Raw genomic sequence first — 57,671 nt, 5'->3', positions numbered from 1 at the left:
TAAAACGGGAAAAGTTGATAGCAGATATTATAAAAACACTCGCAAAATTTAAGTTTGTTGGGGTAAACATAGATTTTGACGAGGTAAACCCAAATAAAGTCGCTTTAAACGCATTTAAAAAAAGTTTGTATAAACAATTGCATGCACAAAATTTTCTTGTTACGGAGAAAATATACCCACATGTAGCCTACAACGATTTTACTACAGAGAATAAAACAAACGATTACTTTTTTTTAATGGCCTTTGACGAGCATGGTGAATCAACAAAGCCTGGGCCTATTTGTGGGCAAAAATGGATAGAAGCGGTAGTAGATAAATTTGCAAAGAATATCCCGCCCAACAAAATTATATTGAGCTTAGCAGCCCAAGGGTACGATTGGGGTTGGGATAAAAGAGATACAGTCAAATTGCTTACTTACCAGCAAGCTTTGGTAACTGCAAGGGAGAGTGATGCAGTTATTGACTTTGATGATGACAGTTACAACCTAAGCTATCAGTACTATGATGACAAAGACTCCATACATAATGTGCATTTTGTAGATGCAGCTACCAATTTCAATACACTTAGGTTTTCTACTGAATATGGTTTGGCGGGCACTTCCTTATGGCGGCTTGGATCGGAAGATAACAGGATATGGGATTTTTATAACCTTCCGATGAATAGGTCTGCGTTACAGAAATTCAATTTTTCGGAATTTAGCAAAGTAACTGGAAGCAATGCCGTGGATTATATTGGAGAAGGGGAAATATTAGATGTACTGGCTTCGCCAAAAGACGGGCATATTACTGTGGAGGTAGATAAACCCAGCATGTTGATAACAGAAGAAAACTATGATGTGCTGCCCTCTACTTATGTGGTAAAGAAATTTGGGAAAACAAACAAACCAAAGCTGGTACTGACGTACGATGATGGCCCAGACCCTAAATACACAAAGGAGATATTAGACACGCTGGCTTATTACCATGTACCTGCTACTTTTTTCCTGATAGGCTTAGAAGCTGAAAACAACATACCACTAGTAAAAAGGATTTTGAAAGATGGCCATGAAATTGGCAACCACACATTTACCCACCCAGACATGAGCAAGGTGAGTAAAGAAAGAGCTTTGCTGGAAATGGACGCAACGCAGCTTTTGATTGAGGCGCTTACTGGGCGCAGCACTACAATGTTCAGGGCTCCTTTTAATGCGGACAGCGAGCCTGAAAAAAATGAAGAGCTCGTGCCTGTGGCACTTAGCCGGACGAGGAACTATATTACCGTCGGTGAAAGTCTAGACCCAGAAGACTGGCAACGGGGGGAAGTAAAAGATTACACGGCAGATACTATTTTTAACAGGGTAGTAAACTCGCACGCCGAGCATACCAGGAATGGGGATAGCAGCACCATTATATTGCTGCACGATGGAGGGGGCGACAGAAGCCAAACGGTATTAGCCACTGGGATGCTTATCCGTTATTTTGAGTCAAGGGGTTATACATTTACTACAGTTGCAGATTTATTAGGCAAGAAAAGAGACGATGTAATGCCTTTTGTAGATGGGAAAGATTATTTTAAGCTCAAAATAAATTATTTCTGGGCAGAGGCAGTATATATCAGCAGCCATTTCTTCTTTGCTTTGTTTTTGGTATTCATGGCTATGAGTGCCATAAGGTTGCTGATACTCGGTTTCCTTTCGTTCCTGCAAAGGAAAAAGGAAAGGCATATTATTTATAATGAATTGGTGGATAGTTACCCGCTTGTCTCTATCATTGTGCCAGCTTATAACGAAGAAGTGAATGTAATAAGCTCATTGACCAATTTGTTGAAGTGTGACTATCCGAATTACAATATCATTTTTATTGATGACGGTAGCAAAGATGCAACCTGGCAAATAGTACAAAATGTATTCAGTGGCCACCCTATCATCAAATTATTTACCAAAGTAAATGGTGGCAAAGCATCTGCCTTGAATTTTGGTATTGACAAAACCAGTGCTGCTTATGTGGTATGCATAGATGCTGATACCAAGCTTGCTCCAAATGCGGTGCATTTAATGATGAAGCATTTTTTAATGAACCCTAATCCAAAAGAAGAAATCGGGGCTGTGGCAGGTGTGGTAAAAGTTGGCAATGAGGTGAATATTTTAACGAAATGGCAGAATATTGAATACATCACCAGCCAAAATTTTGACAGGAAAGGTTTTGCTTATGCCAATGCCATAACAGTAGTGCCAGGGGCTATAGGAGCGTTTAAAAAACAGGCTATCGTGGATGCAGGTGGGTTTACGACAGACACCCTTGCCGAAGACTGCGACCTTACTATCCGTATTTTGCGTGCCGGGTATATTGTTACCAACGAGCCAAAAGCCGTTGCCTATACCGAAGTGCCAGAAAGCCTGAAACAATTTATGAAGCAGCGTTACCGCTGGAGTTTTGGCGTGATGCAAACCTTTTGGAAACACACAGACCAATTGTTCAGCAGCAAAAATAAATCACTCGGATGGATAGCCCTTCCAGATATATTAATTTTTAAATATATAGTACCCCTCTTCTCCCCTATTGCAGACGTATTAATGATTTTTGGTTTGTTTACAGACAATGCAAGCAAGATATTATGGTATTATGTACTATTTACGGTTATTGATGCCATTATAGCAGCTATTTCCTTTTTATTCGATAAAGAAAACCCAGTAAAACTAATATGGCTGATACCGCAAAGGTTTATTTACAGGTGGTTAATGCTGCTCGTACTTTACAGGTCTATGCGCCGGGCATTAAAAGGCGAGCTGCAAAACTGGGGCGTGCTAAAAAGGACAGGCAATGTAAAAGACATTGATTTTTTGGATACAGTAGTAAATAAACCTTAAATAGGTTGTATAAATCAATAACAAAATAGTAGTGCCTAGCCTATAATTTCTTTAATTTGCATTAAATTTTTTAACCGATAATAAGTTGAACCAATGAAAGTAACGGACATACAGGTGCTGAACGAAAAAGAAACCCGCGCAGGTTTTGGGGAAGGCATATACGAAATAGGAAAAGAGAATGAAAAAGTAGTAGTGCTTACTGCCGATCTTGCAGGTTCTTTTAAACTAGGGCCGTTTATTAAGGATATACCAGAGCGTTTTGTGCAATGCGGCATTGCCGAGGCAAATATGATAGGCGTAGCTGCGGGTTTAACTATTGGCGGCAAAATACCTTATACAACTACTTTTGCCAACTTCAGCACTGGGCGTGTATATGATCAAATACGCCAAAGCGTTGCATACAGCAATAAAAATGTAAAAATTTGTTCTTCACACGCAGGTTTAACATTGGGTGAAGATGGTGCCACGCACCAGATACTGGAAGATATAGGGTTAATGAAAATGCTGCCTGGCATGACTGTTATTGTGCCTTGCGACTTTAACCAAACCAAAGTAGCTACTAAACGCATAGCAAGCTACGATGGGCCTGTTTACTTACGTTTTGGAAGGCCAAAATGGCCAAACTTTACCAAGGAAGATGGCAGCGATTTTGTGATTGGAAAAGCCCAGCAACTAAGCGAAGGCACTGATGTAACTATTTTTGCTTGCGGCCATTTGGTGTGGAAAGCTATTGAAGCTGGTAAAATTTTGGAAGCAAAAGGTATAAGTGTAGAATTGATTAACATACATACCATTAAGCCATTAGACACGGAAGCAATTATTGCCTCTATCAAAAAAACAAAATGTGCTGTTACTTGCGAGGAACACAATATTTTGGGCGGCTTGGGCGACAGTATAGCACAAGTAGCTGCTAAAAACTTTCCTATACCTATTGAGTATGTGGGTACAAAAGATACTTTTGGTGAAAGCGGCACGCCTAATGAGCTATTGAAAAAATATGGCTTGGATTCTCCAGATATTGTTGCTGCAGTAGAAAAGGTGATAGGCAGGAAATAGGTTAAACTTGCCGCATCAAGGATTTAAGTAACACAAAGAAAAATACAGAAAGAACTACTCCCTTTGACTTTTGTTACTAATAAATTTTCGTGTTCCAAAAAAAGTCCTAAAATAAAAAAAGTGAAAGAAGAAAAGATTACAAAACCTTTTCTTCTTTCACTTTTTACTTTGCGCCCCTTAGTGTTTTCGAGCATTTGTGGCCCATCCCCACAATAATACTTAATACTACTTAATTGTTTTAAAAACCGATACAGAACCATTGTTGCTTACTTCCAGCACTTTAGTGGCTTTTGTTCCTTCCACAGACACATAATAGCTCGTTTCATTGTCGCTATTAGTATATTCTATGCAGCTTTTCAAAGTATAATTAGGAGCTGCGTAGTTTTTGCTGATGTATTTGATAGCTGCGGCTGGCAAAGTAGTAAAGCTGATAGATTTGCTTGTAGCTATTAACGAGCCATCATTATTGTTGTAGAATACTTCCATTGCTACGCCATCTTGCACAAAACTTGCTTTTGAAAACAGCTTGGTTGTTTTCCAAGTTACTTTACTTACGTTTTTATATGCCTCTTTAAAAAGGGCTACTGCATTTGAATTGACAGTAGTAGTAGTGGCGGCATTTGCCTTGGTAAAAGCAGTACCGATAAGCATCATGGCTACAAAAAAAGCCATTACTAATTGTTTGTTTATTGTGTTTGTTTTTTGAGATAATGTATTGTGTTTCATTGTGTTTTAAATTAAAATTTTATTAAATACAGCATAATCGCTGTTGTTTTTTACTTTTATTTCCCGGCCGAAAAATATGCGTATATAGGGTAAACGGAGGTCGGTAATTTTAGTTACACGCAAGGGCAAAATTTTTTTAAAAAACTGTTTATTTATTAGTAATTGGAAAGTTAATATCGGCTGAAACCTTTTACAGTAAAGTGTTTCGGGCTGTATCTTAATAAAATGCTAAAGCCCATTTTAATTTTGGCATAAAAGGTTTTTATACAAAGAAAAGGGCTGATTCAGTAAAGGTTGCTATTCAGGTATTTTTTGCACAAAGCCATGAATGATCGAAAAAGCACTAAAAAGGGATAAGAAAAGAAAGAAAATAATCTTTTTTCTTCTTTTCTTATCCCTTAAAATACTTTGTGCTTCTTTGTGTCTTAGTGCCTTAGTGGCAAAAAATTAAATATTCAACCCACCACAGGCACTTATAACCTGCCCTGTGATATAGCTGCTTAAATCGCTGGCCAAAAACAAAGTAGTATTGGCTATCTCTTCGGCTTTGCCAAAGCGGCCAAGTGGTATTTTCTTTAAAAAGTCGGCAGCCCCTGCCCCATCTTGCAAATAGTGTGTCATGTCGGTTTCTACAAAACCAGGGGCTATTGCGTTGCAACGTATGTTTCGGCTGCCTAGTTCAGCAGCAATAGACTTTGTAAAGCCGATAATACCTGCTTTGCTAGCAGCATAGCTGCTTTGCCCAGCGTTGCCCCTGATGCCTATAATAGAGCTCATATTGATGATAGAGCCTGTTTTAGCCTTCATCATAGGCTTAATTACGTGCTTGGTGATGTTGAATACGCTTTTCAGGTTAATGTCCATCACATCGTCCCATTGTTGCTCTGTCATGCGCAGCAAAAGGTTGTCTTTGCTAATGCCGGCATTGTTTACGCAAACATCTATGTTGCCAAATTCCTTCAGCACGTCTGCCACAAAAATTTCTGACTGTGCAAAATCGCCCGCATTGCTTTTATAGGCTTTTGCTTTTACGCCCAAAGCCAATAGCTTGGCTTCTAAAGCGGCCGCTTTCTCGGCACTGCTATCACTAACATAAGTAAAGGCAATGGCAGCACCTTGTTCTGCCAGTTTAAGGGTAATTGCTTCGCCAATGCCACGCGCTGCACCAGTAATAATGGCTACTTTGTTTTCTAATAATTTCATACGAGTTATAATTATAAAGCAGTCAAATATAAGGCACTGTACTGTTTTTTGGTTACTAACAAGGTATTATTTCGCCACATAGGCATTTAGGATACATCGTTTTAAGCTAGTAAAAATTAAGAAAACATAGTTTTTCACTCCCTTTTACCTATTTTTGAATAGGGCATCGTTCTGAAAAAAAACTATTTCTTTTTTTGAAGTGCTAGTGAGTATATATCTGTCATTTTAATTCAGGTTTTCCCCCATCATGGGGGCATTTTAGGGCATTCATGGGGGCATATTTCCCCCATATAGGATTGTCCTTTTGCACGTTTCATAAATCAATCCCATTTTTGTAGTATATGCCCCCATGTTTTCGTTGGTTCATCCCGAATTTTGTAGTTGACTTCGTTATGAAAGGCTCAATTGTAAAGTCCGGTTTCAATCCCTGCGGTTGCGATAGCCATTGTTCGTTGCTCCTAAGGGTTCATTTTTCACATACAATAAAACGTCATTATGAACTATATCCGTACTCACAAAACACGAATAAAGTACTCACTTTTTTGCGGAAATCACGCACAAAATAAGCACAAAACACTCAAAAAATAAGCACAAAGTAAGCGCAAAATAAGCATCTTATAAAACAAAAAAGTACTGTATTTCAATGAGTTATGATGCAGAAATGCCTAAAAAATAAATTCAGGGTGTCAAAAGCCAGCAAAAACCAAGGGGCAACGCCCCTGAAAATGGGTTATACAAGTTTCACTATGTCTTCAAATAAGGTTATATTAAATGCTGGTCGGCACTCACCAGCACCTAAAAAAATTAGCCCAAAAAAGTCTAACACAAATGGAAGAAACAAAGAAAATAAAATTTAACCGCAGTGAATTGTCTGGTGCATTCGGGGATATTGGCACCGATTTCCCATTGATTGTTGCCATGATAATAGCCGCAAAGCTGCACACACCCAGCGTATTGATTATGTTTGGCATCCTGCAAATAGCCACAGGCCTCATTTACAGGATGCCCATGCCCGTGCAGCCATTAAAGGCAATGGCAACCATTGTTATTACACAAAAAATAGCGGGCAATATATTACTGGGCGCAGGGCTTGCAATAGGCTTGGTGATGTTTCTGCTTTCTCTCACGGGGCTTTTGGATAAGCTCACTAAGATTGTACCTAAAACCGTTATCCGGGGCATACAAATGGGGCTTGGCATCAGCTTGTGTATGCTTTCCTGCAAGGAATATTTGCCCGCCGATAAAACATTGGGCTATATACTGGCATTTATTGCTTTTGTATTGATATTATTTTTTATAGACAATAAAAAATACCCAGTAGCTATCTTAGTCATATTATTAGGGGTGTTATATGCTTTTGTTTTTAAGACAGATTTTCAAACCATATTTAACTCCGTTAGTATCAATATCCCACAATTCCACTTGCCAACAATCGATGATGTTTCAAAAGGGTTTGTTTTGTTGGCATTGCCCCAAATACCTTTGTCGCTTGGCAACTCTATCATGGCAACCAAGCAGGTGTCGCACGATTTTTTCCCAGAAAGGGAGGAGCTTAGCGTAAAGAAAATAGGACTTACTTATTCCTTCATGAATCTGATTATGCCGTTTTTTAGCGGCATACCTTGTTGCCATGGGGCTGGGGGTATGGTAGGGCATTACACTTTTGGTGGGCGTACAGGCGGTTCCGTTATTATGTATGGTCTCTTTTATATTATCCTAGGCGTATTTTTTGGGCATAGCTTCGAGAATATTATCAAGGTATTTCCGCTGCCAGTGTTGGGCGTTATACTCATTTTTGAAGGGCTTTCGTTAATCCTGTTGGTTAGGGACATCATGGGCGACAGAAAAAACTTTGTAATTACAGTATTGGTCGGCATCATGGCTTTTGGGCTTCCGTATGGGTTTGCTGTATCCATTATTGTAGGTACTCTGCTTTATTATTTGCCCCTTAAAATAGAAACATTGAGCAAGATTGGAAAGGTGTAAAAATATTTTTACAGCCAGAATTACTTGCCCTTAAAGGCAAAGCCCTAGTCCAGTTTCAGAAAAAAAATGGGTAATGTGCTGTACCGATTGCATATTTTTATCTGATACTAAGTATAAGTAATTTGGCTAAAATATTCCATGACACAATTTCTGGCTCGATTTCTTTTATCAACCTGTAAAAATGATACATCAAGCTCCATTTATCATTTTCTTTCTCTTTATAAAAGGGGAGAAGGCTTATAGTATATTCTTATTTTTACTTTAGCACAATCGGATTTTCAATAGTTTTTACAACGTTAATATTTCACTTCCCCTCCAGCAACAACCTGATACTCTCTTGCAACAAATCATATTTCTTGCTTTCAAACAATAGGATTTGTTCCTTGGGCAGCCGCATGGCAAAAGTATCGCCATTGGCAAGGGCTTTGTCTAATCCAGTGTTCCATTTATTAAACATCGGCAATGGGATATTTAGGTTTTGGGCAATTACATTTGATTTGTAGCGCCCAGCAATTGTAAGGGTACCCATGCTAGTATCTGCAAGGGCTGTATTGTTGGCAGTGATGGTATTGGCTTTAAAATCGTTCAGCTCGGCTGCTGTCATGGTTGTTTGGCCTCCGCCACCTTCAAAAATATAATGCGTGCCAATAAATTTCTTTACATGCGTGCGGGTTTCTTCTTTCAGGTAGTTTTGCAAATCCCAGAAATTCCTGCTGCCGCTAAGCCTTATGGCTTGCTTCACCCTGCCAGCACCGCCATTATAAGCCGCCACCACCAACAGCCAATCGCCAAACTGACCATATAGTTCTTTCAGCAGCTTTGCTGCTGCTTGGGTGCTTTTGTAGTAATCCATTCGGTCGTCTATGGCACCAACCCGCAGGCCATAACGTTTGGCCTCATAATCCATTAATTGCCATGGACCCACAGCTCCTGCCCAGGAAGTGAGCCTGCTTTGCAAATGACTTTCTATCACGCTTAAATATTTCATTTCTACAGGCACGCCATATTGGGAAAGGATATTGTCGTACACATCAAAATAAGGCCTGCCCCATTCTTTCATTTTATTCAGTTCCCTGCCTTGTTTGCGGATATAGTCCTCCACAAAAGGCACAGCCTTTGGGCTAAGCTGGGAGAAATAAGGCTTTTCTGGGTTGTACTTATCGTTTGCAAAAAGGCTTTTAAACCCAATTTTGCTGGAAGCAGAGGTATCTATAATAGGCTGGGCATTGCTATTATTCAATATTAGAAATAACAATAGACAAACAAAGAACTGTTTGCCTATTCTATCAATATAATGGATAAATAATTGCATCAAAATGAATAAAACTCTAACCCTCCATCAATTGTTTAGAAATTTGCAACAGCCCTACTTCATCAAAATGGTTGGCCATCAACTGCAAGCCAAACGGCATACCATTGCTATGTGTAAATAATGGGATAGAAATAGATGGAATGCCCACTAGGTTAGAAAATACGGTGTAAATATCTGCCAAGTACATTTCTATAGGGTCGTCGCTTTTTTCGCCAACCTTAAAGGCGGTTGTAGGCACAGTTGGCGAAATAATAGCATCGTATTTTTTGAAAATTTCGCTAGTAGTGTCGCAAAGCAAACGCCTTACCTGCTGTGCCTTGGTAAAATAAGCATCGTAGTAGCCCGAGCTTAAAACAAATGTACCCAGCAAAATGCGCCTTTGTACTTCTTTGCCAAAACCTTCGCTGCGGCTTTTTTTGTACAGGCTGGTAAGGTCATCAGTACTGTTTAATTTAGCCCTATGGCCATACTTCACGCCATCAAAGCGAGACAAGTTGCTGCTTGCCTCGGCGGTAGTTAATATATAATAAGTAGGCACAACAGACTCTAATAAGTTAAAGTCAACCGCATCTACTACATGCCCCGCTGCTTGCAAGGTTGCTATATATTTTTTGGTTGTAGTGGCAATTTCCTTGTCCAGCCCCTCGTGTTCCAACACTTCTTTAAAATAAGCAAAGCGTTTGGGTGCTGCGTTTTTAGCAATTGCTGTTGTATAGACTGGCACTTCTTTTACAGATACAGTACTGTCAAAATCATCTGCCCCGGCAATTACTTCCAGCGTAAGGGCGGCATCATCTATGTTATTAGCAAAAATGCCAATCTGGTCGAAGGAAGACGCATAAGCAATTAAACCATAACGGGAGATACGGCCGTAAGTAGGCTTTAAACCCACAATGCCACAAAAATCCGCTGGCTGCCTTACAGAGCCACCTGTGTCACTTCCAAGAGATACCATACAAAGCCCAGCTTGCACAGAAACTGCAGAGCCTCCAGAAGAACCGCCCGGCACACGGCTTTCGTCCAACGCATTTTTTACATTACCAAAGGCCGAGTTCTCGTTGCTGCTGCCCATCGCAAACTCATCGCAGTTTTGGCGGCCTATAATAATAGCCCCTTCTGCCAATAATTTTTCCGTGGCAGTGGCACTATAAATGGAAGTGAAGTTTTCTAATATTTGGGAAGATGCAGAAATTTTATGCCCTTTGTAGCAGATAACATCTTTTAAGCCAACTACCACGCCGTGTAGTTTTCCTAGAAGCTTTCCTGCAAGCCTGTCTGCATCCAATTGGGCCGCTTGTTCTAGTGCTTCCTCGGTATATACTTCGAGAAAAGCATTCAGGTGCTTCTTTTTTTCAATTTTTGCAAGGAAATGTTTTACCGCAACGCTACAGCCATCAGCATTTTCAGCCAAAAAAGAATGGTAATTTTTTATTGAACTAAACTCAAACAAAACAATGCTATTTTATAAGTTTATAATTAACGATACTTATTACTTACGACTTACCACTCATGACTTACTTCTAACTCCATTCAGGATTTTCCTCTTTCTCTTTCTTTTCTACATTCCTGCAAAGTAAGATGCTTATTTCATACAAAATAATCAGAGGTATAGCACAAATAATTTGGCTAAGCATATCTGGTGGCGTAATGATAGCTGATACAATCAGGATAATTAGTATTGCGTATTTCCTTACACGTTTTAGGTAGGCTGCGCTTACAATGCCTGCTTTTGCAAGGAAAAACATTACCAATGGCAATTGGAAAGCCAGCCCTGCTCCCAAAATTAAGGGTACTATTGTATTAAAATAACTGCTGATAGTCCATAAATTCTCAATATTTTCATCCAGCGTAAAGTTGGCAAAGAAGTTTACAGTATAGGGAGCCAACACAAAATAGCCAAACAAAATCCCAATAAAAAATAAAAAAGATACCCAGAAGATAACCCCCCTGGTATTTTTCAACTCATTTTTGTTGAGGGCGGGCTTTACAAATTTCCAGAACTGCCAGAACACATAGGGGAAAGCAAGGATGAACCCTCCAATTAAAATGATGTTGAAATATACGCCAAACTGCCCGCTTACTGCGTTGCTTTGCATTTTAATATGCACAGGGTCGAGGCAAAGCTTGTTTCCCAAATGCAGCTTTTGGCTTGCTCTGCACAAAAATGTATAAGTAGGGAAATCCGAGTGGAGGGGGCCTAGCAGTATTTTCTTTGTAATAAAGCTATTATAGATGGCAACGATAATGGCACCCAATGCAACAGCCACCGCCGACTTGAACAAGTGCCCCCTTAGCTCGTCCAAATGCTCGATGAAAGACATCTCCCTGCCGGAATTGCTGCCTGCATTCCTGTTGCGGTTAAATAGACTGAATAGTAGTTTTATCACGGGGTATAAAATATGTCATATAAAAAAACCTCGCAGTATTAAATTGCGAGGTTATATTTTAAAATTAGTTTACATTAATTACCGGATAGATAATTAGGTGTGAATGTTATTTCGTAGTGTGGGTATTGTTTTCCACAGGTTCATTCACGTGGTCTTCTATTTCCCTTCTTACGTTGTCCTTTGCATCTTTAAATTCACGGATGCCCTTGCCTAAACCACGCATTAGTTCAGGAACTTTTTTGCCTCCAAACATTAGTAGTATTACCAATGCTATCAGAATCATGTGCGGGCCACTAAATAAATCTCCCATAATAATTATTTTTAACTGCTTGAGATAATAAAGGTACAATAAGCATACCAGTTATAAACCTCATTTTGTTATTCCAACAAAACATTAAGGATTACATGCGTTTTTCCTTGATCCTAGCGCTCTTGCCAAAACGCTCACGTAAGTAGAACAATTTTGCCCTACGTACTTTACCAACTTTGTTCAATAAAATTGAATCAATATTTGGTGATAACAAAGGGAACAAACGTTCTACACCCACGCCATCAGAAATTTTGCGCACAGTAAAAGTAGATGTGGCACCATCGCCTTGTAATTTAATTACATCGCCACGGAAACCTTGGATACGCTCTTTGCCGCCTTCTATAATTTTATAGTTTACAGTTACATTGTCGCCCGCTTTAAATTTCGGGTGCGTTTTCTTAACTGTCAATTGATCGTGAATATATTGAACTGCTTCGTTCATAACTTTAAATTTTTTCGGACTGCAAATGTACGCAGATATTATATACTGCCAAAAGTTTTTTTAAGGGTAATAAATATAATTTACAAATAAGGTTATCAACATTGTTACAATTAGCCACAAAGGCACAACGGCTCGAAGTAACACTAAGAAAATAAGGGAGAAAAAAAGATGAATTAGCTTTATTATATTCGATAACCTTTAAACTTCTTTTCTTTGTGCTGCTTTGTGTTTTTGCGTCTTTGTGGCAAAAAATATCACGCCAGCCACTCCCTTGTGTGCAAACATGCCTGCAACAATTTATCTTCTTCGCTGCCCGGCACAGGTTGGTAATTATATTCAAACCGTACCGTGGGGGGAAGGCTCATTAATATGCTCTCTATCCTTCCATTGGTTTTTAGGCCAAACAAAGTGCCCCTGTCGTGCACAAGGTTAAATTCGGTATATCTTCCCCTGCGTATTTCCTGCCAGTGCTTATGTGCATCTGTATAAGGAATTGTTTTTCTGGCATTTACAATAGGGATATATGCTTTTGTAAATGCATCCCCACAGGCCATGCCAAAATTCATCCAAAAGTTTACATCTTTTGTTTCTGAAGGACGTTGATAGTCATAAAAAATACCACCTATACCCCTTCTTTCATTGTTGCGGTGATAGTTGATAAAATAATCGTCGCAATGCTTTTTGAAAGAGGGGTAAAAGCTGCTATCGAACCCGTCGCAAACATCTTTATAGGTTTGGTGGAAATGGACTGCATCCTCATCCATCAAATAATAAGGCGTTAAATCCGTTCCGCCACCAAACCACCTGTCAATCACGTCCCCTGTCTCATTATATAATTCAAACATCCTGTAATTGCAATGCACTGTAGGCACAAATGGGTTCATAGGGTGTAGCACCAAACTTAGCCCACATGCAAACCAGGAAAGGTTTTGAGTGGCAAATTCATTTGGCAATTTTAGTTGGGCACGCATGGCATCTGTAACCACGCCACTAACAGCAGATGTGTTTACCCCGCCTTTTTCAAATACATTGCCATTGGCAATCACCCTTGTTTTGCCCCCCCCGCCTTCTGGCCTTGCCCATTCATCTTCCACGAAAGTGGCTTTACCATCTGCCTCCTCCAAAGCTGCGCAAATATTGTTTTGCAGGCTGTGTATATAATCAACCCATTGTTGTTTAATGTTCTGCATTTTATTCTTCAATTAGTGTAGAGAGTTGCTGTTCCAGCTCCTCTTTGTTGGGAAGATATAATTGGTATTTAATGGCTCCACATAAATAAGTGGGACACTGTCCCACTTATTTGGAAACTGATATAAAACCGTCTGATATAAATTAGATTAGATCTGCCAAAACCTTTGCCATACATCAGGCTCAAGTCTTTTGATAATTTATCTAATAACTGCGCTCCATACTCAGCCTTTTGTTTGCCACCTTGTTCAAATTCAACAATATGCTTCCCAATCTCCCAATAGGTTTGTACTAAAATAGTATTGATAGACTGGGCAGCTTTTTGCCTGCCCTCTTTTAGCAAAAGGCCTATTTGTTGTATAAGGGAGTCGTATTTGTTTTCAGGTACTTGCATAACCTAAACTGTTTTATTTCATGAAACGGTTTGCATATTTCAATAAAATTAGGTAAGGATTAACTTAAATGAGCAACTCGTTGTTACCACTTATACTCCTTCACCGTATCCACAAACGCCTTAGCATGGTCTACTGGTACATGTGGCAAAATTCCATGCCCAAGGTTGGCTACATACCTGCCCTTGCCAAAAGCTTGCAACATTTCTGTCACTTCTTTTTTAATGACTGGTATTGGAGCTAATAATTTTGCAGGGTCGAAATTGCCTTGGAGGGTAATGTTATCTCCTACAAACTGCCTTGCCGTAGCAGGTTTGATACACCAGTCTATACCCAATCCTGCTGCTCCTGTGGCTGCCATTGCATCTAGGCTTTGCCATGCACCTTTGGCAAATACAATGGTTAATACCTCATCTTTCAATGCAGCAACTATCTGGCGTATATAATATAAAGAATAGGTTTCAAAATCGTGTGGGCTAAGCAAGCCGCCCCAGCTATCAAAAATCTGTACTACATCAGCCCCGGCTTTAGCTTGTGCTTTCAGGTAGGCGATCGTAGTATCTGTAATCATTTGCAGTAGCGTGTGTGCCAACGCTGGCTGGGTATAGCAGAACTCTTTTGCCTTGTCAAAGGTTTTTGAGCCTTTGCCTTCTACCATATAACATAGCAATGTCCAAGGTGCACCCGCAAAACCAATGAGTGGTACACGGCCATTCAGTTCTTGTTTAATTAATTTCAAAGCTTCAAATACATAACCCAGCGATTCCTGCACATCAGGCACACGCACCCTTTGTAAATCGGCAACAGTTGCTATTGGGTTAGGCAATATTGGGCCTTTGCTTTCTATCAACTGCACCTCGAGACCCATTGCTTGCGGCACTACCAATATATCCGAAAATAAAATGGCGGCATCCACCCCCACAATATCCACTGGTTGTATCGTTATGGCGGCTGCTAGTTCTGGTGTCTGGCACCTTTCAAAAAAGCCATATTTGTTCTTGATGGCCATGTACTCTGGCAAATACCTACCAGCCTGACGCATCATCCACACGGGTACTCTTTCTGTCGGTTCGCCCCTTAATGTCCGTAATAATAAATCGTTCTGTAGCACTTTTGAGTTATGAATTATAAGTTATGAATGATGAGTTGTTTGTCTTCTTGCCCCTCTCCTTTGTTCTTGCCCCCTCTCCCTTGGAGAGGGCTGGGGTGAGGTCGGGTTGGGGGTGAGGTCTCACTCTCCGGTTAATGATGCGCTTAGGTCTCCTCCTATTCCCCCTTTAGGGGATAGGGGTGTGGATAGGGGCAAAATGCCCAACCGCCTTTCTTGCCAAGCTATCCTTATCTGGCGAATCACTAACAACAACTGTATTGCCAGAATAGTTGGCTATTGTTTTTGCAGTAGTATTGCCTATGGCAAATAAAATAGTACTTGTATCAACTGTGTTGATGGAAAAAAAACTTTCCACAGCACTTGGGCTATAAAATAAAATGCCATCATATTTCTTGTCAATCAAAATGGGGGTGGCTTCTGTGGCATAAACTACTATTTCTTCCAAATCTACTTGATGGGTGCTTAGTAGTTGGGGTAATTCATCCCTTCTTATATTGCCACAAAAAAATACAGCTTCCTTTGCTGGGTTATCTATAAGGGTTTGTGCCAGCGAAACAGCATCTTTTCCGGTTCCTTTTATAGAATCATCCCCAAAATGTTCTTTTACAATTGTTTTGGTAGTACCACCCATACAATAAATATCCCATTCAGGCTTTGTGCCATCCAAACTTGCAATAACTGCTTCTGCTGCATTCATGCTGGTAAATACTACTGCTGTTTTTTCTGCTGCTAATTGCTTGATCCTATCCTTTACCTGCGGGGAAATATTTACCGAAGTCTCAATAAAAGAAACACAGTCTATCCATACATTTTCGGAAGCTGCTTCTTGCAATAGTTGCGGTGCTAAAGGCCGGGTACTTAATATTTGGATGGGGTTATTTCGCATTATTTATTTTGTCTATTATGGCCTGCCCACCATTGTCTAAAAGAGTTTTTGCCGCTAATGCCCCACCGTTTGCTGCATCCTCAAAAGCGATGGTTTGCTCTACCTCCGCTTTCTCAGACCCGTCTGTAGCCACAACATTTCCCCTAAAGTAAATGCCATTGTCTTTTATCTCTGCCAATGCGCTGATAGGGGTGGAGCATCCACCTAACAATACCCTTAAGAAATCCCTTTCTATTTTGGTACAAATGGCCGTATCCGTATCGTTGAAGTGTTTGCAGGCTTCCAAACTATAACTATCCCCTTCTTTACAAACCACCATAATAGCACCTTGCGCAGGGGCGGGTAACATCCAGTCTAAATCTATGCTGTTCTCAGGCCTTAAATTAATCCTTTCCAACCCCGCAGCAGCAAAAATAGCTCCATGCCAGTTGCTCTCCTCTACTTTCCGCAATCGGGTATTTACATTGCCCCGTAAATTCTCTATGGCATGATTAGGGTATCTGTGCAACCATTGCGCCTTCCTGCGGATACTGCTTGTAGCGATGACTAGGCGTGAGGCGTAAGGGGTAAGGCGTAAGTCATCACCAGTAAGAGAGAAAGGACTATTCAATTCTTCTTCTTCCTTATGCCTTACGCCTAATGCCTCACGCCTTACCAATATATCCTTATAACTAGCCCTCTTCAATACCGCACTTTGTACAATGCCTTTAGGCAATTGCGTTGGTACGTCTTTCATGGAGTGCACGGCAATGTCTATTTTATTGCTTAGCAAGGCAATATCCAAGCTGCGGGTAAATACACCTTGAACACCCATTTCATAAAGGGGTGTAACCAAGTCTATATCACCTTCGCTTTTTATATATACCAATTCAGCATTGTAGCCATTATCTTTCAGCAGGCTCTGCACTAGCGTTGCCTGCCATACAGCCAACTGGCTTTCACGGGTACCGATGCGAATTACTTTTTGCATGATGAAGAATCAATGATAGGGTTTAAGTTGAATGTCCAATAAAGCCATCTATTCAATAATCGGAGGCTTTCCTATTCCTTCTCGAGGGTTGGCCGTAGACCGGGGTGGTTATCCTTCTCTTTGCGCCTTCTCTGCGGTTAAGCCATCCGCTTCAATCAAAACTGAGATGTGTACACGGTATTCTTTAGGGGCGGAGGGGTGTAGCGCAGGGGGTTTTGCAAGCTTTACGCAATAAATTCATTAATGGCTTCTATAAAGTTGCAGCCGCCTTTTCTTTCCTTCCGCATATTAGCCGCCATGTTATTGATTACCTTTTGTATTTTAACATGATGGTCAACTCCCACGGCATTGCTTTGGGTAGTGTAGTAGGTATTGAACAAGGTGCAATCTTGCATTTCTAGCAATTTGCTTTTTACCGCTTTTATAACAGGCACGTTTTTGCGCATTTCTTGCCATTCATTAAACTCAGTAATGTGTTCTGCAATTATTGCTTTCGCTTTAGGTACCTCTGCCATCCTTTTTTGTAAGGTGGCATCGTTTATTTTAGCTAAATCATCTACATTAACCAGTGTTATATGTGCCAATGACTTACAATCTGGAGCTATATTATTAGGTATAGATAAATCAATCAATACTTTCGCATTCCCATTCGAAAAATGTGCTTTGTGGATAATAGGGGTAGCAGCATTGGTAGCCACAATAATTATGTCAGCCGCTTGTATTTCATGTTCTATCAATTCATACGAGCCTACTTTTAGGTTTAGCTCATCGGCCAATTCTTTTGCTTTGTCTGCAGTGCGGTTAATGAGGGTAATATTGGTGTTGTTTAGGTAATCCACCACATTCTTACAAGTGTTCCGGCCAATTTTACCTGTACCTAGCAACAATATTTTCTTGTCGCTGATATCTACAACGTTCTCTTTTAAAAACTGTATGGCTGCAAACGCAACAGACACAGTGCCGCCACTAAGAGCAGTATTGTTTTTGATGCTTTTAGATGCTTGTATCACGGAGTTTACCAACCGTTCCATAAAACTCCCTATTCCACCATGCTCCTTAGAAAATTTGAAAGCCTGTTTTATCTGGCCAATTATTTCATAGTCGCCTAATATTTGTGAATCTAAACCCGCCCCCACAGAAAATAAGTGTGTAATTGCCTCAGCACCTTTTTTGGTATAAGAAAGGCGGTTGAATGTGTCTATATCACCCGTTGTAGTAGAACATAATAATTGGGTCAAGGCTTTTGCAGAAGTGGCCAACCCGTAAATTTCTGTCCTATTGCAAGTGCTAATCACCAATACTTCTGATATGCCTGCTTGTTTGGCACCCTCTATTAAAGAAAGGTATTGCTCCGTACCGACAGCAAATTGCCCTCTGATAGATGCTTCTGTTTTTTTGTAATTGATCCCTGCAGCAAAAAATAGATGTCCAGTCATAAGTCAATAGCCTGTTTTAAGGAGGGGGCTATAAAGAATTACGCAAATGTAGCCTTGTCGGTTTCCACATTCTTATGATTTTAATCATGCTTGTGTCATTTTTGTGTCATGTTTAATTGAGAAAGATGAAAAGGCAAGAGGCAAGCAGGGAAAAAGTGGGAAAGTTGTACTTAAAACCAGAACTTATTTCAATCCGTACATTTTATTTAACGCTATCAAACATTAAATTCCATTTAATCCCCTCAATCCTTTAAATCCAGGTTCAGACATATTACATTTGTAAAATAGAAAAAAATATGGGTACAGTAAAACGTGGGATTATTTTGATGAACCTTGGGTCGCCAGACTCAACGGCAACAAAGGATGTAAGGAAATACCTTGCGGAATTTTTGATGGATGAAAAGGTAATTGACACTCCTTATATAGCCCGTTTGCTGCTGGTTAGGGGCATCATCGTGCCGCTTAGGGCACCCAAAAGTGCTGAAGCCTACCGCACCATCTGGTGGAAAGAGGGCTCGCCTTTGATACAACTCACCAAGCAACTGCAACAAGCCGTGCAGCAACAAATACCGGAACCCGTGGAAATAGCCATGCGATATGGCAACCCCACCCCGCAGTATGCTTATGATAAATTAATAAAGGAACATCCTTCCATTGAGGAAGTGGTGCTGATGCCCCTCTACCCCCATTACGCCATGAGCAGCTACGAAACTGCTGTAGATTACATGAAGGAAGTGCATAAAAAACAAGGGTACAAGTTTTCATTAACTACCGTCAAGCCTTATTATAACAACCCCGATTATATCCATGCGTTTGCTGAACATATTAAGCCCTACTTAAACCAGGATTTCGACCATATCTTGTTCAGCTACCATGGCATACCCGAAAGGCATTTGCTAAAAACAGACCCCACTAAGCAGCATTGCCTGCAAGCTGCCGACTGTTGTAACAATCCATCGGTAGCACACGAAACCTGCTACCGCCACCAGTGTCTTGCCACAACGGCTTTAACCGCAGAAGCATTAGGTTTGCCAAAGGAAAAATATAGTTATTCTTTTCAGTCTAGGCTTGGCCGCGACCCTTGGCTGAAACCCTATACCGACTTCCGCCTATCAGATATGCCAAAAGAAGGGATAAAAAAACTATTGATTATTTGCCCGGCTTTTGTAAGCGACTGCCTAGAAACGCTGGAAGAAATAGCCATCCGTGGTAAGGAAGATTTTTTGGCCGCCGGTGGGGAAACATACCAGATGATACCTTGTTTAAACACAGACCCTTTGTGGGTAAACGCAGTAAGCAAGTGGGTGAAAAAGGAATTATGAGTTATGAAATAAAGGCATCGTAAAGGCGAACCTTTACGATGCCTTTGTTTATTTAATAAATTTAAAGACTAGCAGCATGATAATCACCAATACGCCAATCAGTGAAACAATAAACAAGTAGTCTGCAATGGCTTCAAAACGCCTTTCTTTGGTTTCGTTGCTTGTACGGATAGAAATGAAAGAAAAAATACAGGAAAAGGTGAGCAGCAGGGTAATTACCGATGTAAACTCATCGATAATACTGCTATCGGCAGTATTGGAAACGTGAAAGGAGGTGATAACAAAAAGGCAGAATCCCAATAGGTTAGTAGCGGTGCCGAGTATATGCTGCGAAGTATTATTGGCCATGCACAAAACTACTTGTAAACTCATAAGTAATAAGCCATAATTATCTTGATATAATTCTAAGAGGGTTTCGTTCTTGCCCCTCTCCTTCGGAGAGGGGTTGGGGTGAGGTCTCTAAAATAAATAGTATTAACTTAATTATGTCTGCATACTTACTACTGATTACCTATACATAAAAAAAATCGCTTTGGCTGCCTTTTTTTGATTTGTCCTGAAAGATGTCCTAATTTGTAAAAAACCTTATCTTTGATGTATAAATGCACCTGATACAAAGCCTTTACAAAGCTAGTGTGCCAGTAGCAGTATCGTAGTTCTTTTTTTACTAATATTAAAATAGTGGTTTTTAAAAATTAGGGTATTATAATTCCTTATCACTTTATTATCATAAAATGATTAGTTTACTATCAGTTTCCTATCAATAAATTATCAGTAAATGATAGTAAAATTAGCATAAATGATACTTTTTTTCTACTAAAAATTTTATAATGTTAATTGATAATCAATCGATTACAAAAGAAATGAGGATTTTAAAAAAAAATCTGGATCGGCAAAGAAGATCAAAAATGGCAAAACTGAAACTATTTTAATAAAAAAACTTAGTACAATAATAGTATAAAAAATATACAACTGTCCTGGTTTGCCCTACACCTTTTTGCACCCTCTTCCATGCAAGAGCTCGTTGCGACCTTTTAGGATGAGTAAGGTCGGGTCGGAATTGGGGTCTGCTAAGGTGAATTTTTACTAAAAAGCGAAAAATTTTTTTGCCCCCAAAGTGTTATACTAACCACTCACTTCTCACCACTCCATACCTTTGTCCATAAAATTAATTTGGTATGGACATAGCTGGCATAAGAAAAGATTATAAGCTAGAGGCGTTAGACGAAACGGGCGTGGCAAAAAATGCCATTGAGCAATTCTCGCAATGGTGGGAAGAGGCAGTAAAAAGCAATATTGAGGAAGTAAATGCCATGGTGTTGGCCACTGCATCAAAGGAGGGGGTACCCACCTCACGCATTGTATTGCTAAAGGGCTTTGATGCTAATGGTTTTATATTTTTCACCAATTACAATAGTAGGAAAGGGCTGCAAATGGCCGAAAACAACCATGTTTCCTTGTTGTTTTTTTGGAAAGAATTAGAACGGCAGGTGAATATAATAGGTACCGTGCAAAAAACAGACACCAAAACGAGCGACAATTATTTTTTTAGCCGCCCTGTGGGTAGCCGTATCGGCGCATGGAGCTCACCACAAAGCACTATTATTGATAGCCGTGAGGTACTGGAACAGAATGAGCAACAATACAAGCAGCAGTTTGGCGAAACGGTGCCTCGCCCGCCGCATTGGGGAGGCTATATTGTAAAACCCAAAAGCATAGAATTTTGGCAGGGCAGGAGCAACAGGCTGCACGACAGGCTGCTATATAGTTTGCAGCAAGGCAATAGTTGGACAATAGAGCGCTTGGCACCTTGACAAAACGTTACCAAGCACTGTTTAATTATATTTTAAAATGGCGATGAGTTGATAAATTAAATCAACAGAATTCAGTATTTATGCTTGAAGTGTAAATACTAAATGTTAATATATTTGCTATGCTTATGTTTTTTAAATTTACATTGCTATTTTTATTTTTTAACCCATACACAAAACGAATGAGCTTTAAATTTTTATCGGTAATCCTTTTTGCCAGCCTATCTGTTTGTGCCAAGGCACAACTGACTGAAACCTATGAGCACAAAGGCGAATATGGCGCATCAATAGGCGTGGCGCATTATTTTGGCGACCTAAACCCCAATGCAGCCATCAACAAGCCCAAATTTTCAGGGGGCATTTTTTACAAGCGGCAATTGAACAACTATATAGGCATAAAAGCAAGCGGCAATTATTCCTTGTTGGGCTATTCCGATGCGTATAGCAAAGACTCTGCACAACGGATAAGAAACCTCAGTTTTAACTCCAATGTGTGGGAAGTAAGCCTAAGTGGCGATTTTAATTTCTTTAAATTTTATCCCGAATTGCCAGAATACCGGTTTACACCCTATGTTAGCCTCGGCATTGGCGTGATGCACTTCGATCCCTATACTTACATAGACGGTACAAAAGTCTTTTTGCGTGACTTAGGTACCGAAGGCCAGGGCAGAACAGATTACCCAGATAGAAAAAAATATAGCAAGTATGCGCTGATTGTGCCTATTGGCTTTGGGTTTAAATACAATATTACCAATGAGATTAATCTATTCGGCGAATTAACATACCGTTTTACTAGTACAGACTATTTGGATGATGTAAGCACCACTTATGTAACACCCGATGTAGGCAATTTTAAAAGCAACCAAATAAACCAGCTATCAGATAGAAGCGGCGTATATGGCTATACACACGCCCCAGGTCAACAGAGGGGTAATAGCACGCAAAAAGATGCCTATGCTACTTTGCAAATAGGTATTTCTGTTAATATACAAGATTACAAGTGCCCTTTTTAAACACTTAGGCGGTAATAATTTAAATACTAAATGTAAAAATCCCCGGTAAAAAATGATTTACCGGGGATTTTAGTGTACTAGTACGCTCAAAAACTATTCTTTCTCTTCCTCGTCTTTAATGCCTAGTCCTGCTGTTTGTGCCTCGCTTATTTTGGCCCTTATTTTGCCTTCAATCTCGTTGGCTAGTTCGGGGTTGTCCCTTAGCAAGCCTTTCACGGCATCCCTGCCTTGGCCTAGTTTGTTAGACTCATAGCTAAACCAACTGCCACTTTTGTTTACAATGCCTAGCTCTACGCCCATGTCTATTATCTCGCCCAGCTTGCTGATGCCTTCGCCAAAAATAATATCAAACTCAGCCGACCTAAATGGCGGTGCCACTTTGTTTTTTACCACTTTTACTTTAACATGGTTGCCTATTGCTGCATCGCCATCTTTTATTTGGGCGGAACGGCGTATGTCTAGCCTCACGGAAGCATAAAATTTCAACGCATTGCCACCGGTAGTGGTTTCTGGGTTGCCAAACATTACCCCTATTTTTTCCCTCAACTGGTTAATGAAAATACAGATGGTATTGGTTTTGTTGATAGTAGCAGCCAGTTTCCGCAATGCTTGGCTCATCAACCTTGCCTGAAGCCCCATTTTGCTGTCGCCCATTTCGCCTTCCAGTTCGCTTTTGGGTACCAAGGCAGCAACAGAATCTATCACTACCACGTCCAATGCGCCTGACAATATCAAGCGGTCCGCAATTTCCAATGCCTGTTCGCCATAGTCTGGCTGGGAGATAAGCAGATTGTCCACATCCACGCCTAGTTTTTGGGCGTAGGCACTGTCAAACGCATGTTCCGCATCTATAATGGCACACATGCCGCCTTTCTTTTGTGCTTCTGCAATGATATGCGTGGCAATGGTGGTTTTACCACTGCTTTCTGGTCCGTATATTTCTACTATCCTTCCCCTTGGTATGCCGCCAACGCCCAATGCTGCATCTAAGCCAATAGACCCCGTAGAGATAACCTCCATGGGTTCCTTGCTTTTTTCGTTCATCATCATTACGCTGCCTTTGCCATAGTCTTTGTCAATTTTGTCCATTGTAAGCTTTAGGGCCTTCATTTTTTCTGCGTTCAACATGCTATCGAGATTTTATTGTTTACATTATTTGAAACGTAAAGATAATAGAATTACTTGTATTCAATTAGCAAAAAGTTAGTAAAAAGATAAAATATTTAGTAAAACAACTAGGTGTCAAAGGAATAAAATAGTCGCGAAGAAACAAAAGCACGAAGAAGCACAAAGAAAAAAGAGTTTAAAGGTTAGGCAATGAAAGAAGTTTTTCAACATCCTCCATTTTTTAGTATAGCATACATCACGTTGCCTGAAACAGATAAATTGAAAACCTTCCCATCCATAGGACAAAGTATCCGTTTCCATGTTTTTCCCTTGTTTGATGATTGATAAATGCCGTCAGGATGACCACAAAATAAGTTTTCACCAACCTGAATAATTGAGGCAATGGAGAGGCTTCCCGGAAGGCCAGCATCAATGGCCTGCCAGGTTTTACCGCCGTCGTAAGATGTACTCACTCTTCTGGTATTCCACAGTGTATTGAAAGTGATCGCAGCGAAGCCGCCTTTGATGTTTTCTACAGCAATACCCACACCGCCTTCACTGATTACCACCGCCCAGTTTTCACCATCATCGGTAGATCTTATTATCCCTGTCATACTGGTAGCTAATAGTACACCATTCTGCTCTACCAATTTCAATACCCAGCCTCCAACATGTACATGTTTCCAAGTTTTTCCGCCGTTGGTAGATTTAAAAAGCCCATTCTCAGAGCCTATAAAAACAGTGCCTCCAGCAGTTTCAAAAACAGTGCGTACCTTCCCTTTAAAACTCGTGAACACTGGCGACCATACATTTGTTCCGTTTGTTTTTTGTAAAATCTGCCCTCCGTAATTGTAGGCAAATATCCCTTTGTTAGCAGGGGCAATGTTGCTCATTTTGTCAGGAAAAATCTCTTTTTTCCAAACAGGAGTTGTGGGATTTTGTTCAATGTGGTATATCCACTTACCAGAACGTAAATAAAGCCCATTGTAATTTGCAAAGTCTTCAGCTTTATACACGTAACTATCTACCTGATAACCTTCTCCCTGCATATTTTTTGGCAGCCCTTTGCCAATGTCCTGCCATGTCTTTCCCCCATCTGTAGATTTAAAAATGATGTTTGCAGTTGCATTCTTATCTCTTTTTTGTGTACGCTGGCTATCTTGGATAGGGGATGCCTGTAAAAATTTCAACGATTGATCAAAGCCAAATGAGCTTTGAAAAAGAACTAAAAAAGCAATGTAATTAATGACATTCATGACTTTAATTGATTTGATGAAACAATAAAGTAAAGGTATCAGGCGTCAACTGCCCCGAAGCTATTGAATAGTAAAAACTTGTAAATGAGATGTAAAACGTTTGTAAAACCTCTAAAAAATGAGGTCTAATAGATTATTTTGTACGCATGAAGCCATTTATGCTGTTCGCATCTTCAATACTATTCATTGGTATGATGATCGCTGATGTTGCATTTTTCAATAATAGAGTTTGTGTCAGTTTAATTACAGGGTATTTAACGGGTTTTCTCTGGTAGAATTTATTACATCTTGACAAAAAAATCCAGCAGCTAATAATGGGTTTTATGATAGTAAGTCTTGACGAACATAGCTTCATCATTTGTTCTTTATTGTGCTTCAGTTCGGGCAGGAAGAAATAAATTTGGCTATGAATAAAACATCCGCAATATTGCAATTATTGGGATTTGATTGTGGGTTGACCCAGCACTATGCCCCTGCTTGTAAGGCAATACCCTGCTTGTTAGCGGCAATGCGGGTGTAACATGAAGTGAAGTTTGGAAATACAATAATAGTTTATAAAGAAAATGATTTTAAGAAAAGCAACTTTTTCTGAACTGCATGTTATTTGGGACATTTTACAAGAGGCAATTGAACAAAGAAAACAAGATGGCAGCGAACAATGGCAAAATGGCTATCCCAATGAACAGACTGTACATAATGATATAAGCAAAGGCTACGCATTCGTGCTAATTGACAATAATGTTGTAATAGCTTATGCAGCAATTATATTTGGAATAGAACCTGCTTATAATGACATTAAAGGCAAATGGCTTACCAATGACGACTACGTTGTTATACATCGTATTGCTACATCCAACACTGTAAAAGGGAAAAGTGTGGCTACATATTTATTTAAATTGATAGAAGGTTTATGCATTGAACAGAAAGTGTATAGTATCAAAGTGGACACCAATTTTGACAATGTGCCTATGATAAAAATTTTAGAAAAACTAAGCTATACTTATTGTGGAGAAATTTTTTTTAGCGGTGCCCCACGAAAAGCCTATGAAAAAGTTATTACAGGCAGGTAATTGAGTAGGTGGCAATCGAGGCAAAGAATTGTTGACTAACTGCCCTGCCGCTAACACTCGGTTTGCAGCTATGCTGGCGGATGGAAGAGAAAACAGCATAGCAGCAACTATCGGCTAATATAAGGCAGACGAATTTCTATTTAGCATTTGGTGTTAACTTTATCATCAATAAATTTATTCGGCCGCAGTTCCTGGCTGTACATTATGAAGTCCCAGCACAGCAACATTCCGGTTACATTTTGTTTCATGTACGACAAAAACCTCATCATAAATGAAACTTACCATAATTATAATTTTACTGACATTTACAAATTTTATCTATGGACAACTGACTATTGCTAAAATTGACAGTGCTAAATTGCCTAAAGAAATTAAATATTCTGGACACATAACTAATTCAGTAAAATGGACTGATAACCTTGGCATAAACTATGTACTGACAACTGCAACAGGTGAATATTTAAACAAAAACAATGAAAATGATAATTTTAAGAGTGCAGCACTTTATGCTTATCACTACATTTTAAAAGATGACAGCTTGAAATTGCTTTGGAAAATTTACGATTTTAACAAAGATTGTGACTTTGACCTTTATTTAAGGTTCATTGACAATACATTCAAAGTAACTGACCTTGATAAAAATGGAATAGCAGAAGTTTGGGTTATGTATGAAAACCAATGTACAAGTGACGTTTCACCTGCACCGACAAAAATAATTATGTACGAAGGCAATAAAAAGTATGCAGTTCGAGGAGAAAACAAAGTTAAAATTTCAGAGAAAGAGTTTATAGGCGGACAATACAATTTAGATAATAACTTTAAAAATGGCAATCCCTTGTTTAGACAATTCGCAATTGACCTTTGGAAAAAAAATGAGCTCAAAAAATGGTAATACTAAAAGCACAGCAGGCAACATCCGTATTTGCAATATGGCTGGCTTGATAGAACAAACTTTGCTTTTGATCCCTTGCCTAGCGCAAGTTAAAACTTATGGATGCTGGCACAAGCGGAACGCTTGTGCATTGCAAGCCACATACTTGCGGCAGCAAACCCGAATTATTTGGGCTATTGAGCTAGCGGACTACTATATTCAGCCACAGTGTAAATAATTGGATGTGCGTTGTATGCATACGTGGAAACACACTAAAAGTAATAGAAAAACCTTTGATTTTTACAAAAAAAGCACAATAAGCTAGGGTGCATTTTAAAATTTCATTTTTTGTTGTTTCCTATTTGGCAGAAACAGGACATATATTATTTACATAAATAAATCGCTGCTGTTTGCTGCCCAGCAAGCATCCTATATGGGGGAAATTTGGGGTACTCATGGGGGCATATTTCCCCCATATAGGATTGTCCTTTTCAATAGTCCGTGAATTATTCCCAATTTTACTGTATGCTGGCCCATTGTTCCCGCTAGGCCAGCCGCCTCGGTTGTCCTAGCCCTAGTTCTTAGACTTATGGCATTAAATTTATAGGTAAATAAAAATTATAATATGTTAATTTCTGCCTTAAAAACACGCAAAAAACACTCACTTTTACTCAAAAACACTCATAAATCACTTACTTCTCACTCACAAAACACTCATCTTAAAAAACAAAAAGGTACTGTATTTCAATTAGTTATCATCAAATAAGACTTGAAAATTAAAATAAGGGTCAAAATACCCTGACAAACGAAGGGGCAACGGTCTCAAAAAGCGTATAAAAAGATGTGTCCCCGCAGCAGCTCTTCGGAGGGGTACAGTAGGTGCAGCTATTTTTGGATAACACAATTTGCGAAGTTTTGAAATGCACCCATGCTAATGGGTGCATAAAACTTTTTCGCTTTATCTTGATACCCCTCATTCTATAAAACAGTATCTTTGTTTACAAATGCACTTGATACAAACTACTTACAAAACTAGTGTCTTGTCATCCAAATCGTAGCTCTTTTTTTACTAATATTAAAATAGTTGTAGTCTCAAACTTTGGTCTTGTATGTATGGCTGTAAAATAGGCACAAATTAGGCACAAAATGAGCATAAAATAAGCATAAAATGAGCGTAAATTACGCACAAACCAAGCACAAAGTACTCAAAAAATAAGCACAAAAATTTGATGTTGTTATTGATAATCAATGGCTTACAAGGGCGGCAACAATTTTTGAAAAAAGAAACAACGTAAAAATCCCACAAAAATAGCATAACTAAAACTATTTTAATATTACACTAGGAGATATTGATATTATTAAAAATTGCAAACAATGTCTTCTTGCCCTGTTCCTGTTACACTTTCCTTTGGGTAACTAGTCCCAGTCTTTCGGAAGGGATGAGGTTGGCTAGGTTGATTTTTTAATAAAAAAACAAAAAACTTTTATGCGCCCGACTAAGCGCTTTTAAAAAATATTTGGTGTAAAATACAATTTCGGCAACTGTTTTTCTTTATTAAGGATAAAAAGTATATCCGAGAATATGGCCTACAATGCTTACTCCAACTTATTTATTTCCCATTTCGAGTCCTTGGAAAACCCTCGGAGGCCTAAGAAAGGGAATTTCTTAGACCCGCTGACAGAGGTTTTGTTTATGGTAGTCACGGCAATGCTGTGTGGTTATAGCTACAACGAGTGCATTGCAGACTTTGGGAGGATGAACCTGGATTGGCTAAGAAAGTATTTCCCCTATGTGCACGTTACTTGTTCCCACGATGTGATAGGCAGGTTGCTGCACCCGAAAAACAACACTCCCCATGGCTATGCTTTTTGCAATTACCTTCACGCCAAATTTTTAATAAAAATAGTTGCATGGTTTTAGTTACGGGGGCAAGTGGGCTAGTTGGTTCTCATTTAATATCTTACTTATTGCTGCAAGGCAAAAAGGTAAGGGCCTTGCACCGTGGCGAGCCTCCTGTATTGGCACATCCGAACCTAGAATGGTTCCGGGGTGATATACTAGATGTAATAGATTTGGAAGAAGCCATGCAAGGCATTGCACAAGTATATCATTGCGCAGCAACGGTATCTTTTAGCCCAAAAGAAAAAAAGCAACTTTTTCAGGTGAATGTGGATGGTACTGCAAATGTGGTAAACGCCTGTTTAAATACTGGAATAGAAAAACTATTGTACATCAGCTCGGTAGCCGCCCTCGGAAGGTTTGGCGAAAAAGAACTAATTAACGAAACTATGTCATGGACCGAGGCCAAAGGCAACAGCCTATATGGCAAAACCAAATACCTAGCCGAGATGGAAGTATGGCGGGGCATTGGCGAGGGGCTAGATGCAGTGATTATAAACCCCACGATTATACTTGGTGCTGGCGACTGGGACAAAGGGTCTTCCGCCATTTTCAAGTCTGCCTATAACCAGTTCCCTTGGTTTACAGACGGCAGTACGGGCTTTGTTGACGTACAGGACCTGGCAAAAGCAATGGTACTGCTGATGGATAGTAACATTACTGCACAGCGGTTTATAATAAACGGGGCAAATATGCCTTACAAGGATTTGTTCAGTAGTATCGCCACGTTCTTTGGCAAAAAACCACCACACAAAACTGTTACCAAAACAATGGTCGCTATTGTTTGGCGGCTGGAAGCCGTAAAAGCTGCTTTTACAGGCAAAAAACCATTGCTTACCAAAGAAACAGCCCATACGGCGCAGGCCAAGGTTAAATTCGATAACAGCAAACTATTAGCCTATTTGCCAGGCTTTGCCTACACGCCTATACAGGCTACACTCGAAAGGGTTTGTAGGGAACTAAAAGAAAAGTATAATTTATAAGAAGCAAAAAATTTCTGATGCCATACCAGTCTAAGGATTGCCAACCTTCAAAAAGTTGGCAACCCAACTATAAACAATATCACTATACTATGGCTTCTTTGTGCTGCTTCGAGCCTTTGCGCCTTAGTGGCAAACACTTTTCCACCGAATTTTGGCTTTGTTAATAATAAGATAATATAAATAGCAGCGGAATGTAATAAAATTAATGTATTTTACACAAAATATTTTATTATGCGCTGGAGAAAGTTTAACGGGGAACAAATCAACCTTCCAATTAAAGAAGCAGTAGTAGAAGCCATTAAAAAGGAAGTAGAAAAAGGGGTTAAATTAAAAGTATGTATTGGCACGGACAGCCAAGTAAAAGGCGCAGAAACAGAGTTTGCAACCGTTATTGTTTTCCTACGTGAACATGCCGGTGGGTTCATGTACATCCACAACGAGAAAACAAGGCAAAAATTCCACTTGAAAGAGCGGATGCTGAGCGAAGTGGCAAAAAGCATAGAAGTGGCTTATGCCTTGTGCGACTTGTTTATCGAGTTCAAGGTGGACATGGAAGTACATGCCGACATCAACACCAACCCTGCATTTAAAAGCAACGATGCACTGAAAGAAGCCATGGGCTACATCCTAGGCATGGGCTTTGCTTTCAAAGCAAAACCCGAAGCGTTTGCCAGTAGCTGCTGCGCAGACAAAATGGTGAACTAGGCTGCACAGAAAAAATTGCCACGGAGACACGAAGGCTCAAATCAGCAAAATGTCCTAAGTGAAGAAAGTACTGTTAATATAGGATTCAGACGGGTATAAACCCCGCCTATGGCTTCTACTCCCCTATATTGCCTATTTACCTCAAAACTACACTATCAATCCATCTTTCATATACACTATTCGGTTGCTCATGGCAGCCAGTTCTTGGTTGTGTGTAACAATTAAAAAGGTTTGCTGAAGGGTATTGCGCAATTCTACAAAAAGATGGTGCAGTGCTTTTGCGTTCTCACTGTCTAGGTTGCCTGTTGGCTCATCGGCAAAAACAATGCTTGGGTTATTGATCAAAGCCCTTGCCACAGCTACCCGCTGCTGCTCGCCGCCGCTTAGCTGCTGGGGCTTGTTGCCTGCCCTTGCGCCAAGGCCTAATATGTCTAATAGCTTAGAGGCTTCTGTTTTTACTTCTCTTTTGCTGCGGCCTGCTATCCAGCCGGGTATGCAGATGTTTTCTATAGCAGTGAATTCGGGCAGCAAATGATGGAACTGGAACACAAAGCCAATATGCTTGTTGCGGAAAGCAGCCAATTTTCTGCCCTGCAATAAATCCAAAGGTTGGTTGGCTATTACAATATTGCCGCTATCGGGCGTGTCCAATGTGCCAAGGATATGCAGTAGCGTGCTTTTACCAGCACCAGAGCTGCCCACGATAGACACTATCTCGCTTTTGCCCACTGAGATATCTACCCCTTTCAGTACCGCCAGCCCTTCGTATTTCTTTGTAATCCCTATTGCCTGTAACATTGCCCTGTTGTTGCTATTGAGTTGTAAACATACAAAGGCTTATTATTTATTGGTTATTATAAATTTTGGTGCATATAAATCCTCGCTAATTTTCAAATATTATTTCACCATATAGGCACAGTAGGGAAATAAAATATGTAATGGCCCAATTATCATAAGGGCAGGTATGAGCTATTCAAAACCACAGTTTTTGCTGCCCCTATCTATTATAAAACCTATGTTGGTCTTAGCTATTCATACTTATATTACTAGGGCTTTTCAAAAGCCAGATCTATGTGGCTATATGCTAGTAAATACACTTTTTGTACCTCTTTCTGTCTTCCTGCCTTCTTGGCAAAAAAATCCCTTTTGTTATTTCTAACCCTTTCTTTGTAAACTTGTTGCTTATAAAGATGGCAAAAGTACGTTTATACCTGTGTTTATGTTGTTTGCCCTGCTTATTGGGTGGGCTAGTGGCGTCACAAAACACTTATTTGCAGGTAAAGCCAATAGATGCAAGCACTGCTTTTGTAAACGATACGCTGCGTGTAAAAACACAATTCGGAAACCTCCTGCAATGCCGCCAATATATACAGCAGCTACCGGGGCAATTGCAGGCACAGGGCTTTTTGGCAGCATCTATTGACAGCCTGAAAGAGCGTAAAGATACCGTTTGTGTAAGCCTGTTTGTTGGAAAAAAATATATATGGGAGTCCATTGCTATCCAGGGCAAAGACAAACCATTGCTGGCACAACTGGGCTTGAAAGAAGATTGGTACAAAGCAAAGCCAGTGAATGCACAACAAGTGAGCAACCTGCAAAACAAGTTGTTGGATTATTGCCTGAAGAACGGCTACCCCTTTGCAGCTATACAGTTTGATAGTGTTGCCCTGCACGATTACTGGGTAGATGCATCATTAAATATAAGAAAAGGCATCCCTTATAAACTTGACAGTATCAGGGTTTTAGGCACAGCAAAAATAAACAACAGCTTTCTGTACCATTATCTCAATTTAACCCCCGGCGGATTGTTTAATGCCGACAAACTGAACAAGATAAACCAGCTACTAAAGCAATTGCCTTACTTGCAGCAAAGCAAAGACTGGGACATGACCATGCTGGCCAGCTCGTACCTAGTAAACCTATACCTGCAACCCAAAAGAAGCAACCAGATAAATGTATTAGTGGGTTTTTTGCCCGCCAACCAGCAAAATGGTGGCAACCTTTTATTTACAGGCGAAGCTACCGTAAACCTGAAAAACCCATTTGGGGCAGGCGAAACCATCGGGCTAAACTGGCAGCAACTGCAAGCTGCATCGCCTAGGCTAAATGTTATTTACCAACAACCTTACCTGTTCAATTCGCCTTATGGGGTAGATTTCAGTTTCGATTTGTATAAAAAAGACTCTGCCTACCTGAATATCACTTCTAAAATAGGGATGCAATACTTGGCATTGGCAAGGCAAAAAGGCACTGTTGCCTTGCAATGGTTTGCCACAAACCTGCTAACAGTAGACACGGCAACCGTAAAAGCAACCCACCGCCTGCCCGATATTGCAGACATGAGCAACACCAGCATCAGCATTGAATATGCAGCCGATAATACCAACTATTCCCTAAACCCCATTAAGGGCGATAATTACAGTATCCTGCTATCCGCAGGCAATAAAATAATCAAGAAAAGCAATGCCGTGCTTCAATTGAAAGATACATTTGATTACAGCTCTTTGTACGACTCTGTGAAGCTAAATACCTATTCCGTTCGGCTAAAAGGGGTATATGAACAATACACGCAAGTGGGGTGGCAATCTGTGCTGAAAACGGCTGCCACGGCTGGGTGGATAGAGAGCGCCAGCTATTTCCGCAACGAGCTTTTCCAGATTGGCGGGTACAAGCTATTGCGTGGCTTTGACGAGGAGAGCATTATTGCCAACCGTTTTGTTGTAGGCACGGTGGAGTACAGGTATTTGCTGGGCATCAATTCTTATTTCAATGGCTTTGCCGACGTGGGCTTTACCCATAATTCCATTACTGCTATCAACAACAATTTTATAGGTGCAGGCATTGGGCTGGCATTTGAAACCAAGCAGGGCATAGTAAATATTAGCTATGCCGCCGGCAAGCGTAACGACCTGCCCTTTAACCTGCGGGAGTCTAAGATACATATTGGGTTTGTGAGTGTGTTTTAACATCCCTTAATCACCTATTTTTGCCGCAGATGTTTCCCTGCAAAAAAATATATTTTTTTCTTTTCTTTCTGCTGTGCAGCGTGGCTGTGCAAGCACAGGATGACACTGCATTGAAATCAGAGGTGGTTCAAACTGGCTTTGCAAAAAAAGACAGTACAGGAATTACCAATGTCAGAAAAGCAAACGTAGCGGCAAGAGCAATGCCAATAATAAAAGACTCTGGGAATGCAGCCGTGGATAGCTTAGAGGTTGCAAAAAAGCTAGCTGATTCCCTGCACATACAGGATTCAATTAAAAAAATACAAGCAAAAAAACTACTTCCCCCAAAAGACACATCTACCTACGCAGGTTTTTTTGGCGGGCTGTATATCCCTGTTTTTCAAAAGGCTGTGGCCATGCTGGAAAAAGAGCGCACGCCACAAGGCAAAGACGAGTTGTTTTATATACTGGTAGGGCTGGTGGCATTAGTGGCTTTTACCAAGGCATTGTTCCCTAAATATTTTGCCAATATGTTTTCCTTGTTTTTCCTTACTTCATACAGGCAAAAACAGGCTGTGGAGCAAATAACGAGCAACAAAATTTCTTCTATACTGCTCAATACCGTTTTTGTGCTTTGCGGGGCCATCTACATAAGCCTCATTTTCGACACAAAGGGGCTGCTACACAAAAACTTCTGGATGGTAATGCTATATACTGTGGGCGTTTTGGCCACTGTGTATATATTCAAATACCTTTTCCTCAGTTTTATTGGCTGGGTGTTCAATGCAAGCGAAGCTGTATCTACCTATACATTTGTGGTGTTCCTTAGCAACAAAATGGTGGCTATTATTTTCCTGCCCTTTGTTTTTGTGCTGGCATTTACCGGCAGCCCCATTGCAGATGCAGCGCTGGTAATTACTTATTTTTTGTTATTGCTGGTATTATTATATCGTTATTTTGTTGCATTGGGCGTGTTGCGAAGCAATTTGAACGTAAATGCCTTGCACTTTTTCCTATACCTTTGCACCATTGAGATATTGCCATTGTTATTAATTTATAAAGCCGTGTTTAAATTAATAGCCAGAAGCATTTAGTTTTGCAAAATATTAGAAAGAAAGCATGTTTACGCAAGAGGAAAGCACACCTGTTACTAACATAAAAATAAAAAAAATACTTATTTCCCAAAGTAGGCCCGACAGTGATAAGTCGCCCTATTTCGATTTGGAGCGCAAGCACAATTTGGAACTTGTATTTTTTCCGTTTATAAAGCTAGAGGGCATTACTGCCAAGGAGTTTAGGCAACAAAAAATTGACCTGTCTAAGTTTTCGTCTGTAATATTTACCAGCCGCAATGCAATAGACCATTTCTTCCGAATGTGCGAGGAAGTGAAGCGCAACATAGACCAAGAAACCAAGTATTTCTGCATTACAGAAGCCGTGGGCTTGTACCTGCAAAAATTTATACTGTACAGGAAGCGAAAAGTATTTTTTGGTGCCGATGGCACTAACAAAAGCCTGTTTGACGTGATAAACAAGCATAAGGAAAACGAGCAGTTCCTGTATGTATGCAGCGAAAACCAACAAGACAACGATATAGTAAGCTGGCTAAAAAACCATAAATGCGACTTTAAGCTGGCATTCATGTACCGCAGCGTAAGCAACAACATCAAGCCAGTACTGGAAGAAAACAAGTTTGATGTTATTTGTTTTTTTACGCCCAGCGGCATCAAAAGCCTGCTAGACAGCCTGCCCGACTACAAGCAAAATGGAACAGCTATTGGGGCTTTTGGCGAAAACACCACAAAAGCAGTAGTAGAGGCTGGGCTAAATGTAGCCATTAAAGCCCCTATACCCCAGGCACCAAGCATGGTATCGGCACTGGACAAGTACTTGTCTGAACAAACAAAAAAGAATGCGTAGGTTTATTATTCAATTTTGTATGATTGATTAAACATGCAGGCATGAGCAAAATAAAAATAAAAAACTTTGGGTCAATTAAAGAGGGTTTTGGCGACGAATGGATAGATATAAAAAAAGGTTACTATGTTTATTGGTAATCAGGGTAGGGGTAAGAGCATAGTTGCAAAATTGATTTCAACTTTGTGCTGGATAGAGAAGTCAATGGTAAAAGGCATTTTGCGGCAAGATGAATTAGGGACATATAACCGCTTTATCAAGCAACTGGCATATCAGCGAATTGGGAATTACATCAAGCAAAATACCGAAATTGAATACATAGGCAAAGCATTTACACTAAAGTTTGGAGAGGGGAGTTTTTCAGCTGTTAAAACAGCTGAAAATGGCTATGTGTTACCCAAAATTATGTATGTTCCATCGGAACGAAATTTTTTAAGCGTGGTTGACCGACCCGATAAATTAAAAAATTTGCCACTTCCGCTTTACACTTTTAATGATGAATACGACAGTGCAAAAATTCAATATGCAAGCGGCATAGAATTACCAATCAACAAAACTATTTTTGAATATGACAAATTCAACAAGTTGCCTCATATCATTGGCGAAAACGAAAGTTTTAGGCTTCGCTTGTCAGAAGATTCGAGTGGTTTCCAGTCAACCGTCCCGCTTTTTTTAGTTTCAAAATATTTAACCGACAAGTTACATACCGAAGACAATGAATCGTTAAAGGAAAATTCATTGGAAGAACAACGGAAACTAGAGAAAGAAATAAAAATAATTTTAGAAGACAATTCCCTCTCATCAGAAGTTCGCCAGGCATCGTTAAGGCAATTAAGTTCCAAACGCAAGCCCTCTTGTTTTATAAACATTGTTGAGGAACCCGAGCAAAACCTATTTCCATCATCGCAACAAAATATTTTGAATGCATTGCTTGAATATGCAAATGACAATGGTGAAAATAAATTGATAATGACAACGCATAGCCCGTACCTGATAAACTATATAACACTTGCAGTGAAAGCTTTTAACGTTTGTTCCCATTCAGCAAACGAAGATTTAAAAAATAAAGTAAGCGAGATTGTTCCTATAAAATCTATCCTTAACCCAGAAGGGCTGAACATTTATGAATTGAATAAAAAATACGGGACTATTGTAAAACTTGCCAACTACAAAGGTTTGCCATCAGATGAAAACTATTTGAATGATAGCTTGGCAGAAACAAATCATTTATTTGCTAAACTTCAAGAGATTGGAAAAGGATGGCATTAGATTTTAATAAAGCATCATTTACCGAAACCACAAGTGCAACTATTTTTGGTATTTGCGATACCCCGCCACCTGCAACAAATTCTGCATACTTGGATTATGCAAAAAGTGATGATTGGATTGCTTGCGTGGAGAACGATTTAAGCAAGCCAGTTATATTCACAGCTATTGACCACTGTACTGATATTGTACCACCGGATGCTGAAAGATGCGATGGGATGCTTCGCTTTGAGGACACGATTATTTTTGTTGAATTAAAAGACAGGAATAGTGGCAGGTGGCTTGGAAAAGCAAAAGACCAGCTAAGTTCAACAATAAATATCTATAAAAAAGAGATTGGGCTAAACGGGCTAACCAAGTTTTATGCTTATGTTTCAAATAAGCAACGCCCCTATTTTTACGCGGCCAATATGTCCCTTGCTGAAGAATTTGAAGCAGATACTGGCTTTGTTTTACAAGTTGAACAGGTAATTAAAATACAGTAGTAACTACGCCGGATTTTTTTCGCCACAAAGGCTCGAAGGCTCAAAGTTGCACGAAGGAAATAAAGGTGAAAAACAAAAAAATGGTTGGTGAGACACCAACCATCAGAAAACTTACTCCTTATAACGTAAAACCTACAACTCCCTACTACTCCTCCCCACTTCCATTTTTGCCAAAGCGTTTAATAATGCCCCGGCCACTGTCCCTGATAAAAGTTACAATTTCATCCCGTTCGTCGCTTGCGGCAATTTCTTCTTCAATAAAATCAATTGCTTGGGAGGTATTTAGTCCACGGCTATATATTACCCTGTAAATATCTAAAATATGGTTTATCTGGGTCAATGTAAAGCCCCTTCTTTTCAAGCCTACGCTGTTAACGCCGCCATAGCTCAAAGGGTTCCTCACGGCTTTTATATAAGGCGGCACGTCTTTGCTTACCAAGCTGCCCCCTGCTATAAAAGTATGCTGGCCAATATGTACAAACTGGTGCACGGCACTTACGCCGCCAATTACGCTCCAGTCGCCTACTACCACATGCCCTGCAAGCTGCACGCTGTTGCTAAGTATGCAATTGTTGCCCACAATGCAGTCGTGCGCCACATGGCAGTAAGCCATAATTAGGCAATTGCTGCCCACTTTGGTTTTTCCACGGTCGTCTGTGCCACGGTTAATGGTAACAAATTCCCTCACGGTGGTGTTGTCGCCTACTTCCACGGTTGTTTTTTCGCCGCTGAATTTTAAATCTTGGGGTATAGCACCTAAAACAGCCCCAGGGAAAATGCGACAGTTCTTGCCTATCCGTGTGCCTTCCATGATGGTAACATTGCTGCCTATCCACGTGCCTTCACCTATGACCACGTCTCCATGGATCACGGTAAAAGGATCTATTTTTACATTAGATGCTACTTTGGCATTAGGATCTATGTAGGTGTAGGGATGTGTCATCCGCTTTTTTTTGGGTTTCGTGGCCAACAATGTTTGCATAAGTATGACCACATTAATAAAAAAGATGCCAAATTTTAATTATTGGCATTATTTACAAAATAATTATAAGCAGGCAGTTAACTTCTCTTAACTACTTGTGCTACCAAGTCGGCCTCTGTGGCTACTTTGCCATTTACATAAACAGTGCCCCTCATGCTGCATATCCCCCTGCGTATAGGGTCTATCAGTTCCATTTTTAGTATCATCGTGTCGCCGGGCACTACTTTTTGTTTAAACTTACAGTTGTCTATTTTCAAGAAATAGGTATCAAACTGGCCTTCGGGCATAAGGTTGATACATAAAATACCCCCTGTTTGTGCCAATGCTTCTATTTGCAGCACGCCCGGCATCACTGGGTTATTTGGGAAGTGGCCTTGAAAAAACCACTCGTTGTAGGTTACGTTTTTAATGCCGATAATATGCTTGTCTGATAATTCTGTTATTTTATCTACCAGCAGGAACGGGAAACGGTGCGGCAATGTTTGCTCTATCTTGGCCAAGTTAAACACGGCTGGCAGGGCAGGGTTGTAAACAGGCACATCCTTGATGTTCTTGTTCTTTTTAATGTATTGCTTTATTTTTTTTGCAAAAGCCACATTGGTGCTATGCCCCGGCCTATTTGCAATAATCCTAGCCTTTATTGGGTAGCCAACAAGTGCCAAGTCGCCTACTACATCCAACAGCTTATGCCTTGCAGGCTCATTGGGGAAACGTAGTTCCAGATTGTTTAAGTACCCTTCTGTTTTTACTTCTATTTTTTCTCGGTTAAATACTTTAGCCAAGCGGGCCATTTCTTCGTCCGAAACCTGCCTGTCCACAACTACTATTGCATTGTTGATGTCGCCACCCTTAATCAGGTCGTGTTCCAGCAATGTTTCCAATTCATGTAAAAAACAAAATGTGCGGCAAGGGGCTATTTCATTTTTAAAATCACGGATGGTTTTCAAGCCAGCATGTTGCGTGCCTAGCACTGGGCTGTTAAAATCTATCAAAGTTGTAAGCTGATAGTCCATGGCTGGCAAAGCCACCATTTCTACCCGCTTTTCTTCATCGTAATGATAAATATTTTCTTCTATGCTGTACCACGCCTTGGCAGCTTCCTGCTCGGCAACGCCTGCTTTTTCTATAGATTCTATGAAAGGCTGCGAACTGCCATCCATTATGGGTATTTCAGGGCCATTTAGTTCTATCAGCACATTATCAACACCCATGCCTACCAGCGCAGCAAGTATATGTTCCACGGTGCTTACTTTGGCTTCGCCAATTTGCAGGGTAGTGCCACGGCTAGTATCGGTAACCAAATCGCAATCTGCCTTTATTAAGGGCTGCCCAGGCAGGTCTATCCTTTGAAACTGCAAGCCAAAGCCAGGGTTGGCAGGTTTCAGCGACATGTCAACCAAAATGCCTGTGTGTAAGCCCGTCCCTGTAATATTGATAACACTGCTTAGTGTATGCTGCTTGTCAGGGTTAAAATGTATATCCATTCAATATCTTTTTTCAAGTCGGCAAAAATAAGCCTTCGGTTGAGGTTTTGCAGAAATGTTTTCAACCGTGCATATTTAGTGCTTTTTTTGTTATTTCTAGTGCTTGCCACAAAGATTGAGTATAGCCACGAAGACTCCAAAATACAAAGAAGCACCAAGGTTTAAGGGAAAAAAGTTAGGCAAAACATAGATTGGGTTCCTTCTTTTTTCTTAGGGCTACTTCTTGTCATCAGGCCTTTGTAGCAAAAGAAATATTAATTGCTAAGGATGCGAAGTGCCATATTGCTCCACAGTTAAATAAGGGGCAATTTTTTCGTATAACGGCTCTTTGATAAATGGTATCTTTTTAATGTCGCTTACCGCTTGGTAGGTGCCATGCTGCTGGCGGTACAAGACAATGGCCCCTGCAATATCCCGGTTGATATATGGGTGCGAACCCAATTCATATTCCGATGCACGGTTGATGTTTATTTTAGCAATGTTAGTGTTATCCAATTTGAAATAAGGCCGCATTTGTTCAAATGAACTGTCGGGCAGGTTGTAAGTTTCTTTTACCTGTGCAATGTTTAAGAACCCGCCCAGTTTTTCCCTGTACCTTACTATGCGGTATTGTATGCCATTCACCATGCCGGGTATTGGTTTCAAATCTTCCGTGGTAGCGGTGTTAATGTCAACAATGGTTGGCTTTGCGGCTGCTTTTGCAGGGTAGGCCCAGCTTTGCTTGGTATTGGTGTAAGCAGGCTGCGTGTTTGCAATTTTGCAATAAGGTATTATCCGCTCTGCCTCCTCTGGCCGTAGACCCCATATTTTCTTAATATCTTCTGGCTGCCTAAATTGCCCGCCCTTGCTGCGGTAATTGAATAGGGTGTGGATGGTTTTTTCACGCAGGCCTAGTTTTTTCCAGCCATCTGCGTCAACAGTGTTGGGGTCAAATTCAAATGGTTCAAAAACAGTATTTTCTTTGTTATACGATGGGGTGTAGGCAGTGGTTATGCCTTCATCTTCATTATTGTGGTTGCTATCGCTGTTTGGGTTGTTTGGTTGCAACATGGCCATTTGTTGCTGCAATTTTGGGTCTAGCGCAGCGGGCATTTTCTTTTTGCCAGTGTACATATAAGGCAGCGCCAAAAAGAAACCTATGAATAGCGATAATATAATAGCTGCGTTCCTTTCTTTTTTAGAGAAGGTGAAATAGTCTTTCAGTATTTTTTTCATAGTGTAGTTATTGGGGGTTTATTGGTTATTTATTTACTAAAATTATTCAATTTGTTTTTCAATCAAATCAATAGCAGGTGTTAGGTTTTTTTCAAACATAAGTTTGCCTATTTCTTTAGCTGTAATAAACCTGCTCAATAAAATAAGCGCATCAATCCCTTGTTCCTGTGACCACGATTTTGTTTTCATTGCTTTTCGGGCATCCATTTCGCTCATCCCACGTCCATATTTATTAGTAAGCCATAAAAAAGCAGTAAATTGGCCTACACCTTCAAGCGTTAAAAGAAATTGTCTATAATGACAATGTCTCTATTATCGGTTATTAAGCATTTGGTTTGCCTTGATTTTAGCAGGGCAATTCCGTCTTTTGCCCATTTTTTCATTTCTGCTTCATTAGTAGAAAATGCCGCCTTGTTAAATAATTTTGTTTCCATTGAGTAGGAATACGTGTATGCGCTATCGGCTTCATAATTGTCTTGCAAAATGTCGTCAGAAATATTTTCGGCAGGGTGCGCTTTGCTATACTTTTCAATAACAACATCTATGCTGTCTAGGCTTTGCATTTGCTGTGTATGCCCAAATTCGTGTAGAAACACACAGGTTACTAGAATTTCAATTCCTATCCCGTGGTCGCTCACCCCATTTTTTTTCCAATAACTGGGCAATGGCATCACGAAGAAGGGGTTGCCCTTGGTATTCTGGGATGCAAAAGACATTATTTCTACTTTTCTTTTTTGTCCATTAGGTTGTACTATTGAATCATTGTAAGGTTTCTTTATCCATTTAATTTTTTCGTTCAGTAAATTTGGGCCTGCTACTTTGTCTCCGCCTTCACCTGTTATGTTGGAATTTGTATAAACAAATGTTTCGTCAAACAAAACAAAATCGACGGGCTTAATTTTTTTTAGTTTGTAGCACTTTTTCCAAACCATTTCCCAAGCGTTGAACCATTTGTTTATTTCCGATAGCGGTTGGTCTTTATTAGCCAACTGTTGTGATATAGCTTTAAAGCCATTGCAAAAGATAATAGCCAAAAGTATATATGAAATTGCTTTTTGCCTCATTGCGAATTTATGTTATAGCCATTTTAGGCCACTGATTAAATGATTTTCATATTATTTGAGTGAAGCCATTTATACATTTAATACCAACCCATCATAAGCCAAAAAGCTGCCTTGAGGCAATTCGCTATTTATTTCATCGTGGAGGCCTAGCTGGTGGCTTATGTGCGTGAAATAGGTTTCTGGTATGCCAAGCTCGGTTACTATGGCACCTGCTTCTTCCAGCGTAAAATGCGACTGGTGCTTCTTTTTCCGCAAGGCATTTATTACCAATATGGTAGTCCCTTTTATTTTCTCCTTCTCCACATCGTCAATCCTGTTGGCATCGGTAATATAGGTAAAATTGCCGATCCGGTAGCCATAAACAGGCATTTTTTTGTGCCATACTAAAATAGGGATTATATCAATATCGCCAATGGAAAATGGTGACAAATCAATGGTATGCAAAACAATATCTGGCAGCCCCTCCAGTTTTGTATCGGAAAAAGCATAATAAAATTCACGCCTGAGGTTTTCCTCGGTAATGGCGTTTGCATATACATGGATACTGGTATGTTGGAAATAGTTGTATGGCCGCACATCGTCTAGCCCAGCAATATGATCTTTATGGGGGTGGGTGAACAATACCGCATCTAAATGCTTATTGTTGATACGAAGCATTTGGTACCTAAAGTCTGGCGTGGTGTCTATAACCAGCGTGGTTGTTGGGGACTTTATTAAAATACTGCTTCTTAGCCTTTTGTCTTCCGGGTTATGCGATGTGCAAACGGCACAGTCACAGCCTATCATCGGTACGCCCGAACTAGTGCCAGTGCCAAGAAAAGTAATAGATAAGGGAACGTTGTTCACCGTTCAAAAATAAGTAAAGAATTCATTAAACAGAAGCCATTGCAAATTGCTGGCTTACTTCCTCATATAGTTTTTGGCTTTCCAAAGTCAATTTATCGAAGTTGATATTGATTTGTGGTATTAAATCTAGCAAAGTATTTACCCTGCCTGGCATATCTAAAAACTTGTTCAGCACCACCACTTTTTTTGCCTCCAGCAAGCACCAGCCACTTTGAAAGTTGCCTCTCTCGTAGCGTACCATATATTCGCTCTGCGATAAAATAGCTTCTAATTTGTTTAAGTTTCCTTGTGTAATTTTCATATCCCTGTTTACCGATGAGGTTAGTAGGGTAAAAATAGAACAGGCCATGTTTAAACCAGCGTTTTGTTATCCACCAATGTCTATAAATGTTTTTTGGAAAGGAAAATGAAAGTCGATGTTTAATTTTCCTTTCCAAAAAACGGCTGCATTTCAAAATTTCGTTTTTTGTTGTTTTCAATAGATTTCAACTGCAAAATCTAGGTTTAAAAAGTATCCTATATGGGGGAAATTTTGGATACTTATGGGGGAATATTTCCCCCATATAGGATTTTTATTTTGGACTATATACCTATTCATGCCAATTTTACATTAAACGGGGAACTAAGGGCATCTTGGCCTTGCTTCCAGCATCGGATGTTAGTTGGTTTAGGAAAATGATAATCCACTACCAAAATCCTATCAGTTTCTTATCAATAAATTATCAATTTACTATAGTAAAACTATCATTCCATTATCAATACATTATCATAAAATTCATTTAAATTATAATAAAAAATGAGGCTTAAAAAACACAAACAACTGAATATCAATGAGTTATAGGCAAAAAGGAGAAATAGAAAAAAAATAAATCACTTAAAAGCAGAAAATAACCCATTCCAAATCTTCGCTTAGTTCTTCTTATTCCCTCGTTTTTTCTTGCCCCCTCTCCCTTGTTCTTGCTCCCTTTCCCTTTGGAGAGGGTTGGGGTGAGGTCGGGAATTAGGGTACGCCTATCACCATCAATTATCTATCTTGCTGATAAATAAAAAAGGGGAATAAAAAGCGAAGATTTGAAATGCACCCCAAAAAACTAGAACTGACAACTGTCATTATTTTTTACTATGTAGATAAATAGCTTTGCTTTATAAAGTAGCAGTAATGGAAATGGAAATAGAACTTGATGATGCAATGAAAATTGCAACAGTCCAGCAGGTGTTTAATAACACTTTCCCTTTTTTGAAAATTGAGTTTTTTGAGAAAGATATGAATATGCCTGGCCCACTTGGCGTGCGTAGGCATATTGGCAGTGGCAATAAGAGACTGTTTGAGTTCAGGCCTGTATTGTACGACATTTCCCCTATTTTAATAACACCGCTTATGACGGTACGTGAACTGGAAGAAAAATTTAAGCACCTGTACAAATTGCATACGCAGGTATTTAGAAAATCGGGTAATGTATGGCTGGAAACAACCGTTACCGATGCTTGGACATTGTTTGAGCAAAACAGGCAAGGCGAGCTTATTTCATCGCACATGGACTTTGCAAAAATCAATCCCGCATCGTGAGCAATTTTTTATAATCCAGCAAGGTTATTTTGCCAGCTTGCACTTCTACTAGCTTCTCATCTTTAAAATCGCTTAATGTACGGATGGTGCTTTCGGTGGCAGTGCCAGCAATATTTGCCAAGTCTTCCCTCGAAATATTGATCGTGAATGTTTTTTCCGACTCTTTGTTAAACCTGTCGTGCAAGGTTACCAGTGCATCTGCCACTTTTTTGCGCACAGAATTATAGGCCAGTTTTACCAGTTGGCTTTCTTTATCGCCCAAGCTGTTGCTCAGCATTTTTATAAACTTGGCGGCTACATGCGGATTGTGGTAAATGAGTGTATTAAACTCCTCCCTCGGCAGCAAATAAATGTCCGCATCTTCCAGCACAGTGGCAGTTTCGTTATATTTACTATCTTCCAGCAAAGCTAGGTAGCCAAAAAATTCCCCTTCTTTGTACAGCCCTGTTATCAGTTCTTTCCCATTGTCGTTTTGCCTTCCTGTTTTTACTTTGCCTTTTTCTATAAAATACACGCCCCTAGGGTAACTGCCCTCTTTATATATATCATCCTTTTTGCGGTAGCTTTTCAATTCCCTTTTTGCTGCCAGTTCTTTTAAGGTTTCAATCCCTTTCACATCGCTTATAAAATCGTCCAGACCCTGTATATCCTTGCTGAATTCTTTTTTCAAAATTTCTGTTTTCCTTAGTCTGCTTTCTATGGCGTTCAGCAGCTCTACGTCTTCAAAAGGCTTCGTTACATAATCGTCTGCACCCATTTCCATCCCCTTCCTGAAATCTGATTTCTCGGCCTTGGCCGTCAAAAAAATAAAGGGTACACTAGCCGTTTTTTCTTGACGAGATAGCATGTGCAGCACGCCATACCCATCCAGCAATGGCATCATGATGTCGCAAACAATCAAGTCTGGCTTTTCGCTTTGTGCAAAAGCCACCCCTTCCTTGCCATTACTGGCAGCAGTTACTGCATACCCCGCAAGCGTAAGTATCTCCTGGATATTTTCACGCATTTCGGTATTGTCCTCAATCAATAATATTTTTTTCATGCAATATTTTTAGGTAGTAAAACGGTAAACGAAGTGCCTTCGTTCAGCTTGCTGCTTACATTTATAGTGCCGCCCAGCAGTTCCAAGTAGCGGGCAACAATGTTTAGGCCAAGGCCAGTGCCTTGAATATTTGCAGCATTGTTGCCTCGGAAAAAACGCTCAAAAAGGTGTTCCACATCCGCTGTCGAAATGCCAATGCCGTTGTCGCTGACTATTATTTCAATATCCGTTTCCGTTACTTTCGTGCTTACTTCAACGGTAGCACCAACAGGGGAGAATTTGATGGCATTGGAAATAAGGTTGAGCAAAATGATGCGCAAAAATTTATCATCCAGCAATACCTCGGCCTCCCCATGGTGTGTATATACAATGCGGTTGTTTTGCGATGCTTCTTCCAATTCCAAGATAAGCTGGCTAGTAAATGAAGCAATATCAAACAAGCTAGGCGAGCAAACTGTTTTGCCTTCCTCCAGTTTACTGATAGACAATACATCGTTCAGTAAATCTGTAAGGTGGTTGATTGATTTTTTTATGCGCAGTATATGCCTTTGCTCATTGGTTTTATCGTCCATCTCGCTGTAGCGGCTCACCAGGTTCAAGGAAGACAATATCGTGGCCAGTGGCGTGCGGAATTCATGCGAGGCCATGGAAACAAACTTAGATTTCATCTCATTTACTTCCTTTTCTTTTTCCAGTGCGGCACTCAGTTCCTCCCTCGATTTTTCCAATTGCTGCAGGGCTTCCTCCAAAATCATCGTGCGGTCTTTTACCCTTTTTTCCAGTTCCAGTGCCAGTTTTTCCAATTCTTGCTTTTGGCGTTGTATATCTGTCTCAAAGCCTTTGCGCAGGGTAATATCAATGATAAAGGCTATTACAAAATTACCTTCGCTGGCCGTAAAGGGGCTAAGGCTTACTTCAACGGGGAATTCTGTCTTGTCTTTTTTCATGCCATGCAAGTCCCTGCCCGTGCCCATAGAGCGGGCATGTGGGTTGCGGTGGAAGCCTTCCCTTAGCTGTATATGCTTTCCGGCTATGCGTTGGGGTATCAGCATTTCTACTTTATTGCCCAGCAGCTCATCTTTTGCATACCCAAAAAGCCTTTCCGCCGCCGGGTTTACCAGCAAAATTACGCCCGCGGCATCCGTTACCAATATGCCGTCGCTAGCATACTCAAACAAAGCCCGGAATCTTTCTTCATTATAAGAAATACTTTTTTGCATGGCGTTAAAAGTAAACCTATTTTATGGCTATAAACTGATTTTTAACGGAGGCGGACATGACAGGAGTCATTTATTTGTTAGTTTAATAATACAATGCTTGGAATTATTTTTAGCGTGATTGGAATGCACCCTCCTTTTATTAGTAGCTTATGTTTAAGCAAAATTGTTAAAATAAATTTCCCCATTTCCGAATAAACTTTTTCATTTTATCAGCCTATTTGTACTGTTCTTTGTGTCCTTTAAGTGAAACGTTTTCTCTTAAAAGGGATTCTCTTTGTGCTTCTTTGCGGTTAAATAATCTTTTAGAAATTAACCTGATTGAGGAAAGTTATTTCGGAAACGTTATTAAAAGATTTATCCGCCAAAATAGCAAAAACCTTGTGCAACGAAAACGCAATGTGACATCCTATTCATGGCAATGAAGATAATACAACACTAATAAGTTTTGCACCGCATACCCGCTAAGTGCATGGTTAGGGATTGCTTGACATTTTCTTTTTTAAAACAACTACTACTGCCCCTATCATTACTGCAAGCGATAAGAACAAGCCCCAGAATATAAATATTGAAGTTTTATAGAAATGGGTTGCAACTTCATCAACTACCCATTTCCCATTTTCTAATTTCAGGTTAACTTCTAGTTGATTGTCTTTGTTCAATATATATTGAAATGGTGGATAGTTTTTGAGCATAAGGATTAGCTCGCACTTGTTATTGTTGAAATCTTTAAACAGCGTATTCTTTACTTGCAAAGTATTTATTGTTGGGGGCATATCCATCAACTCGGCAAATAGGGTGGTTTCATGACCTAGGTTGATATAAGGATTGATTAATTGCACAGTGTCGTTATTAATAACTACGAAACAATTTTTCTCGAAATCTTTAATCACCAACTGTTTAAATGCTTGAGGGGTTTTGTAAGCATCTTTGCTGTATCGGTAGCCTATCTCCCCTTCAAAAGCAGTAACAGAAGTCCTTATGAGTAATATGGTTTTGCCATTTTGCTCATACATCATACAGCTAGATAATTCGGGAACATGGGCATGAACACCCCCTGCACTCATCAATAGCAGGATTAAATATATTATTTTCACATTTAACCTTTTATGGGTCCTAGTTTGCGTATGCGCCAGCTAAGCTATTGATGAAATTGTTGGCACCTGCTTTATCTACATGGTAATGGTAGCCCCTTGTAGAGTCATAATGCCCCCTGCTTACATCCAAATCTGTATATTCTGTTCCGGCAGCACTTAATCTTTCATATATCCCAAAGCCATCCAAAGCATAACCAATCATTGCGGCATGGCCGTCTGCCTGCGTAATTTTTGTTGACATGCCAGTGGCTGCATGATAGTGGTAACCTGCATTTAGGTTGATGTGGCCGCCAGCATCGTCAAAAGGGGCTAAAGTGTAAGCCCCCAATATGATGCTTGTAGGTGCTGGGGGATCGAACAAAACGCCATTAAACGCAATGCCCCTGATGGTTGGCCCGGCAGACATTGGGCCATTTCCAAAGCTTACAGGCGAGCTTAATTTTACTGGCGTAATAGGGATATATATTGTTTGGGTTAATGTGGACACATAAGAAGGCAGGCACTCTACACAATAGTTTTTATAAGCAACGCCTACATTGGGGTTAGCGGCAGCTTGGCAATCTGCCAAAGTTTTTGTTTTGGTGATAACGCCAGTTGTGGTGTTATACATCTTCCAAGTAGTATCCTTGTAAAAGGTAGCTAGGTTTTTTACAAAAGCACCATCCACATCGTACACTTTGCCACCTTCCAGCCAAATGCCGCCTTTGCTGGCATCGTCGGTAATATTTGTTGGGCACCACGGGCCCATGTTATGGTCGGTTGGTGTGCTTTTGGTAACTATTTTATAGCAATCGGCAGTTGTTCCGTTTGAAAGTGTACGGGAAACAATACTAATTGATTCTGCTAATCCAACAGACAAAAACTTGGATTTGTCAACATTAATAACTGTTTGATTAGTGCTGGCTGAACTACTGCTTTTTTTACAAGAAATAAACAAACAAAATGCTGCTGCTGCCACTACAAACGTGTATTTCATAATTTTTATTTTTACTACTAATACGCATTAGACGAGCATCCTACAATTTCCCTTTGCTTTCATAAAAGTTTTTTTAATATGATTTTTTCAGGTTTTTATCTCGCACGGGACTGTAAGATTTCTAATTGATATAAACTCTATTATATGGGTCAAAACCCTTAAAGGTTTTGAAAACAACACATTTTAACACTACTTTTTTCATGTTCTTTACTTCGTGCCACTTTCAGCCTTCGTGCCTTCATGGCAAAAAAACCATGCATATTGTTAAATAATTTGCATTTTTTGCAATTCGTTTGTCTGTCCGCCTATTGCCTTATAACCAAATTTTCCATTTTCCATTCAATCAACTATGTTTGCCTACCTCATTTTCTTTAAAAAAGCAAAACGAATGAATTTTAGTAGGATTAATAACATTGTTGGCTGGGTAGTTTGCCTAGTGGCCTGTGCCGTTTATATACTTACCGCAGAGGCGGGCGGCAGTTTTTGGGATTGCGGCGAGTTTGTAAGTAGCTGTTTTAAAGTGCAGATCCCCCATCCGCCTGGGGCGCCGTTGTTTGTGTTAATGGGTCGTTTTTTTATCATCCTTTTTGGCGACAATCCTTTAACGGCTGCCAAGGCAGTAAACATCATGAGTGCCTTGGCTAGCGGATTTACCATCTTATTCCTGTTTTGGAGCATTACGCATTTTGCCCGCCGCATTTTAAAAGTAAAAGTTACCGATACCATCTCTGCCTACCAAGCCTGGAGCATCATGGGTGCGGGTGCAGTAGGTGCTTTTGCCTACACATTCAGCGACAGCTTTTGGTACAGCGCAGTAGAGGGCGAGGTATATGCCATGAGTTCTTTTTTCACTGCTATCGTGTTTTGGGCTATCTTGAAATGGGAGCAGGAAGCTGACAAGCCAGGGGCTGATAAATGGATTATTTGTATCTTTTTCTTGATGGGATTATCAATAGGCGTTCACTTGTTAAACCTTTTGACCATACCTTCTATTGTGATGGTGTATTACCATAAACGCCAAAACACATTCAACTACAACGTAATCCGCAAGTGGTTTTTGAGGTTATTGATAGGTGGCGGAGTACTTGCTTTTATAGGTGCATTGATTGGTGCAAATGGCGAAGCGAATGAACAACGTGGCCTAGCAGTTGACACAACCATGGGCGGCTTGATGATTCTGGGGACTATTTTAGCAGTTGGGCTTTTTTACCTAATTGAATCGCAGAGCAGCAAAGAGAAAAAAGCATACCACGGCGGCATCTATATTTTCTTTTTGATTGGTTGTATTATTACAGGCGTGGTGCAGCTTGGTGTTATCCAATACAGCATTGGCATGGCAGGGTTTTTCGACCGCACTTTTGTAAATAGTTTTGGCTTGCCTTTCTTTACGGGCTTTAGTTTTTTCTTTTTGCTCCTAGCCGTTGTGCTTTGGTACTTACTACGCCTTGCCAATAAAAATAGCTGGGCGTATCTACGCTTGGGCGTATGGTGTTTTACCTTTATGCTTATTGGCTACAGCACTTACCTTACTACCATGATACGCAGCAATGCAGACCCTGCCGTGGATATGTATAATGTGGACAACCCATTGAGCCTAGTAGGCTACCTTGGCCGTGACCAGTATGGCGATTTCCCATTGCTATACGGGCAGAAGTTTACTGCACAGCCGGTTGACTATAAAACCACTACTACCAAGTACCAAAAAGGCAAAGACAAATATGTAGAAATAGGCAAAGACGGGCATTATGTATATTCCCCAGATGACAAAATGGTATTGCCTAGGGTTTGGGATGCAAGCAACGACCAAAACCATGCTGACTACTATGCCTACATGCTAGACATCAACAAAACCAAGGACGGTGCTTATGAAAGGACGCCAGACCAGAAAGACAATATTTATTTCTTTGCCACCTACCAGTTTTACTGGATGTATTTCCGCTACTTTATGTGGAACTTTAGCGGCAAGCAAAATGACATACAAGGCATGTTTGGCGGTAATGTAAGGGATGGCAACTGGATTACTGGTATAGATTTTATAGATAATATTTTTTATGGCGACCAGTCTGCATTGCCCGATAGTTTAAAAACCAACAAGGCACACAACAAGCTATTTGGCTTGCCATTTATTTTAGGCTTGCTGGGCGTGTTTTACCAATACAAGAAAAAAAGGGACGATGCTTTTGTTAGCTTCTTGCTTTTCTTCTTCACAGGTTTCGCTATTGTGCTTTACCTAAACCAAGCTGGCTATCAGCCAAGGGAACGGGACTATGCTTATGTGGGCAGTTTTTATGCCTTTGCCATTTGGATTGGGTTGGGTGTATTGATGGTAAGTGAATGGTTTAGCAAGCTAAAAGTTTCACAAACAGTGGCGGCCACTCTTGCTACGCTAAGCTGTATGCTGGCTGTGCCTGCCATCATGGGTCAACAAGAATGGGACGACCATGACCGAAGCAAAAAAACCTTATCAAGGGATTTGGCGAAAGACTACTTGGAAAGCTGTGCCCCCAACGCAATCCTTTTTACTTTTGGAGATAACGATACCTATCCATTATGGTATGCGCAAGAAGTAGAAGGAATCAGGAAAGATGTAAGGGTAATAAACAATAGCTTGCTAGGCATAGACTGGTACATCAACCAATTGCGCTACAAGGTAAACCTAAGCGATCCTATAGATGTGATATACACGGCAGACCAAATTGAAGGCCGCAAAAGGGACTATGTGCCTTTTCAAGCTAATGCTTCTTTTCCTGACAGCAAACCATACAACCTTGATAGCATCATGAGTTATATAGGCAGCGACGACCAAGACAAGGTACAAAACCGTGGCGAAGGTGAATTTATCAACACCTTCCCTGCACATAAAATTACCTTTCCTGTTGACAAAACAACTGTGTTGGCCAATGGCACTGTTACTGCAAAAGACAGTGTTGTAAGCCAGCTTTCGTTTGACATACCTAAGCAAAGCTTGTTTAAAAACGACCTTGCTGTGTTGGCAATTATTGCCGCCAACAAATGGAAACGCCCTATTTATTTCAGTTCTTCCTATGGCGAGCTGGGCTTTGGCAAATACATGCGCAAAGATGGCCTTAGCTATCGTTTAGTGCCTGTTGAAAACGATGAGTTTAATGCAGACTGGGCAATAGACAAAATGACAAATAAGTTTGGTTTTGGCAATGCCGACATAAAAGGGGTTTATTATGACGAGGAAAACCGCCGCCACTTATTGTCTATCCGCTCGGCTTATGCTGAATTAGCTGCTTATTTGGCTGGCAAAAACAGGAAATCAGATGCCCGGAAAATATTGGAAAAAGCAGACAAAGGCATTGACCAGAGTAACTTTGCTTATGGCATGGTAAGCCGAGGCAACATGCACAACAGGACGAGCTTGCTGTTCCTAGAGGCTTGCTATAGGGCCGAGGACAAAGAATTGGCAGCCAAAGTATCTGCATCTGTTAAAAAAGACTTGCAGCAGCAAATTAAATATTACAACACGCTTGAAGGCCGCAAAGCCGATGGCATGGCCGAGGAAAGAAGGATGGCAGAAAACTACCTGAAAGGCATTGAGGACATGGAAAAAGCCTATACAGCACCCAAAGTTGCCATTCCTGAAATAGGCAAGGTAATGAGCAACGATACCAACGGGACTAAGCAATAAATAGCAGGTATTATCACATAATAAAAAAACGGGCAGTTTTAAAACTGCTCGTTTTTTTATGGGTTATTATTAAAAATTCCATTAACAAAATTGCCTTTGCCGCTTTTTTCTTTAAGCAATTTGGCAATATCTTCTTTTAGTTTGTCTAGTTCGTCTTGTTTTAGGCCGTCATATATCTGCCCACGCACTTGCCCGTCTTTGTCTACCAAAGCAAAAAACTGGGTATGTATAAACTGGTCTTCTATTTTTTCCAGCGAGTTTTTAGGGTCGTCTAGCAAATAGCTGTTGCGTGCCTGAAAGTAAAGGCTGTCTTTTTTGCCTGTTAAGAAAATCCATTTCCTAGTATTTACTTTCAGGCTATCGGCATAATGTTTCAACCTAGGCACACTGTCTGTCTCTGGGTCGCAGCTATGCGAAATAATGATAAAATTTGGCTCGTCTTTAAACTGGTCGTAAATAGTGTGCATATTGGCGTTCATCCGGGGGCATATACCTTTGCAAGTGGTAAAAAAATATTCTACAACGGCTACTTTGCCCAGCATGTCTTTGTCGGTAAAGGCAATATTGTCTTGGTTTTGGAACGAAAAAGGTTTTACATAGCTCAGTAATGGCAACTTGGGCTTCCATGCATCTGTGCCACGGAATAGGAAAAACCAGAAACCAAGCACCAGCAAAACAAAAAAACCTAGGTATATAAAAAGTTTATTACGCATAATAGGCAGGATGTGTGAGTAAAGATTTGCAAATTTAGTTGTATGCAATGGGAATAGGTTGCTAAACTATATACAAATAATTTGCAACTTGGTTGCACTATGCTATTTTTGCAGTATTATGCGATACAAAATAAATTGGGATGCACTTGGTATCACGGCTTCTGTAGCCTGTGCCATACATTGTGCGCTGCTGCCCTTGTTTATAACCAGCCTCCCTTTTCTGGGCATCAATATCATTGAGAATGTTACTTTTGAATACGTCATGATTGCATTGGCTTTTGTAGTAGGGGCGTATGCTTTGCACCATGGTTTTAAGCATCACCACCGCCATTTATTGCCCTTGTCATTATTTAGTATGGGGATTTGTTTTTTAATAGCCAAGCAGGTATGGCATCAATGGCAGTTGTACCTGCTGCCCCCCGCAGTAATTTTGATTATTACTGCCCATTATGTGAACCATCGGTTTTCTAGGAAAACAAAGCATTAAGTTCCGCCTACGAAAACAAATGATACACCAGCCAACTCATGGTATATGCCAAGAATGTCATATATACAAATTGTATAGCTGGCCATTTCCAGCTTTTGGTTTCGCGTTTCACCACTGCCAGTGTGCTCATACACTGCATGGCCAATACATAAAATACCATTAATGACAAGGCGGCGGGCAGGGTATATACCTTGGTGCCATCGGGGTGTTTTGCAGCTTGTAGTTTTTCCCGGAGGGATGAATTGTTATTGTCTTCCTCCACGCTATACAGCGTAGCCATGGTGCCTACAAATACTTCCCTTGCAGCAAATGATGTAATCAAGGCTATGCCAATTTTCCAATCGTAGCCCAAAGGTTTTATGGCTGGTTCTATGGCTTTGCCTAAAATGCCAGCATAAGAATGTTGCAGCTTTTCTGTTGATAATTGCCTATCTAACACCGCTTTTTGTTCGGGGTGTTGGTGTATGGCTATTTCGGTTTGTGCTTTTAATGTAGCAATTTTATCCCCCGGGCCGTATGAACTTAAAAACCAAAGCAAGAGGCTGATAACCATGATTACCCTGCCAGCATCGCGCATAAAAATCTTTGCTTTTTCTATCATGGTAATGCCTGCGTTTTTCCAACGAGGGCTGCGATAAACAGGCAATTCCAATATAAAAAAACTCTTTTCCTTGATATGTATCAGCCATTTGGCTACAAAACTTACTATCAAAGCCATCACTGTGCCCAACAAATACAAACCCATCATTACCAAGCCTTGCAGGCTTAGGAAACCGAAATAATATTTATTGCTGATGACCAGCGATATAAGTATGGTGTAAACTGGCAGCCTAGCACTGCAACTCATTAATGGCGTGATAAGGATAGTGAGCAACCTTTCCTTTTTGTTTTCTATGTTCCGTGTGCTCATGATGGCGGGTACTGCACAGGCAAAGCCACTGATCATGGGCATTACGCTTTTGCCATTCAGCCCCACTTTACGCATCAGCTTGTCGCTCAAGAAGCTAATGCGTGCCATGTAGCCCGTGTCTTCCAGTATGGTTATCAGTCCAAACAATATCATTATTTGAGGCACAAACACCATGATGCCACTTAGCCCTGCCACCAATCCATTCACCATTAAATCGCTCCACCAAGCTTCTGGCAAATGGCCATTTAGGTAGCCACCTATTTGCTGGAACACCCATTCTATGCCATCCATCGGGAATTGCGCCAGCCAAAAAATACTCTGGAACAGTAAAAATAAAACAGAGAGCAAAATAAGGTAGCCCCATGTGCGGTGCAGCAACACATTGTCTAGTTTTTCGGTAAATAATTTCTTTCCCAATGGGTCTGGCTCTACAACGTTTTGCTGCATGGTTAGCCTGATGCGGTGGTAACGCTGCATTATTTCCTCTGCCTGCGTTTTGGTAGGGTTGAAATTATTGGCAATTTCTATTTGTTCAATCGCTTTCTGTTCTTTATCTCCCAAAGGAAAGCTTTCGTGGTTGATAAGGTAATGGATTGCAGCATAGTCGCTCAGTTGCGGGAAAATAGCTTTTACTTGTTGGATAGCTGCTGGTGCTAGGGAAGCACAGTCTATAAAATCGTGCTGGCGGCTTTTGCTTGTGTTTTTTGCTACCTGTGCCACTGCCTTTTTTAACTCTGCTAAACCTTTGTTTTTCCTTGGGTTTATCAATACAATAGGCACGCCCAAATCTGTAGCCAAGCCATTTACATCTATTTTAATCCCTTTTTTTTCTGCTAAGTCGTTCATGGTGAGTGCCACCACTACCGGGATTTTTAAATCTAGTATCTGGCTACAGAAAAGTAGGTTTCGTTTTAGGTTGCTACCATCGGCCACTAGCAGCACCATGTCTGGTGTTACCTCTTCCCCATCGGCATTCATCAATACTTTGTAAGCCACCCATTCATCCGCACGGCGTGGGTATAGGCTATAAGTGCCAGGCAAATCTATCAATTCGGCATTGGTGCCATCTTCCAGGGCGAGGGTGCCTGTTTTTTTGTCAACCGTTACACCTGGGAAATTGCCTACCTGCTGGTTCAAGCCCGTTAAAGCATTGAACAACGAAGTTTTTCCGCTGTTGGGGTTGCCAACAAGTGCAATATGTAGAGGAGAATGTTTCAATAAATTATAATATGCAAATGTAATGGCAGCTAAGGGTATTATATTACAAGAAGGGTAATTGGGAGTGTTATAATCGGGAACTTTTATTGTTGGAAACACTAAAATAACCTTAGCTAGAATTATAACTAAGTTAAGCAGGGGGTAATAATATAAAGAGGCTGTTCCAAAATGTTGGGACAGCCTCTTTATTATAAAAGAATATTAAATAAAAACTTAAATTTTAAAACCTTTTTTTGAAATTTCTGTTGGCAGGGGTGCGGTTGCTGATAGGGCTTCTGCTGTCTGGCCTTGCGCTTGATGTACTGGACCTGTTTCCAAGGCCAGCGTCACGGGTGTTGCCCCTGTTGTCCCTTCCGTTGCCGCGTGTAGGCAACACGTTTAAAGCGCTTTTGGTATCGCCACCTGCACGGTTGCCAAAGTTTTGCTTGCGGTCGCTGTTGCGGGCAAGCTCTTCCCTGTCAAAAGAAGTTTGTTTTAACCTGCCAGTTGCGCTAGAAAGTTCCAATTCCCCTTTGGTCATTATGCTTAGCTCGCTGCGGATAGCATCGTCGTGAACGGATTCTTTGTGCCAGTTGCTATAGCTAAGTTTCATGTAATAGGCTATGCTGTTGGCAAAACCTGCTCTTTTTTCTGGATCTTCTTCCTGCAGGGCTTTGTCTATTACCAGTTCTATGTTTTTGCCAAGGTGCGCATATTTAGGGTTTCTGCCCGGGTAGTGCATTGGATTGCCTTTTAGCTTGTAGGTTTCCTTCTGTGGTATTGGGTATGGGCTATCTACATCTAACTTAAAATCGCTGATAGCAAACAAATGATCCCAAAGCATGTGCCTGAAGTCTTCCACATTTTTTAAGTGCGGGTTCAAGAAACCCATCAGTTCTATCACCGATTTTGCTTGCTGGTTGCGTTCTTCCCTGTCTTCAATGGTTAGCAGATAATCTACCATCCTTTGTATATGCCTGCCGTATTCCCGTAAGCCAATAATTTTGCGGCTTGTATTGTATTGCAATAAATTCATAAAAAATAAAATGTGATGCCTTGCCCCCAAGAAAGAAGGTTGTCAAGGAAATCATCGGAATAGTTGAATGTTTGTACTTGAAAAAACTTTAATTGCCAGTAAAGGCAAACTTGTTCTGTCTATTATAATATACAAATGTAAGTAATGTATCAATTGGCTTGCAAATAAAAATTTTGCCTTGGAATTAGCGAGGTGATAATTTTGTCACGAAGGCTCAAAGTTGCACGAAGGAAAAAAACGAAGAAAAAAGTAAGGGTTTTGTGTTTCTTCTTGTTTTTTGCCTTCATGGCTACAAATAACCTTATTGGAAATAAGCATTTGCCTTTATAAGACTAAGATTGCCAACCTTTTAAAGTTTGGCAACCTTACTATAAACCGATAGTAGCAAAAAACGGCTATTCACCCGAGATTGATGGCAACTATACTTGCAAAGCCCTGAAGGGGCGCCATATAGTAGCGATGGGTGTAGCCATCGAATAAATTTTGCATCTCTTGGTTTTTTTGTGCCTTCATGGCTACAAATAAATAAGTTATCGCCTTTATTGCCTGCACAGTCTACTAATAATCTGTGCATGTTCCGGGTATTCCGCACAAAGTTTTGCCGCTTCTGCCAATTCAAAATCAGCAAATTCAAAACCAGGGGAAACGGTGCAGCCAACAAAACTAAAAGATGAGTTTGGTGCAGGCTCGCTCGCAAACCAGCAATTGGCTGGCACAACCGCTTGGAACACTTCGCCACTTAGCATATTGCTGCTAAGCTTTATCACCTCCAGTACTGCATTTGGATATACTATATATATATGTAGGGCACCACCCCCGTAAAAATGCCAGCATTCATCGCTTTTTATACGATGAAATGCCGAGAACTGCCCTTGTTCTAATAAAAAGTAAATAGCTGTGCTGTAGCTTCTCCCTTCAGGAAAGTCCTTTCGCCTAGTTTCTTGTTCAAACCTGCCACTACTGCGGTATGTTTCTTTGTAATAGCCACCTTCTGGGTGTGGTAGCATTTGGTATTGGGTAACCAGGTTTTGTACAGTAATCATATGATGCTATTTAATACAGGAATGAAAGATAAGAAAACGGAATGAAATGAGGTTAAATGATGTCGATAAGGGATGTTAGTTTTAGATTTTGCTAGATAAATGCCAGATTGCATGGCTTGTTTTTTAATCCCCTTAAAATAATTTTCTTTTTTAAACATTGCAAATCAACGAGTTATAGTAAAAATGGCAAAAAAATTCATATTTTTTTGATACGGCTTGTTCGTATGTCAAAACAATT

Annotated in this window: 51 protein-coding genes (1 of these 51 running past the window's edge); 19 read left to right on the top strand and 32 right to left on the bottom strand. The window is 40.3% G+C overall.

Going from position 1 to position 57,671, the window contains the following annotated elements; translation table 11 throughout:
- Both ACHFIY_RS11155 and ACHFIY_RS11150 read left to right on the top strand, forming a co-directional pair.
- Positions 1-2,846, top strand: partial view of a trifunctional glycoside hydrolase family 18/polysaccharide deacetylase/glycosyltransferase family 2 protein gene (locus ACHFIY_RS11155; RefSeq protein WP_410846174.1) — the 3' portion only. Its footprint begins 598 nt before the window's first position; the window shows 2,846 of its 3,444 coding nt (coding positions 599-3,444); its start codon lies beyond the left edge, outside the window; its stop codon occupies positions 2,844-2,846.
- Between the two features lie 93 nt (positions 2,847-2,939).
- Entirely contained in the window at positions 2,940-3,902 is a 963-nt protein-coding gene (locus ACHFIY_RS11150) for a transketolase family protein (RefSeq protein WP_410846173.1), read from the top strand.
- A 225-nt stretch (positions 3,903-4,127) separates the two neighbouring features.
- Here the strand turns inward: ACHFIY_RS11150 and ACHFIY_RS11145 are convergent, their stop codons facing one another.
- Together ACHFIY_RS11145 and fabG are read right to left on the bottom strand one after the other, a co-directional pair.
- Entirely contained in the window at positions 4,128-4,628 is a 501-nt protein-coding gene (locus ACHFIY_RS11145; RefSeq protein ID WP_410846172.1) for a hypothetical protein, read from the bottom strand.
- A gap of 447 nt (positions 4,629-5,075) precedes the next feature.
- On the bottom strand, positions 5,076-5,831 hold the full coding sequence (fabG, locus tag ACHFIY_RS11140; protein ID WP_410846171.1) for a 3-oxoacyl-[acyl-carrier-protein] reductase: 756 nt from the start codon (positions 5,829-5,831) through the stop codon (positions 5,076-5,078).
- A gap of 828 nt (positions 5,832-6,659) precedes the next feature.
- Here fabG and ACHFIY_RS11135 point away from each other — a divergent pair.
- Positions 6,660-7,817, top strand: coding sequence for a putative sulfate/molybdate transporter (locus tag ACHFIY_RS11135; protein WP_410846170.1), 1,158 nt, complete (start codon positions 6,660-6,662; stop codon positions 7,815-7,817).
- A gap of 304 nt (positions 7,818-8,121) precedes the next feature.
- Here ACHFIY_RS11135 and ACHFIY_RS11130 read toward each other — a convergent pair whose 3' ends face one another.
- The 11 genes from ACHFIY_RS11130 to hemA all read right to left on the bottom strand — a co-directional run bounded on the left by ACHFIY_RS11130 (position 8,122) and on the right by hemA (position 18,251).
- Positions 8,122-9,057 (bottom strand): lytic transglycosylase domain-containing protein, encoded by a 936-nt coding sequence (locus tag ACHFIY_RS11130; RefSeq protein WP_410846169.1) that lies wholly within the window; start codon positions 9,055-9,057, stop codon positions 8,122-8,124.
- A gap of 88 nt (positions 9,058-9,145) precedes the next feature.
- Positions 9,146-10,540 carry an Asp-tRNA(Asn)/Glu-tRNA(Gln) amidotransferase subunit GatA gene (gatA, locus tag ACHFIY_RS11125; RefSeq protein WP_410846168.1) on the bottom strand — a complete coding sequence of 465 codons (1,395 nt, stop codon included), beginning with the start codon at positions 10,538-10,540 and terminating at the stop codon, positions 9,146-9,148.
- Between the two features lie 109 nt (positions 10,541-10,649).
- Complete coding sequence (gene tatC, locus ACHFIY_RS11120; RefSeq protein WP_410846167.1) at positions 10,650-11,516, bottom strand: twin-arginine translocase subunit TatC; 867 nt, start codon at positions 11,514-11,516, stop codon at positions 10,650-10,652.
- Between the two features lie 106 nt (positions 11,517-11,622).
- Positions 11,623-11,826, bottom strand: coding sequence for a Sec-independent protein translocase subunit TatA/TatB (locus ACHFIY_RS11115; RefSeq protein WP_410846166.1), 204 nt, complete (start codon positions 11,824-11,826; stop codon positions 11,623-11,625).
- A gap of 91 nt (positions 11,827-11,917) precedes the next feature.
- Entirely contained in the window at positions 11,918-12,268 is a 351-nt protein-coding gene (rplS, locus tag ACHFIY_RS11110) for a 50S ribosomal protein L19 (RefSeq protein ID WP_410846165.1), read from the bottom strand.
- 254 nt (positions 12,269-12,522) lie between these two features.
- Entirely contained in the window at positions 12,523-13,458 is a 936-nt protein-coding gene (gene hemF, locus ACHFIY_RS11105) for an oxygen-dependent coproporphyrinogen oxidase (RefSeq protein ID WP_410846164.1), read from the bottom strand.
- Positions 13,459-13,526: 68 nt separating this feature from the next.
- A complete protein-coding gene (locus ACHFIY_RS11100) occupies positions 13,527-13,850 on the bottom strand; it encodes a DUF1016 N-terminal domain-containing protein (RefSeq protein ID WP_410846163.1) in 324 nt (107 codons plus the stop codon).
- Between the two features lie 83 nt (positions 13,851-13,933).
- Complete coding sequence (hemE, locus tag ACHFIY_RS11095; protein WP_410846162.1) at positions 13,934-14,959, bottom strand: uroporphyrinogen decarboxylase; 1,026 nt, start codon at positions 14,957-14,959, stop codon at positions 13,934-13,936.
- Positions 14,960-15,125: 166 nt separating this feature from the next.
- Positions 15,126-15,845 carry a uroporphyrinogen-III synthase gene (locus ACHFIY_RS11090; protein ID WP_410846161.1) on the bottom strand — a complete coding sequence of 240 codons (720 nt, stop codon included), beginning with the start codon at positions 15,843-15,845 and terminating at the stop codon, positions 15,126-15,128.
- A complete protein-coding gene (locus tag ACHFIY_RS11085) occupies positions 15,835-16,815 on the bottom strand; it encodes a hydroxymethylbilane synthase (protein WP_410846160.1) in 981 nt (326 codons plus the stop codon). The genes ACHFIY_RS11090 and ACHFIY_RS11085 overlap by 11 nt, the downstream gene beginning before the upstream one ends.
- Before the next feature lie 224 nt (positions 16,816-17,039).
- Positions 17,040-18,251: a glutamyl-tRNA reductase gene (gene hemA, locus ACHFIY_RS11080; RefSeq protein ID WP_410846159.1), complete on the bottom strand. Its 1,212-nt coding sequence runs from the start codon at positions 18,249-18,251 to the stop codon at positions 17,040-17,042.
- A gap of 296 nt (positions 18,252-18,547) precedes the next feature.
- Between hemA and hemH the strand changes: the two genes are divergently transcribed.
- Entirely contained in the window at positions 18,548-19,573 is a 1,026-nt protein-coding gene (gene hemH, locus ACHFIY_RS11075; RefSeq protein WP_410846158.1) for a ferrochelatase, read from the top strand.
- A gap of 48 nt (positions 19,574-19,621) precedes the next feature.
- Here the strand turns inward: hemH and ACHFIY_RS11070 are convergent, their stop codons facing one another.
- The gene (locus ACHFIY_RS11070; RefSeq protein ID WP_410846157.1) at positions 19,622-19,945 is read right to left on the bottom strand and encodes a hypothetical protein; all 324 of its coding nucleotides are present in this window, start codon (positions 19,943-19,945) and stop codon (positions 19,622-19,624) included.
- Positions 19,946-20,751: 806 nt separating this feature from the next.
- Between ACHFIY_RS11070 and pdxH the strand changes: the two genes are divergently transcribed.
- Positions 20,752-21,387 (top strand): pyridoxamine 5'-phosphate oxidase, encoded by a 636-nt coding sequence (gene pdxH / locus ACHFIY_RS11065; protein WP_410846156.1) that lies wholly within the window; start codon positions 20,752-20,754, stop codon positions 21,385-21,387.
- Positions 21,388-21,566: 179 nt separating this feature from the next.
- Positions 21,567-22,397: a type IX secretion system protein PorG gene (porG, locus tag ACHFIY_RS11060; protein ID WP_410846155.1), complete on the top strand. Its 831-nt coding sequence runs from the start codon at positions 21,567-21,569 to the stop codon at positions 22,395-22,397.
- A gap of 93 nt (positions 22,398-22,490) precedes the next feature.
- On the opposite strand, the gene recA is transcribed toward porG, so the two are convergent.
- Positions 22,491-23,525, bottom strand: coding sequence for a recombinase RecA (gene recA, locus ACHFIY_RS11055; protein WP_489685641.1), 1,035 nt, complete (start codon positions 23,523-23,525; stop codon positions 22,491-22,493).
- Positions 23,526-23,728: 203 nt separating this feature from the next.
- Positions 23,729-24,760 (bottom strand): WD40/YVTN/BNR-like repeat-containing protein, encoded by a 1,032-nt coding sequence (locus ACHFIY_RS11050; RefSeq protein WP_410846154.1) that lies wholly within the window; start codon positions 24,758-24,760, stop codon positions 23,729-23,731.
- A gap of 563 nt (positions 24,761-25,323) precedes the next feature.
- Here ACHFIY_RS11050 and ACHFIY_RS11045 point away from each other — a divergent pair.
- The 5 genes from ACHFIY_RS11045 to ACHFIY_RS11025 all read left to right on the top strand — a co-directional run bounded on the left by ACHFIY_RS11045 (position 25,324) and on the right by ACHFIY_RS11025 (position 30,289).
- On the top strand, positions 25,324-25,830 hold the full coding sequence (locus ACHFIY_RS11045) for a GNAT family N-acetyltransferase (RefSeq protein ID WP_410846153.1): 507 nt from the start codon (positions 25,324-25,326) through the stop codon (positions 25,828-25,830).
- Between the two features lie 271 nt (positions 25,831-26,101).
- Positions 26,102-26,722, top strand: a complete 621-nt coding sequence (locus ACHFIY_RS11040; RefSeq protein ID WP_410846152.1) for a M949_RS01915 family surface polysaccharide biosynthesis protein — start codon at positions 26,102-26,104, stop codon at positions 26,720-26,722.
- 1,561 nt (positions 26,723-28,283) lie between these two features.
- Positions 28,284-28,622, top strand: coding sequence for a transposase family protein (locus ACHFIY_RS11035; protein WP_410846151.1), 339 nt, complete (start codon positions 28,284-28,286; stop codon positions 28,620-28,622).
- Complete coding sequence (locus ACHFIY_RS11030) at positions 28,613-29,584, top strand: NAD-dependent epimerase/dehydratase family protein (RefSeq protein ID WP_410846150.1); 972 nt, start codon at positions 28,613-28,615, stop codon at positions 29,582-29,584. The genes ACHFIY_RS11035 and ACHFIY_RS11030 overlap by 10 nt, the downstream gene beginning before the upstream one ends.
- Before the next feature lie 231 nt (positions 29,585-29,815).
- The gene (locus ACHFIY_RS11025) at positions 29,816-30,289 is read left to right on the top strand and encodes a ribonuclease H-like YkuK family protein (protein ID WP_410846149.1); all 474 of its coding nucleotides are present in this window, start codon (positions 29,816-29,818) and stop codon (positions 30,287-30,289) included.
- A gap of 147 nt (positions 30,290-30,436) precedes the next feature.
- Here the strand turns inward: ACHFIY_RS11025 and ACHFIY_RS11020 are convergent, their stop codons facing one another.
- Positions 30,437-31,087 carry an ABC transporter ATP-binding protein gene (locus tag ACHFIY_RS11020; RefSeq protein ID WP_410846148.1) on the bottom strand — a complete coding sequence of 217 codons (651 nt, stop codon included), beginning with the start codon at positions 31,085-31,087 and terminating at the stop codon, positions 30,437-30,439.
- A gap of 392 nt (positions 31,088-31,479) precedes the next feature.
- On the opposite strand from ACHFIY_RS11020, the gene ACHFIY_RS11015 reads away from it, so the two are divergent.
- From ACHFIY_RS11015 to ACHFIY_RS10995, 5 genes are all read left to right on the top strand, one after another.
- Positions 31,480-33,255: a BamA/TamA family outer membrane protein gene (locus tag ACHFIY_RS11015; RefSeq protein WP_410846147.1), complete on the top strand. Its 1,776-nt coding sequence runs from the start codon at positions 31,480-31,482 to the stop codon at positions 33,253-33,255.
- A gap of 29 nt (positions 33,256-33,284) precedes the next feature.
- Entirely contained in the window at positions 33,285-34,328 is a 1,044-nt protein-coding gene (locus ACHFIY_RS11010; RefSeq protein ID WP_410846223.1) for a DUF4271 domain-containing protein, read from the top strand.
- Between the two features lie 25 nt (positions 34,329-34,353).
- Complete coding sequence (locus tag ACHFIY_RS11005; protein ID WP_410846146.1) at positions 34,354-35,154, top strand: uroporphyrinogen-III synthase; 801 nt, start codon at positions 34,354-34,356, stop codon at positions 35,152-35,154.
- A gap of 123 nt (positions 35,155-35,277) precedes the next feature.
- Complete coding sequence (locus ACHFIY_RS11000; protein ID WP_410846145.1) at positions 35,278-36,420, top strand: AAA family ATPase; 1,143 nt, start codon at positions 35,278-35,280, stop codon at positions 36,418-36,420.
- On the top strand, positions 36,411-36,902 hold the full coding sequence (locus tag ACHFIY_RS10995) for a hypothetical protein (RefSeq protein WP_410846144.1): 492 nt from the start codon (positions 36,411-36,413) through the stop codon (positions 36,900-36,902). The genes ACHFIY_RS11000 and ACHFIY_RS10995 overlap by 10 nt, the downstream gene beginning before the upstream one ends.
- A gap of 145 nt (positions 36,903-37,047) precedes the next feature.
- Here ACHFIY_RS10995 and lpxA read toward each other — a convergent pair whose 3' ends face one another.
- The 7 genes from lpxA to ACHFIY_RS10960 all read right to left on the bottom strand — a co-directional run bounded on the left by lpxA (position 37,048) and on the right by ACHFIY_RS10960 (position 42,842).
- Complete coding sequence (lpxA, locus tag ACHFIY_RS10990; protein ID WP_410846143.1) at positions 37,048-37,845, bottom strand: acyl-ACP--UDP-N-acetylglucosamine O-acyltransferase; 798 nt, start codon at positions 37,843-37,845, stop codon at positions 37,048-37,050.
- Between the two features lie 116 nt (positions 37,846-37,961).
- On the bottom strand, positions 37,962-39,368 hold the full coding sequence (locus ACHFIY_RS10985; RefSeq protein ID WP_410846142.1) for a bifunctional UDP-3-O-[3-hydroxymyristoyl] N-acetylglucosamine deacetylase/3-hydroxyacyl-ACP dehydratase: 1,407 nt from the start codon (positions 39,366-39,368) through the stop codon (positions 37,962-37,964).
- A 261-nt stretch (positions 39,369-39,629) separates the two neighbouring features.
- Positions 39,630-40,583 (bottom strand): ComEA family DNA-binding protein, encoded by a 954-nt coding sequence (locus ACHFIY_RS10980; protein WP_410846141.1) that lies wholly within the window; start codon positions 40,581-40,583, stop codon positions 39,630-39,632.
- A 42-nt stretch (positions 40,584-40,625) separates the two neighbouring features.
- A complete protein-coding gene (locus tag ACHFIY_RS10975) occupies positions 40,626-40,799 on the bottom strand; it encodes a hypothetical protein (protein ID WP_410846140.1) in 174 nt (57 codons plus the stop codon).
- Between the two features lie 62 nt (positions 40,800-40,861).
- The gene (locus ACHFIY_RS10970; RefSeq protein ID WP_410846139.1) at positions 40,862-41,647 is read right to left on the bottom strand and encodes a hypothetical protein; all 786 of its coding nucleotides are present in this window, start codon (positions 41,645-41,647) and stop codon (positions 40,862-40,864) included.
- Positions 41,648-41,716: 69 nt separating this feature from the next.
- Positions 41,717-42,493: an MBL fold metallo-hydrolase gene (locus tag ACHFIY_RS10965; protein WP_410846138.1), complete on the bottom strand. Its 777-nt coding sequence runs from the start codon at positions 42,491-42,493 to the stop codon at positions 41,717-41,719.
- A 25-nt stretch (positions 42,494-42,518) separates the two neighbouring features.
- The gene (locus tag ACHFIY_RS10960) at positions 42,519-42,842 is read right to left on the bottom strand and encodes a hypothetical protein (RefSeq protein ID WP_410846137.1); all 324 of its coding nucleotides are present in this window, start codon (positions 42,840-42,842) and stop codon (positions 42,519-42,521) included.
- 816 nt (positions 42,843-43,658) lie between these two features.
- Between ACHFIY_RS10960 and ACHFIY_RS10955 the strand changes: the two genes are divergently transcribed.
- Positions 43,659-44,060, top strand: coding sequence for a hypothetical protein (locus ACHFIY_RS10955; RefSeq protein WP_410846136.1), 402 nt, complete (start codon positions 43,659-43,661; stop codon positions 44,058-44,060).
- On the opposite strand, the gene ACHFIY_RS10950 is transcribed toward ACHFIY_RS10955, so the two are convergent.
- From ACHFIY_RS10950 to ACHFIY_RS10935, 4 genes are all read right to left on the bottom strand, one after another.
- Positions 44,044-45,102 carry a response regulator gene (locus ACHFIY_RS10950; protein ID WP_410846135.1) on the bottom strand — a complete coding sequence of 353 codons (1,059 nt, stop codon included), beginning with the start codon at positions 45,100-45,102 and terminating at the stop codon, positions 44,044-44,046. The genes ACHFIY_RS10955 and ACHFIY_RS10950 overlap by 17 nt on opposite strands.
- Entirely contained in the window at positions 45,099-46,322 is a 1,224-nt protein-coding gene (locus tag ACHFIY_RS10945; RefSeq protein ID WP_410846134.1) for a PAS domain-containing sensor histidine kinase, read from the bottom strand. The genes ACHFIY_RS10950 and ACHFIY_RS10945 overlap by 4 nt, the downstream gene beginning before the upstream one ends.
- Positions 46,323-46,795: 473 nt before the next feature.
- Positions 46,796-47,416 carry a hypothetical protein gene (locus ACHFIY_RS10940; protein ID WP_410846133.1) on the bottom strand — a complete coding sequence of 207 codons (621 nt, stop codon included), beginning with the start codon at positions 47,414-47,416 and terminating at the stop codon, positions 46,796-46,798.
- A 19-nt stretch (positions 47,417-47,435) separates the two neighbouring features.
- On the bottom strand, positions 47,436-48,392 hold the full coding sequence (locus tag ACHFIY_RS10935) for a YHYH protein (RefSeq protein WP_410846132.1): 957 nt from the start codon (positions 48,390-48,392) through the stop codon (positions 47,436-47,438).
- 388 nt (positions 48,393-48,780) lie between these two features.
- Between ACHFIY_RS10935 and ACHFIY_RS10930 the strand changes: the two genes are divergently transcribed.
- Complete coding sequence (locus tag ACHFIY_RS10930; protein ID WP_410846131.1) at positions 48,781-52,047, top strand: glycosyltransferase family 117 protein; 3,267 nt, start codon at positions 48,781-48,783, stop codon at positions 52,045-52,047.
- Between the two features lie 56 nt (positions 52,048-52,103).
- Here the strand turns inward: ACHFIY_RS10930 and ACHFIY_RS10925 are convergent, their stop codons facing one another.
- Positions 52,104-52,760 (bottom strand): SCO family protein, encoded by a 657-nt coding sequence (locus tag ACHFIY_RS10925; protein WP_410846130.1) that lies wholly within the window; start codon positions 52,758-52,760, stop codon positions 52,104-52,106.
- Between the two features lie 118 nt (positions 52,761-52,878).
- On the opposite strand from ACHFIY_RS10925, the gene ACHFIY_RS10920 reads away from it, so the two are divergent.
- Positions 52,879-53,247 (top strand): MerC domain-containing protein, encoded by a 369-nt coding sequence (locus ACHFIY_RS10920; protein ID WP_410846129.1) that lies wholly within the window; start codon positions 52,879-52,881, stop codon positions 53,245-53,247.
- Between the two features lie 7 nt (positions 53,248-53,254).
- Here ACHFIY_RS10920 and feoB read toward each other — a convergent pair whose 3' ends face one another.
- The 3 genes from feoB to ACHFIY_RS10905 all read right to left on the bottom strand — a co-directional run bounded on the left by feoB (position 53,255) and on the right by ACHFIY_RS10905 (position 57,433).
- Complete coding sequence (feoB, locus tag ACHFIY_RS10915) at positions 53,255-55,375, bottom strand: ferrous iron transport protein B (protein ID WP_410846128.1); 2,121 nt, start codon at positions 55,373-55,375, stop codon at positions 53,255-53,257.
- 220 nt (positions 55,376-55,595) lie between these two features.
- Positions 55,596-56,390: a DUF4290 domain-containing protein gene (locus ACHFIY_RS10910; RefSeq protein WP_410846127.1), complete on the bottom strand. Its 795-nt coding sequence runs from the start codon at positions 56,388-56,390 to the stop codon at positions 55,596-55,598.
- A gap of 539 nt (positions 56,391-56,929) precedes the next feature.
- Positions 56,930-57,433, bottom strand: coding sequence for a cupin domain-containing protein (locus ACHFIY_RS10905; protein ID WP_410846126.1), 504 nt, complete (start codon positions 57,431-57,433; stop codon positions 56,930-56,932).
- Between the last annotated feature and the right edge of the window lie 238 nt (positions 57,434-57,671).

This window comes from Parasediminibacterium schistidii (genome assembly GCF_046546515.1).
GTDB lineage: Bacteria > Bacteroidota > Bacteroidia > Chitinophagales > Chitinophagaceae > Parasediminibacterium.
The sequence above is the reverse complement of the archived record's forward strand: the minus strand, read 5'-3'. Positions and strand labels throughout refer to the sequence as shown.

Coding starts and splice junctions, on each gene's coding strand:
- pdxH (WP_410846156.1), top strand. CDS start 20,752: ATGGACATAGCTGGCATAAGAAAAGATTATAAGCTAGAGGCGTTAGAC.
- ACHFIY_RS10930 (WP_410846131.1), top strand. CDS start 48,781: ATGAATTTTAGTAGGATTAATAACATTGTTGGCTGGGTAGTTTGCCTA.
- ACHFIY_RS10975 (WP_410846140.1), bottom strand. CDS start 40,799: ATGAGCGAAATGGATGCCCGAAAAGCAATGAAAACAAAATCGTGGTCA.
- ACHFIY_RS10970 (WP_410846139.1), bottom strand. CDS start 41,647: ATGAGGCAAAAAGCAATTTCATATATACTTTTGGCTATTATCTTTTGC.
- ACHFIY_RS11015 (WP_410846147.1), top strand. CDS start 31,480: ATGGCAAAAGTACGTTTATACCTGTGTTTATGTTGTTTGCCCTGCTTA.
- ACHFIY_RS11010 (WP_410846223.1), top strand. CDS start 33,285: ATGTTTCCCTGCAAAAAAATATATTTTTTTCTTTTCTTTCTGCTGTGC.
- hemF (WP_410846164.1), bottom strand. CDS start 13,458: ATGCAGAACATTAAACAACAATGGGTTGATTATATACACAGCCTGCAA.
- ACHFIY_RS11100 (WP_410846163.1), bottom strand. CDS start 13,850: ATGCAAGTACCTGAAAACAAATACGACTCCCTTATACAACAAATAGGC.
- ACHFIY_RS11085 (WP_410846160.1), bottom strand. CDS start 16,815: ATGCAAAAAGTAATTCGCATCGGTACCCGTGAAAGCCAGTTGGCTGTA.
- ACHFIY_RS11000 (WP_410846145.1), top strand. CDS start 35,278: ATGTTTATTGGTAATCAGGGTAGGGGTAAGAGCATAGTTGCAAAATTG.
- ACHFIY_RS10985 (WP_410846142.1), bottom strand. CDS start 39,368: ATGGATATACATTTTAACCCTGACAAGCAGCATACACTAAGCAGTGTT.
- fabG (WP_410846171.1), bottom strand. CDS start 5,831: ATGAAATTATTAGAAAACAAAGTAGCCATTATTACTGGTGCAGCGCGT.
- hemA (WP_410846159.1), bottom strand. CDS start 18,251: ATGACTGGACATCTATTTTTTGCTGCAGGGATCAATTACAAAAAAACA.
- lpxA (WP_410846143.1), bottom strand. CDS start 37,845: ATGACACATCCCTACACCTACATAGATCCTAATGCCAAAGTAGCATCT.
- recA (WP_489685641.1), bottom strand. CDS start 23,525: ATGTTGAACGCAGAAAAAATGAAGGCCCTAAAGCTTACAATGGACAAA.
- ACHFIY_RS11005 (WP_410846146.1), top strand. CDS start 34,354: ATGTTTACGCAAGAGGAAAGCACACCTGTTACTAACATAAAAATAAAA.
- ACHFIY_RS10905 (WP_410846126.1), bottom strand. CDS start 57,433: ATGATTACTGTACAAAACCTGGTTACCCAATACCAAATGCTACCACAC.
- ACHFIY_RS11040 (WP_410846152.1), top strand. CDS start 26,102: ATGAAACTTACCATAATTATAATTTTACTGACATTTACAAATTTTATC.
- ACHFIY_RS10925 (WP_410846130.1), bottom strand. CDS start 52,760: ATGCGTAATAAACTTTTTATATACCTAGGTTTTTTTGTTTTGCTGGTG.
- ACHFIY_RS11025 (WP_410846149.1), top strand. CDS start 29,816: ATGCGCTGGAGAAAGTTTAACGGGGAACAAATCAACCTTCCAATTAAA.
- ACHFIY_RS11090 (WP_410846161.1), bottom strand. CDS start 15,845: ATGCGAAATAACCCCATCCAAATATTAAGTACCCGGCCTTTAGCACCG.
- hemH (WP_410846158.1), top strand. CDS start 18,548: ATGGGTACAGTAAAACGTGGGATTATTTTGATGAACCTTGGGTCGCCA.
- ACHFIY_RS10980 (WP_410846141.1), bottom strand. CDS start 40,583: ATGAAAAAAATACTGAAAGACTATTTCACCTTCTCTAAAAAAGAAAGG.
- ACHFIY_RS11045 (WP_410846153.1), top strand. CDS start 25,324: ATGATTTTAAGAAAAGCAACTTTTTCTGAACTGCATGTTATTTGGGAC.
- ACHFIY_RS10945 (WP_410846134.1), bottom strand. CDS start 46,322: ATGCAAAAAAGTATTTCTTATAATGAAGAAAGATTCCGGGCTTTGTTT.
- ACHFIY_RS11145 (WP_410846172.1), bottom strand. CDS start 4,628: ATGAAACACAATACATTATCTCAAAAAACAAACACAATAAACAAACAA.
- porG (WP_410846155.1), top strand. CDS start 21,567: ATGAGCTTTAAATTTTTATCGGTAATCCTTTTTGCCAGCCTATCTGTT.
- ACHFIY_RS11035 (WP_410846151.1), top strand. CDS start 28,284: ATGGCCTACAATGCTTACTCCAACTTATTTATTTCCCATTTCGAGTCC.
- ACHFIY_RS11135 (WP_410846170.1), top strand. CDS start 6,660: ATGGAAGAAACAAAGAAAATAAAATTTAACCGCAGTGAATTGTCTGGT.
- ACHFIY_RS10910 (WP_410846127.1), bottom strand. CDS start 56,390: ATGAATTTATTGCAATACAATACAAGCCGCAAAATTATTGGCTTACGG.
- ACHFIY_RS10935 (WP_410846132.1), bottom strand. CDS start 48,392: ATGAAATACACGTTTGTAGTGGCAGCAGCAGCATTTTGTTTGTTTATT.
- ACHFIY_RS10995 (WP_410846144.1), top strand. CDS start 36,411: ATGGCATTAGATTTTAATAAAGCATCATTTACCGAAACCACAAGTGCA.
- ACHFIY_RS10960 (WP_410846137.1), bottom strand. CDS start 42,842: ATGGCCTGTTCTATTTTTACCCTACTAACCTCATCGGTAAACAGGGAT.
- ACHFIY_RS10950 (WP_410846135.1), bottom strand. CDS start 45,102: ATGAAAAAAATATTATTGATTGAGGACAATACCGAAATGCGTGAAAAT.
- ACHFIY_RS10920 (WP_410846129.1), top strand. CDS start 52,879: ATGCGATACAAAATAAATTGGGATGCACTTGGTATCACGGCTTCTGTA.
- ACHFIY_RS11050 (WP_410846154.1), bottom strand. CDS start 24,760: ATGAATGTCATTAATTACATTGCTTTTTTAGTTCTTTTTCAAAGCTCA.
- ACHFIY_RS11030 (WP_410846150.1), top strand. CDS start 28,613: ATGGTTTTAGTTACGGGGGCAAGTGGGCTAGTTGGTTCTCATTTAATA.
- ACHFIY_RS11020 (WP_410846148.1), bottom strand. CDS start 31,087: ATGTTACAGGCAATAGGGATTACAAAGAAATACGAAGGGCTGGCGGTA.
- ACHFIY_RS11070 (WP_410846157.1), bottom strand. CDS start 19,945: ATGAGTTTACAAGTAGTTTTGTGCATGGCCAATAATACTTCGCAGCAT.
- ACHFIY_RS11115 (WP_410846166.1), bottom strand. CDS start 11,826: ATGGGAGATTTATTTAGTGGCCCGCACATGATTCTGATAGCATTGGTA.
- rplS (WP_410846165.1), bottom strand. CDS start 12,268: ATGAACGAAGCAGTTCAATATATTCACGATCAATTGACAGTTAAGAAA.
- ACHFIY_RS10955 (WP_410846136.1), top strand. CDS start 43,659: ATGGAAATAGAACTTGATGATGCAATGAAAATTGCAACAGTCCAGCAG.
- ACHFIY_RS11150 (WP_410846173.1), top strand. CDS start 2,940: ATGAAAGTAACGGACATACAGGTGCTGAACGAAAAAGAAACCCGCGCA.